This window comes from Mesorhizobium silamurunense (assembly GCF_014843825.1).
GTDB classification, from domain to species: Bacteria; Pseudomonadota; Alphaproteobacteria; order Rhizobiales; family Rhizobiaceae; genus Mesorhizobium; species Mesorhizobium silamurunense.
The window spans coordinates 1-40,642 of sequence record NZ_JHQR01000208.1; the positions used below are offsets into that span (position 1 = coordinate 1).

The 40,642-nt window shown below is 64.3% G+C and carries 53 protein-coding genes and 1 pseudogene; 35 read left to right on the forward strand and 19 right to left on the reverse strand.

Annotated features, from left to right (window positions below; genetic code table 11):
• Positions 1–946 (forward strand): sensor histidine kinase (locus DH10_RS23000; protein ID WP_192385383.1); only part of this gene is annotated, 946 nt, incomplete at its 5' end.
• Positions 943–1,635 carry a response regulator transcription factor gene (locus tag DH10_RS23005; RefSeq protein ID WP_192252284.1) on the forward strand — a complete coding sequence of 231 codons (693 nt, stop codon included), beginning with the start codon at positions 943–945 and terminating at the stop codon, positions 1,633–1,635. The genes DH10_RS23000 and DH10_RS23005, both read left to right, overlap by 4 nt.
• A 50-nt stretch (positions 1,636–1,685) precedes the next feature.
• Here the strand turns inward: DH10_RS23005 and DH10_RS23010 are convergent, their stop codons facing one another.
• Entirely contained in the window at positions 1,686–2,279 is a 594-nt protein-coding gene (locus DH10_RS23010; protein ID WP_246506295.1) for an invasion associated locus B family protein, read from the reverse strand.
• A gap of 220 nt (positions 2,280–2,499) precedes the next feature.
• On the opposite strand from DH10_RS23010, the gene DH10_RS23015 reads away from it, so the two are divergent.
• Both DH10_RS23015 and DH10_RS23020 read left to right on the forward strand, forming a co-directional pair.
• A complete protein-coding gene (locus tag DH10_RS23015) occupies positions 2,500–2,805 on the forward strand; it encodes a hypothetical protein (RefSeq protein ID WP_192252281.1) in 306 nt (101 codons plus the stop codon).
• Between the two features lie 143 nt (positions 2,806–2,948).
• On the forward strand, positions 2,949–3,416 hold the full coding sequence (locus tag DH10_RS23020; RefSeq protein WP_192252278.1) for an NUDIX hydrolase: 468 nt from the start codon (positions 2,949–2,951) through the stop codon (positions 3,414–3,416).
• A gap of 6 nt (positions 3,417–3,422) precedes the next feature.
• Here the strand turns inward: DH10_RS23020 and DH10_RS23025 are convergent, their stop codons facing one another.
• From DH10_RS23025 to DH10_RS23045, 5 genes are all read right to left on the reverse strand, one after another.
• Positions 3,423–4,262 carry a citryl-CoA lyase gene (locus DH10_RS23025; RefSeq protein WP_192252275.1) on the reverse strand — a complete coding sequence of 280 codons (840 nt, stop codon included), beginning with the start codon at positions 4,260–4,262 and terminating at the stop codon, positions 3,423–3,425.
• A complete protein-coding gene (locus DH10_RS23030) occupies positions 4,259–5,443 on the reverse strand; it encodes a CaiB/BaiF CoA transferase family protein (protein ID WP_192252272.1) in 1,185 nt (394 codons plus the stop codon). Before DH10_RS23030 ends, DH10_RS23025 begins: the two co-directional genes overlap by 4 nt.
• 15 nt (positions 5,444–5,458) lie before the next feature.
• Entirely contained in the window at positions 5,459–6,982 is a 1,524-nt protein-coding gene (locus DH10_RS23035) for a tripartite tricarboxylate transporter permease (RefSeq protein ID WP_192252269.1), read from the reverse strand.
• A gap of 4 nt (positions 6,983–6,986) precedes the next feature.
• Positions 6,987–7,523, reverse strand: coding sequence for a tripartite tricarboxylate transporter TctB family protein (locus DH10_RS23040; RefSeq protein ID WP_192252267.1), 537 nt, complete (start codon positions 7,521–7,523; stop codon positions 6,987–6,989).
• A gap of 127 nt (positions 7,524–7,650) precedes the next feature.
• Positions 7,651–8,628 (reverse strand): Bug family tripartite tricarboxylate transporter substrate binding protein, encoded by a 978-nt coding sequence (locus tag DH10_RS23045; protein WP_192252264.1) that lies wholly within the window; start codon positions 8,626–8,628, stop codon positions 7,651–7,653.
• A gap of 186 nt (positions 8,629–8,814) precedes the next feature.
• Here DH10_RS23045 and DH10_RS23050 point away from each other — a divergent pair, with 186 nt between their 5' ends.
• From DH10_RS23050 to DH10_RS23085, 8 genes are all read left to right on the forward strand, one after another.
• A complete protein-coding gene (locus DH10_RS23050; protein WP_246506294.1) occupies positions 8,815–9,672 on the forward strand; it encodes an IclR family transcriptional regulator in 858 nt (285 codons plus the stop codon).
• A gap of 71 nt (positions 9,673–9,743) precedes the next feature.
• Positions 9,744–10,214 carry a nucleoside deaminase gene (locus tag DH10_RS23055; RefSeq protein WP_192252262.1) on the forward strand — a complete coding sequence of 157 codons (471 nt, stop codon included), beginning with the start codon at positions 9,744–9,746 and terminating at the stop codon, positions 10,212–10,214.
• Positions 10,215–10,389: 175 nt separating this feature from the next.
• Positions 10,390–10,713, forward strand: a complete 324-nt coding sequence (locus tag DH10_RS23060; protein ID WP_192252259.1) for an ArsR/SmtB family transcription factor — start codon at positions 10,390–10,392, stop codon at positions 10,711–10,713.
• Positions 10,710–11,120 carry an SRPBCC family protein gene (locus DH10_RS23065; protein WP_192252256.1) on the forward strand — a complete coding sequence of 137 codons (411 nt, stop codon included), beginning with the start codon at positions 10,710–10,712 and terminating at the stop codon, positions 11,118–11,120. Before DH10_RS23060 ends, DH10_RS23065 begins: the two co-directional genes overlap by 4 nt.
• Positions 11,121–11,198: 78 nt before the next feature.
• Entirely contained in the window at positions 11,199–11,591 is a 393-nt protein-coding gene (locus DH10_RS23070) for a VOC family protein (RefSeq protein ID WP_192252253.1), read from the forward strand.
• 37 nt (positions 11,592–11,628) lie between these two features.
• Positions 11,629–11,856 carry a hypothetical protein gene (locus tag DH10_RS23075; protein ID WP_192252250.1) on the forward strand — a complete coding sequence of 76 codons (228 nt, stop codon included), beginning with the start codon at positions 11,629–11,631 and terminating at the stop codon, positions 11,854–11,856.
• A complete protein-coding gene (locus DH10_RS23080) occupies positions 11,856–12,065 on the forward strand; it encodes a hypothetical protein (RefSeq protein ID WP_192252247.1) in 210 nt (69 codons plus the stop codon). The genes DH10_RS23075 and DH10_RS23080 overlap by 1 nt, the downstream gene beginning before the upstream one ends.
• A 74-nt stretch (positions 12,066–12,139) precedes the next feature.
• The gene (locus DH10_RS23085) at positions 12,140–12,538 is read left to right on the forward strand and encodes a DUF1801 domain-containing protein (protein WP_192252244.1); all 399 of its coding nucleotides are present in this window, start codon (positions 12,140–12,142) and stop codon (positions 12,536–12,538) included.
• On the opposite strand, the gene DH10_RS23090 is transcribed toward DH10_RS23085, so the two are convergent.
• Together DH10_RS23090 and DH10_RS23095 are read right to left on the reverse strand one after the other, a co-directional pair.
• Positions 12,539–13,093: a GNAT family N-acetyltransferase gene (locus DH10_RS23090; protein ID WP_192252241.1), complete on the reverse strand. Its 555-nt coding sequence runs from the start codon at positions 13,091–13,093 to the stop codon at positions 12,539–12,541. It abuts the gene before it with no gap.
• A gap of 127 nt (positions 13,094–13,220) precedes the next feature.
• Positions 13,221–13,451, reverse strand: coding sequence for a YdeI/OmpD-associated family protein (locus DH10_RS23095; RefSeq protein ID WP_192252238.1), 231 nt, complete (start codon positions 13,449–13,451; stop codon positions 13,221–13,223).
• A gap of 142 nt (positions 13,452–13,593) precedes the next feature.
• On the opposite strand from DH10_RS23095, the gene DH10_RS23100 reads away from it, so the two are divergent.
• Positions 13,594–14,049 carry a DUF2214 family protein gene (locus DH10_RS23100; protein ID WP_192252235.1) on the forward strand — a complete coding sequence of 152 codons (456 nt, stop codon included), beginning with the start codon at positions 13,594–13,596 and terminating at the stop codon, positions 14,047–14,049.
• Positions 14,050–14,094: 45 nt separating this feature from the next.
• Here DH10_RS23100 and nth read toward each other — a convergent pair whose 3' ends face one another.
• Positions 14,095–14,901, reverse strand: a complete 807-nt coding sequence (gene nth / locus DH10_RS23105; RefSeq protein WP_192252232.1) for an endonuclease III — start codon at positions 14,899–14,901, stop codon at positions 14,095–14,097.
• A 22-nt stretch (positions 14,902–14,923) separates the two neighbouring features.
• On the opposite strand from nth, the gene DH10_RS23110 reads away from it, so the two are divergent.
• Positions 14,924–15,418, forward strand: a complete 495-nt coding sequence (locus tag DH10_RS23110; RefSeq protein ID WP_192252230.1) for a DUF2244 domain-containing protein — start codon at positions 14,924–14,926, stop codon at positions 15,416–15,418.
• Positions 15,419–15,429: 11 nt separating this feature from the next.
• Here the strand turns inward: DH10_RS23110 and DH10_RS23115 are convergent, their stop codons facing one another.
• Positions 15,430–16,245 carry a class I SAM-dependent methyltransferase gene (locus DH10_RS23115; RefSeq protein WP_192252226.1) on the reverse strand — a complete coding sequence of 272 codons (816 nt, stop codon included), beginning with the start codon at positions 16,243–16,245 and terminating at the stop codon, positions 15,430–15,432.
• A gap of 114 nt (positions 16,246–16,359) precedes the next feature.
• Here DH10_RS23115 and DH10_RS23120 point away from each other — a divergent pair, with 114 nt between their 5' ends.
• The 9 genes and pseudogenes from DH10_RS23120 to DH10_RS23160 all read left to right on the forward strand — a co-directional run bounded on the left by DH10_RS23120 (position 16,360) and on the right by DH10_RS23160 (position 23,003).
• Positions 16,360–17,265 (forward strand): methylated-DNA--[protein]-cysteine S-methyltransferase, encoded by a 906-nt coding sequence (locus tag DH10_RS23120; RefSeq protein ID WP_192252223.1) that lies wholly within the window; start codon positions 16,360–16,362, stop codon positions 17,263–17,265.
• Between the two features lie 233 nt (positions 17,266–17,498).
• Positions 17,499–17,969 (forward strand): hypothetical protein, encoded by a 471-nt coding sequence (locus DH10_RS23125; RefSeq protein WP_192252220.1) that lies wholly within the window; start codon positions 17,499–17,501, stop codon positions 17,967–17,969.
• An 11-nt stretch (positions 17,970–17,980) separates the two neighbouring features.
• Positions 17,981–18,385 carry a PDZ domain-containing protein gene (locus tag DH10_RS23130; protein ID WP_192252217.1) on the forward strand — a complete coding sequence of 135 codons (405 nt, stop codon included), beginning with the start codon at positions 17,981–17,983 and terminating at the stop codon, positions 18,383–18,385.
• Positions 18,352–18,861, forward strand: a complete 510-nt coding sequence (locus DH10_RS23135; protein ID WP_192252214.1) for a hypothetical protein — start codon at positions 18,352–18,354, stop codon at positions 18,859–18,861. The genes DH10_RS23130 and DH10_RS23135 overlap by 34 nt, the downstream gene beginning before the upstream one ends.
• Positions 18,851–19,333, forward strand: a complete 483-nt coding sequence (locus DH10_RS23140) for a hypothetical protein (protein WP_192252211.1) — start codon at positions 18,851–18,853, stop codon at positions 19,331–19,333. Before DH10_RS23135 ends, DH10_RS23140 begins: the two co-directional genes overlap by 11 nt.
• 151 nt (positions 19,334–19,484) lie before the next feature.
• Positions 19,485–20,391: pseudogene (locus DH10_RS23145) on the forward strand (ribokinase).
• A gap of 5 nt (positions 20,392–20,396) precedes the next feature.
• On the forward strand, positions 20,397–21,848 hold the full coding sequence (locus DH10_RS23150) for an amidase (protein ID WP_192252205.1): 1,452 nt from the start codon (positions 20,397–20,399) through the stop codon (positions 21,846–21,848).
• Positions 21,849–21,941: 93 nt separating this feature from the next.
• Entirely contained in the window at positions 21,942–22,556 is a 615-nt protein-coding gene (locus tag DH10_RS23155) for a LysE family translocator (RefSeq protein ID WP_192385384.1), read from the forward strand.
• A 75-nt stretch (positions 22,557–22,631) separates the two neighbouring features.
• Positions 22,632–23,003, forward strand: a complete 372-nt coding sequence (locus DH10_RS23160; RefSeq protein WP_192252199.1) for a hypothetical protein — start codon at positions 22,632–22,634, stop codon at positions 23,001–23,003.
• Between the two features lie 28 nt (positions 23,004–23,031).
• On the opposite strand, the gene DH10_RS23165 is transcribed toward DH10_RS23160, so the two are convergent.
• Positions 23,032–23,976 (reverse strand): nucleoside hydrolase, encoded by a 945-nt coding sequence (locus tag DH10_RS23165; protein WP_192385385.1) that lies wholly within the window; start codon positions 23,974–23,976, stop codon positions 23,032–23,034.
• Between the two features lie 142 nt (positions 23,977–24,118).
• Between DH10_RS23165 and DH10_RS23170 the strand changes: the two genes are divergently transcribed.
• Together DH10_RS23170 and DH10_RS23175 are read left to right on the forward strand one after the other, a co-directional pair.
• A complete protein-coding gene (locus DH10_RS23170) occupies positions 24,119–24,544 on the forward strand; it encodes an Hsp20 family protein (RefSeq protein WP_124995409.1) in 426 nt (141 codons plus the stop codon).
• Positions 24,545–24,608: 64 nt separating this feature from the next.
• Positions 24,609–24,866, forward strand: coding sequence for a BQ00720 family protein (locus tag DH10_RS23175; protein ID WP_124995408.1), 258 nt, complete (start codon positions 24,609–24,611; stop codon positions 24,864–24,866).
• Positions 24,867–25,018: 152 nt separating this feature from the next.
• On the opposite strand, the gene ptsN is transcribed toward DH10_RS23175, so the two are convergent.
• The 6 genes from ptsN to lptC all read right to left on the reverse strand — a co-directional run bounded on the left by ptsN (position 25,019) and on the right by lptC (position 30,304).
• The gene (gene ptsN / locus DH10_RS23180) at positions 25,019–25,483 is read right to left on the reverse strand and encodes a PTS IIA-like nitrogen regulatory protein PtsN (RefSeq protein ID WP_042641064.1); all 465 of its coding nucleotides are present in this window, start codon (positions 25,481–25,483) and stop codon (positions 25,019–25,021) included.
• A 60-nt stretch (positions 25,484–25,543) separates the two neighbouring features.
• Positions 25,544–26,131, reverse strand: coding sequence for a ribosome hibernation-promoting factor, HPF/YfiA family (hpf, locus tag DH10_RS23185; RefSeq protein ID WP_192252192.1), 588 nt, complete (start codon positions 26,129–26,131; stop codon positions 25,544–25,546).
• Positions 26,132–26,446: 315 nt separating this feature from the next.
• On the reverse strand, positions 26,447–27,976 hold the full coding sequence (rpoN, locus tag DH10_RS23190) for an RNA polymerase factor sigma-54 (RefSeq protein ID WP_192252315.1): 1,530 nt from the start codon (positions 27,974–27,976) through the stop codon (positions 26,447–26,449).
• A gap of 189 nt (positions 27,977–28,165) precedes the next feature.
• Positions 28,166–28,984, reverse strand: a complete 819-nt coding sequence (gene lptB / locus DH10_RS23195; RefSeq protein ID WP_192252190.1) for an LPS export ABC transporter ATP-binding protein — start codon at positions 28,982–28,984, stop codon at positions 28,166–28,168.
• The gene (locus DH10_RS23200) at positions 28,984–29,604 is read right to left on the reverse strand and encodes an LptA/OstA family protein (protein WP_192385386.1); all 621 of its coding nucleotides are present in this window, start codon (positions 29,602–29,604) and stop codon (positions 28,984–28,986) included. The genes lptB and DH10_RS23200 overlap by 1 nt, the downstream gene beginning before the upstream one ends.
• Entirely contained in the window at positions 29,591–30,304 is a 714-nt protein-coding gene (gene lptC, locus DH10_RS23205; RefSeq protein ID WP_192252183.1) for an LPS export ABC transporter periplasmic protein LptC, read from the reverse strand. Before lptC ends, DH10_RS23200 begins: the two co-directional genes overlap by 14 nt.
• A gap of 292 nt (positions 30,305–30,596) precedes the next feature.
• Between lptC and sppA the strand changes: the two genes are divergently transcribed.
• The 4 genes from sppA (at position 30,597) to lhpI (ending at position 33,360) form a co-directional block, all read left to right on the forward strand.
• Entirely contained in the window at positions 30,597–31,550 is a 954-nt protein-coding gene (gene sppA / locus DH10_RS23210) for a signal peptide peptidase SppA (protein WP_192252180.1), read from the forward strand.
• A gap of 78 nt (positions 31,551–31,628) precedes the next feature.
• On the forward strand, positions 31,629–31,913 hold the full coding sequence (locus DH10_RS23215) for an integration host factor subunit beta (RefSeq protein WP_027165368.1): 285 nt from the start codon (positions 31,629–31,631) through the stop codon (positions 31,911–31,913).
• Between the two features lie 117 nt (positions 31,914–32,030).
• Positions 32,031–32,363 carry a LapA family protein gene (locus tag DH10_RS23220; protein ID WP_192252177.1) on the forward strand — a complete coding sequence of 111 codons (333 nt, stop codon included), beginning with the start codon at positions 32,031–32,033 and terminating at the stop codon, positions 32,361–32,363.
• Positions 32,364–32,388: 25 nt separating this feature from the next.
• Positions 32,389–33,360, forward strand: a complete 972-nt coding sequence (gene lhpI / locus DH10_RS23225; protein ID WP_192252172.1) for a bifunctional Delta(1)-pyrroline-2-carboxylate/Delta(1)-piperideine-2-carboxylate reductase — start codon at positions 32,389–32,391, stop codon at positions 33,358–33,360.
• 32 nt (positions 33,361–33,392) lie between these two features.
• Here lhpI and DH10_RS23230 read toward each other — a convergent pair whose 3' ends face one another.
• Both DH10_RS23230 and DH10_RS23235 read right to left on the reverse strand, forming a co-directional pair.
• Entirely contained in the window at positions 33,393–33,761 is a 369-nt protein-coding gene (locus DH10_RS23230; RefSeq protein ID WP_192252169.1) for a VOC family protein, read from the reverse strand.
• 70 nt (positions 33,762–33,831) lie between these two features.
• Complete coding sequence (locus DH10_RS23235; protein WP_192252166.1) at positions 33,832–34,542, reverse strand: helix-turn-helix transcriptional regulator; 711 nt, start codon at positions 34,540–34,542, stop codon at positions 33,832–33,834.
• Between the two features lie 102 nt (positions 34,543–34,644).
• On the opposite strand from DH10_RS23235, the gene DH10_RS23240 reads away from it, so the two are divergent.
• The 6 genes from DH10_RS23240 to DH10_RS23265 all read left to right on the forward strand — a co-directional run.
• Positions 34,645–35,124 (forward strand): DUF1772 domain-containing protein, encoded by a 480-nt coding sequence (locus DH10_RS23240; protein ID WP_192252163.1) that lies wholly within the window; start codon positions 34,645–34,647, stop codon positions 35,122–35,124.
• 90 nt (positions 35,125–35,214) lie between these two features.
• Entirely contained in the window at positions 35,215–36,294 is a 1,080-nt protein-coding gene (locus DH10_RS23245) for an RsmD family RNA methyltransferase (protein WP_192252160.1), read from the forward strand.
• Positions 36,295–37,155 carry a TrmH family RNA methyltransferase gene (locus DH10_RS23250; protein ID WP_192252157.1) on the forward strand — a complete coding sequence of 287 codons (861 nt, stop codon included), beginning with the start codon at positions 36,295–36,297 and terminating at the stop codon, positions 37,153–37,155.
• Positions 37,156–37,168: 13 nt separating this feature from the next.
• Positions 37,169–37,648 carry a signal peptidase II gene (lspA, locus tag DH10_RS23255; protein ID WP_192252154.1) on the forward strand — a complete coding sequence of 160 codons (480 nt, stop codon included), beginning with the start codon at positions 37,169–37,171 and terminating at the stop codon, positions 37,646–37,648.
• 120 nt (positions 37,649–37,768) lie between these two features.
• Complete coding sequence (gene acuI / locus DH10_RS23260) at positions 37,769–38,758, forward strand: acrylyl-CoA reductase (NADPH) (RefSeq protein WP_192385387.1); 990 nt, start codon at positions 37,769–37,771, stop codon at positions 38,756–38,758.
• Positions 38,759–38,901: 143 nt separating this feature from the next.
• Positions 38,902–40,642 (forward strand): hybrid sensor histidine kinase/response regulator (locus DH10_RS23265; RefSeq protein WP_192385388.1); only part of this gene is annotated, 1,741 nt, incomplete at its 3' end.

A 40,642-nucleotide genomic window follows, 5' to 3' on the forward strand; every position in this document is an offset into this window, starting at 1 on the left:
CGGCGCCGACACGCTGCCGGGCGCAAAGCGCCTCTACCTGCCTTTGCGGACGGGGCGCACGGCGGTCGGCGTCGTCGGCCTCGACAACGACAAGCAAGGCCCATTGCTGACACCCGAGCAGCAGCGTCTTCTCGACGCGCTTGCCGACCAGGCGGCGGTCGCCATCGAGCGCATCCAGCTTGTCGCCGATGTCGATCGCGCCAGGCTGGCGGCGGAAGCGGACCGGCTACGCACGGCGCTGCTCACCTCGATCTCGCATGACCTGAAGACGCCGCTTGCCGCCATCATGGGCGCCGCCGGCACGCTGCGGGAATACGCGGCCGCCCTCCCCGAGAAGGACCGCGCGGAACTTCTCTCCACCGTGGTCGACGAATCGGAGCGGCTGAACCGCTTCATCGCCAATCTGCTCGACATGACCAAGATCGAGTCGGGCGCCATGGAGCCGAACTACGCTTTCCACTATGTCGGCGATATCGTCGGTTCGGCGCTCGATCGAGCCCGAAAGATCACCGGCGAGCACCGGATCGACACCGACATTCCGACGGACCTGCCGATGCTGCGCCTCGACCCCGTCCTGTTCGAGCAGGCGCTGTTCAACCTCCTCGACAATGCCGCGAAATATGCGCCTCCCGACTCGACCATCCGCCTGCAAGGCTGGGTCGACAACGGCTCCGTCATCCTGCAGGTCATGGACGAGGGACCGGGGATTCCGCCCGACGACCTCGAGCGCATCTTCGACACCTTCTACCGCGTGCGCAAACGCGACCAGGTCCGCGCCGGCACGGGGCTCGGCCTGTCGATCAGCCGCGGCTTCGTCGAGGCCATGGGCGGCATGATCTCGGCGGCGAACCGCACCGACCGGCCGGGCGCGATCTTCACCATCCGCATGCCGGTACCGGAGGAAATTCCGAACCTGGCCGTCGCCAAAACGGATGACGCTGCATGACCAGCCAGAACGTCAGCATCCTGGTCGTCGACGACGAGCCGCCGATCCGCAAGCTGCTTCGCGTCGGCCTCGGCAGCCAGGGCTATGCGGTATCCGAGGCGCCGAATGCCAAGGCGGCGATCGAGCTCATTGAGACGCAGCCGCCCGACCTGATCCTGCTCGACCTTGGCCTGCCCGGCATGACCGGCCTCGAGCTGCTCGGCAAATGGCGCAACGACGGCCTCGACATTCCGGTGGTCATACTGTCGAGCCGCACCGACGAGGCCGGCATCGTCCAGGCACTCGAGCTCGGTGCCGACGACTATGTGACAAAACCCTTCGGCATGAACGAGCTCGTCGCCCGCATCCGTGTGGCGCTGCGCCACAAATTCCAGCAGCAGGGCGAGAAGCCGGTTTTTCAAACCGGCGACCTGTCGGTCGACCTAGTGAAACGCATCGTCAAGATCGAGGGCAAGGAAGTAAAACTGTCGCCGAAAGAATACGACATCCTGCGCATGCTCGTGCAATACGCCGGCAAGGTGCTCACTCACCAGTTCCTGATGAAGCAGATTTGGAACGACTCGACCGACGTGCAATATCTGAGGGTCTATGTCCGCCAGTTGAGGCAGAAGATCGAGAAGACGCCGGACCAACCGCGCTACATCATCACCGAGACCGGCGTCGGCTACCGTTTGCGTGAGGTCGATTGAAAGGGTAAGGAGCGACTGGCGGCCACCGATCGCTCAAGGCCGCGCGGCGATCAGTCCGCCGATAGGTCGGCCGTCCTGGCCAGCGCGCCCGCAAATCCATTGAGCGAGATGGCGAAGGCGATCGGTTGCGCCGTGTCCGCCGCCGTGGCGTTGATCTTCAGCGTGGTGCTGTTCTGCAGCAGCGAGGTGGTGCCGGCATCGAACGCCACCGGCACCAGGCAGCCGACGGCCTGGCAGGTGTTGAACTGCAGGGTCCCTTCCAGCTTCTTGTCGTCGATCTCGAGCGAAATGCCGTTGGCCAAGGCCAGCCCGAAGGGCAGCGCCAGCGTGCCCGTGGCATCCTGGCCGGTCTTGGTCGTCAATTCGATCGCCAAAAGACGCTGGCCGCTCTGCTTGTTGAATTGCTGATGCGACAGGCTGCATATCTTGTTCGTGCCGGTGACCTGGCAATTGACCGTCCAGTCGCCATGCGTCTCCGACAGTGCCGAGGCGCCGCCCGGCAGCTGCGGCTTGGCCGCGGCGTCGACCGGCTGGTTGGCCGCCTGCGCGACCTTGTCGCCCTTGTTCTGCGCGGCGAAAGCCGGCAGACCTACGACGCCTGCGACGGCCAGCATCGCGACGGACAATTTGTACCTGATTTTCATGGAATTCCTCTTCACCCCGCCCGATCCAGCCACGTAAACCGGGCCGCGCGATAGAGCGGCGAAACCACTGCTGCCGTCAAGTGCAATGCCGGGGGAGCAGGTCGGATCTTCTTGGCACGACAATCGATCAACTAGCCACAGGCGAAGCCCTGGACCATGGCACATCCGGACAAACTCCCTATATTACGGCAAAGTTCTTTTTTTCATGCGGAAGGAAGCGATGTCGCATCCTCGCTTGTCGGCGGTTTTGATTTCGGCGGCTCTGTCGATCGCGGCCCTTTTGGGCGCGGCTTCATACGCTTCGGCCCAGGTCGTCATCCCGACAGACCGCAACGCCCTGATCCAGCAGAACGAACTGCAGACGCTCCGGAACCAGTTGCAGAGGCAGCAGTTCCAGCAACAGCAGCAGCTTTACCGCGAGCAGGACCGGCAGATCGTGCCCAAGTCTCGCCCTGAAGTGCCGGTCGTCAAGCAGAATTGCCAGTCTCAGGTGATTGGCACCACCGTTTCGCGGGTCTGCCGCTGACATTTTTCTTTTTTCGGTTTATTTAGCCGACTTAGTGTCGGCAAAGCCGGGTTGCATAGACGGCGGTTTTGGGATTTGCAGGAGCGGAATTTTTGCCGTGCGGATAGCGTACGGCAGAAATGCCGCTCTCATCGGATTTTGGGATGGCAACAGCCAAGAAGAAAGCAGTACGCAGGGCAAAGAAAGGAGAGCGGATCCGCCAGGTGGCGGCCATCCCCTTTCGTCTGCGCGAAAATGGCAGCCCCGAGGTGTTGCTGGTCACCTCGCGCACGACCAGGCGCTTCATTGTGCCCAAGGGCTGGCCGATGAAGGGCAAGAGCGGGCGCAAGGCAGCCATGATCGAGGCCCAGGAAGAGGCTGGCGTGCTGGGCAAGGTGTTGAAGCAGCCTGCTGGCACTTATTCCTACTGGAAACGGTTGGCCAGCCGTTTTGCCCGCGTCGACGTGGTGGTCTATCTGCTCGAGGTCACCGAGGAGATGGCCGACTGGCAGGAAGCCGCGAACCGCCAGCGGGCCTGGCTGCCGGCGGCCGACGCGGCGCTGCTGATCGACGAGCCGGAGCTTTCCACGCTGCTGAGGGATTTGACGGCCCCGGCAACCGATCCGGCGTAAGACGATCTAATCGGAGTCGCCAGGAAATGCCCGTGCAGGCGTCCCCGTATAGGCCCACAGCCATTCCTTGGGCAGCGGCCCCTTGTTGCGGTCGCTCTCCTGCGACTGCTCCCAGGCATGCGCGAGGATGCCGACGGAGCGCGACAGCACGAACAGGCCGCGCGTCAGCGGCGGCGGGAAGCCAAGCTCGCCATAGATGACGGCGGTGGCGCCGTCGATGTTGAGCGGGATCGTCTTGCCTTTGCGCGTTGCGACCTCCGCCTCGATCGCCTCGGCGATGTCGGCGAAGCGCCCGCTGACGACGCCGCGCACGGCAAATTCGCGCGTCAGTTCGATGAGGCGCGGCGCCCGCGGATCGATCGGGTGGAAACGGTGGCCAAGGCCGGGAAGGTAGCCTTTGTCCTCGGCGAAGAACCGGTCGAGCCGCGCCGCCACCGCTTCCTCAAGGCTCGCGCCGCCATCCATCGCAGCGGCGACGTCGCCATAGAGGGAAAGCGCCTGCTCGCCGGCCCCGCCATGCACGTCGCCCAGTACATTGATGGCCGAGGCCATGGCGTTGTTGATGCCGACGCCGCAGGTGGCGGCCATGCGCGCGATCGCGATCGAGGGTGCCTGAGGGCCATGGTCGATGGCGGCGCCGAGCGCGATGCCGAGCAGCGCCGCCTGGTCCTCGCTCGGCAATTCGCCGCGCAGCATCAGCCAGATCATCGCCGGGAAGCTGACGCGGCCGATCAGGTCCTGGATCTCATAGCCGCGCAGCCGGATCACGCCGGGACGCATCTCGATGATACCGGTCTGCCACCATTCCTCGCCACGCTCGCGGCCGGTCTTCTTCTCGCCGCTCATGCCCGCGCCCTCGTCTTGCCGCGCGCCGGCAAGGTGGCGAAAATCTCGTCCACATGCTCGCCAAGCCGCGGCGGCGGCCCGGCGGGCGCGGGTGCAGCGCCGTCGACCATAAAGCCGCCGCGCACCACCCTTAGCGGCCGGTCCATGCCCGGTACATGCTGGAAGCGGGTCGACATGCCGCGCTCCGTCACCTGACGCTCCTCCAGCACTTGCGGGATCGTCAGCACACGCCCCGCCGGCACGCCGGCCTGGTTGAGTTTTTCTTCCCAGGCAGCGGCCGGGGCGGCGGCAAGCGCGTCCTCGATCAGCGTCTTCAATGCGGCCCGGTTCTCTTTGCGCGTCTCGCGCTCGGCGAAGCGCGGATCCGACGCGAGTTCAGGCCGGCCGATCAACCCGCAAAGGGTCACGAACTGTTCCTGCTTGTTGGCGGCGATGTTGAGCAGGCCCTCGCCGGTGCGGAAAGCGCCGGAGGGCGCGGCCGTCATGTTCTCGTTGCCCATCGGCCGCGGCTCGACGCCCGCCGTCAGATAATTCGACACCGGCCAGCCTAGCGCCGATAGCGTGCATTCAAGCATCGACACGTCGAGGAAGGCGCCCTCGCCGCTCGTCTTCTGCCGGACAAGCGCCGCGGCGATCGCAAAGGCACCGACCAGCCCGCCAAGCGTGTCAGCGACCGGATAGCCGACGCGCAGCGGCGCGGTCTCCGGCGTGCCGGTGATGCTCATGATCCCGGACAATCCCTGGATGATCTGGTCATAGGCCGGGTTCCCGCGCATCGGCCCGGTCTGCCCGAAACCCGATATCGCGCAATAGACGAGGCTGGGCCGGACCTCTTTCAGCTTCTCATGGCCGAGGCCGAGCCGATCCATGACGCCCGGCCGGAAATTCTCGACCAGAGCGTCCGACGTGGCGACGAGATCGAGGAAGCGGTCGCGGTCGGCTTCCTTCTTCAGGTCGAGGACGACAGATCGTTTGCCGGCGTTCTGCGCCAGGAAGGACGCCCCCATGCCGGCCTTGTTGAGGTCCGGCGAGGCGCCGAGCTGGCGCGCGAGATCGCCGCCGGGCGGCGCCTCGACCTTGATGACGTCGGCGCCGAGCAGCGCCAGCTGGTAGGCGCAGTAAGGGCCCGCCAGCACGTTGGTGAGGTCGAGGACGCGGATGCCGGAAAGCAGGTCTGTCATGATGCTCCAAATCGGTCAGGCATCGCCCGGCACATGCTCCGGTCCGCGCGTGCGCCGGTGTTCGATCCAGGCCCAGATATGCGGGCCGACGAGACCGATTAAGGCGAGCGAAAGAAGCGTCAGCGACAGCGGGTGCCGGTAGAACACCGTCCAGTCGCCATTGGCGATCGTCATCGCGCGGCGGAACTGCGTCTCGGCGAGCGGGCCGAGGATCATGCCGATGATGACGGGCGCGGTCGGAAAGTCGAAGCGCCGCATCAAGAAACCCGCCGCACCCAGCAGATAGAGGATGACGAGGTCGATCGGCGACTGCGAGATGCCGTAGGTGCCGACGGTGGCGAACACCAGGATGCCGGCATAGAGCTGCGGCGCCGGGATTTTCAGCAGACGCACCCACAGGCCGATCAGCGGCAGGTTGAGGATGACAAGGATGACATTGGCAATGAACAGGCTGGCGATCAGGCCCCAGACGAGGTTGGCCTGCGTCGTCAACAGCAGCGGCCCGGGATTGATGCCGTAGCTCTGGAAGGCCGACAGCATGATCGCCGCCGTCGCCGAGGTCGGCAGGCCGAGTGTGAGCATCGGCACCAGCACGCCGGCGGCGGACGCGTTGTTGGCGGCCTCCGGCCCGGCGACGCCTTCGATTGCGCCGACCGTGCCGAACTCCTCTTTGTGCCTGGAGAGCTTCTTCTCGATGGCGTAGGAGAGGAAGGTCGGGATTTCGGCGCCGCCGGCCGGCATCGCGCCGATCGGGAAGCCGATCGCGGCACCCCTGAGCCACGGCTTCCACGAGCGTGCCCATTCGGCCGCCGTCATGTAGAGCGAGCCCTTCAGCGGCACGATCTCGTCCTTGCCGGCATAGCGCCGCGAGGCCATGTAGAGCGTCTCGCCGACCGCGAAGAGGCCGACCGCGACGACGATGACATCGACGCCGTCGAGTAGTTCACCCATGCCGAAGGTAAAGCGCGGCTGCCCGGTCTGCAGGTCGACGCCGATCATGCCGATGACGAAGCCGACGAACAGGCTGGTGAGCCCGCGCACCGAAGACGAGCCGAGCACCGCCGAAACGGTGATGAAGGCGAGCACCATCAGCGAGAAATATTCCGCCGGACCGAAGGCCAGCGCGAATTTGACCACGATCGGCGCCAGGAAGGCGACGCCCAGCGTGCCGATGGTGCCGGCCACGAACGAGCCGATCGCGGAGGTCGCGAGCGCCGCGCCACCGCGGCCCGAGCGCGCCATCCGGTTGCCCTCGAGCGCGGTGACGATGGTGGCGCTTTCGCCGGGTGTGTTGAGCAGGATCGACGTCGTCGAGCCGCCATACATGGCGCCGTAATAGATGCCGGCAAACAGGATGAAGGAAGCTTCCGGCGCCACCTGGTAGGTGATCGGCAAAAGCAACGCGATCGTCAGCGCCGGCCCGAGGCCGGGCAGCACGCCGATCGCGGTTCCGAGCGTCGTGCCGAGCAGGCACCACAACAGATTGGTCGGCGTGAAGGCGACCGCGAATCCGTGCGCGAGATAACCGAGCGTGTCCATCGTCTCAGCCTTTCCCGATACCGAGGACGGCGTTGATCAGCACATTGAGCTGGTTCTCGATCAGGCCGGCGCCGATGTTGACGCCGAGCGCCCTGGCGAAGCCGAAATAGGCCGCTAGCGCAAGCACCAAGCCGAGCAATGCATCGCGCAGCGGATGCCGGCTGCCGAAGCCGAAGCAGACCAGCACGAACATGACCACCGAGGCGACGGTGAAGCCGAGCGGCTGGATGAGCAGAAGATTGGCGACGAGGCCGGCGACCACCAGGCCCATCGCCTTCCAGTCGGTCGGCGTTTCCTTTTCTTCCTCGGGCTGCCAGCCGCCGCGCAGGGCGGCAACGATGAGCAGCAGGGAAAGCACGATCATCCCGGCCATGGTGATATAGGGAAAGACCCTCGGGCCGACCTTGGAATAGAGCGGCGATACCGGGATCGCCAGGGTCTGCCAGGCAACGGCGCCGGCGCAGGCGAGGAGCCCGACGCCGATCAACAATTCGGGTACGCCAAGGCGCGGCGGTGACGCCTGCTGGTCGCTGGTGCTCATGATCTCCTCCCCGGATGGCCGGCCTTCCACTACCGGCATCGCCGCAGTTTCATTCCTGAACCGCCGCATGTCCACGCTGTCTCGAAGGAGGCTATGCGGCTTCCCTCGAGATCAGGCGGAAACCGGCTCAGGCGAGGCCGAGATCCTTGAGGATGGCGCCGATGCGGGCCGTGTCTTCGGTGACGAATTTGGCGTAGTCGTCGCCGGTCAGCAGGATCGGCGTCCAGTTGCGGTTCTTGCACTCGGTCGCCCAGGCATCGCTCTTGGCCATGGCCTCGACCAGCTTGATCATCGCCGCCTTGTCGTCGTCGGAGACGCCGGGCGGGGCGAAGACGCCGCGCCAGTTGAACAGCTCGACATCGATGCCGGCTTCTTTCAGCGTCGGCGCATCGATACCTTCCTGCCGTTTGTCGGACGAGATCGCCAGCAACCTGAGCGCGCCCGCCTTGACCTGCTCTGAGAACTCGCCATAGCCGGAGATGCCGGCCGCGACCTGGTTGCCGAGCAGCGCCGACAGCGCCTCGCCGCCGCCGGCGAAAGGCACATAGGACAGGTTGGCGGCAGGCACGCCGGCCGTCTTGGCGATCAGGCCGAACAGGATGTGGTCGGAGCCGCCGGCCGAACCGCCGGCCACTGGAACCTTCGTCGGATCCTCCTTGAGCGCCGCGACGAAATCATTAGCCGTCTTGAACGGCGAGGCAGCCGGCACTACCAGCGCTTCGAACTCGCCGGTGAGGCGCGCGATCGGCGTCACTTCGGTGAGATTGTTGGCCGCCTTGTTGGCGATGATGGCGCCGACCATGACCATGCCGGCAACCATCAGGGAATTGCCCTTGCCCTTCCACTGGTTGACGAATTGCGGCAGGCCGACCGTGCCGCCGGCGCCGCCGACATTGGTGATCTGCGAGCCGGAGATCAGTTTTTCGGAGCGCAGCACCTGGTCGATCGTGCGCGCGGTCTGGTCCCAGCCGCCGCCGGGTGCCGCCGGCACGAAGATCTGGATCTGCGGGGTATCCTGCGCAAAGGCGGGTGCGAAATGCAAAGCGGCGAAACCGGCAGCACCGGCCGCTGCGGTGGTCGTCAAGAATCTGCGTCTGTTCAGCATGGGATTCCTCCAAATCACGACACCTCCTCCGGTGCCTGCCAAGACGTGGCCTGAATTAAGACCCGCATTCGAGTTCAAGCATTTGTTACCGCGTTCTGTCAACGGGAATGCCATTCTGCTGGACAGAACACATTAGACCGGACTAAATCCGCATGTCCGGGATCATTCCCGGATAGGGCGACCACGATGAAAATGACAGACACACCTCCAAGCCAGGCCCCGGCCGATGGCGTTGCCGCGCTCGACCGCGCGATCGCCATCCTCGACGCGTTCACCATTGCCGACCGGTCGCTCGGCCTCGCCGAGATCGCGGCCCGAACCGGCCTCTACAAGAGCACGATCCTGCGGCTGGCCAACTCGCTGATGCGGGGGCAATTGCTGGAACGGCTCGAAGACGGACGCTACCGTATCGGACCGGCCACCTTCAGGCTCGGCGCGCTCTACCAGCGCTCGGTCGTGGCGATGGATATCCTGTTGCCGATCATGCGCGATCTCTCCGAACGGAGCTGGGAAAGCGTTGCCTTCTACGTCCGCTCGGGCGACGTGCGCACCTGTCTCTACCGGGTCGAGTCCAAGCACCCGATCCGCTACACGATACGTGAAGGCGACGTGCTGCCTTTGCTGGTGGGCTCCGGCGGCCGGGTGCTTGCAGCCTTCTCGGGTGAGCAGGGCGAGCCTTACGAGACGATCCGGAAAACCTATAACTGCATTTCGATCGGCGACCGCGATCCGCAGACGGCCGGCATCTCCGCCCCTGTGTTCGGACCTGGGCAGACACTGCTCGGCGCGCTGACGCTCGCCGGGCCGAGCACGCGGGTCGACGCCGCCTTCCTCACGCGCATGAAGCGCCCGCTGCTCGAAGCAGCCGCCCGCGCCACCCGCGCCTTCGGCGAGGACGCATCCATGCTGGATGCGGCAAGCCTGGACACGCCGGCCAAAACCACGACAGAGGCGCGTCGTGGAGAAGACCGAAATGGAATATCCGGCACGCAACATGCCGATGTCGCCGCGCTTGGGGCGGGTGGACGCTCAAGCGACGGTTAGCTCTTGCCAATCGCGTCCCTTGGCAGCAATCTCGGCTCAAAGAGCCGCCCGTCGGCGCGATAGGGTTTGCCATGACCCGCGATCAGATGCTCGCCCATCTCCGATCCGCCGACGCCGCCGCGCGCGAGGCGGCCGCACACGGGCATCATCCGTTCGGTGCGGTGCTGGTCGGCCCCGACGACACGATCCTCATGCGCCAAGGCAATATCGACACCGTGCATCACGCCGAGACCGAACTTGCGCGACGCGCGGCGGCTGCCTATTCGCCGCAGTTTCTGTGGACCTGCACGCTGGTCTCAACCGGCGAGCCCTGCGCGATGTGCACCGGAACGCTCTATTGGGCGAATATCGGCCGGCTGGTCTACGGCTTCGAGGAGACCGAGCTTCTCGCGCTTACCGGGGATCACGCGGCGAATCCGACGATGAGCCTTTCTTCGCGCACCGTTCTCGACTCCGGCCAGAAAAAGATCGAGGTCTTTGGCCCCTTTCCCGAAATCGCGGGCGAGCTGCTCGCACCGCACCGCGATTTCTGGAAGCGCTGAGGCACGGGACGGCGTCCGCAACGATGCCGTGACAAGAACCGTCCTGCCGCTCCACGCTTCCGCCCGCTCCACTCTTCCGCCCGCTCCACTCTTCCGCCCGCTCCACTCTTCCGCTTGACTCACCCATATCTGAATGGTTATAGGTCAATCAATAGCCAACGGGTTATTGATTGGAATGACCGCCGCGCACGATATGCTCTTCCGAACGCTTGCCGATCCGACAAGGCGCGCCATTTTTGAGCGTCTGTGCCGTCAAGGCGAGCAGACGGTCGGCGCGCTGACGGCCGAGGCCGGTGTCTCGCAGCCGGCGGTGTCGAAGCATCTTGGCCTTCTCAAGGAAGCCGGGCTGGTGCGCGATCGCCATGAGGGCCGGCAGACCCACTACAGCGCGCAGCTTGGCGCGCTGGCGCCGCTGATGGACTGGACTCGCGAGATGGCAGGCTTCTGGGAGAGCCGGTTCGATGATCTCGAGGATCTGCTGAAGAGGATGGATCAATGAACGATATGCCGGCCGGAACGCGCTCCGTCGTCGTCGAGCGCGAGATTCCCTATCCGCCGGAAAAGATCTGGCGGGCGCTGACCCAACCGCATCTCATCGAGGAGTGGCTGATGAAGAACAACTTCAAGCCGGTCGTGGACCATCGTTTCGAGCTGAGCGCGGACTGGGGCGGCGTCGAGTGCCAGGTCCAGACCGTCGAGCCCAACAAGACGCTGTCCTACACCTGGGACACCAAGGATCTGGAGAGCGTCGTCACCTGGACGCTCACCGCGACAAGCACAGGCACGCATTTGCGCATGGAGCAGACGGGCTTCCGGACTGACCAGGAGCCGTACTACCGGGGCGCCATTGTGGGCTGGAAGAAGTTCCTTACAGCCCTGGAAGAGGTCCTGGCGCGGATCGACTGAGGTCCCGCCGAAGGGGTTCAAAAAAGCGGAAGCTGTTGGCGGGTGGCAACCTGCAGGCGCGAGCAATGGAGACATGCCATGAAGATCAAGCTGACGAGTATCTATGTCGATGACCAGGAGAAGGCTCTTGGCTTCTACACGGACGTGCTGGGCTTCACCAAGAAAGCCGATTTCACCAACGGACCGTTTCGCTGGCTCACAGTCGCCTCGCCGGAAGACCCGGACGGCGCCGAGCTGCAGCTGGCGCTGAACGACAATCCGGCGGCCAGGACCTACCAGCAGGCCATCTTCAAGCAGGGCCAGCCGGCGCTCATGCTGTTCACCGACGACATCAAGGGCGACCACGAGCGCATCGCGGCAAATGGCGGCAGCTTCGCCATGGCGCCGACCGAGGTGACCGGCTCGACCATCGCGCAGCTCAACGACACCTGCGGCAATCTCATCCAGATCACGCAGCTGGCGCGCTGGTAAGGCAGGCGTTTCATTCGTTCGTGCAGAGGAGGTAGCATTGGACTGGAGCAAGTGTATCAGGCAGTTGCATCGCTGGCTGTCGATCGTCTTTACCGTGACCGTCATCGCCAACTTCGTCGCCATGGCATTGGGCGAGCCTCCCGCCTTGGTGGTCTATTCGCCGCTCCTGCCGCTTTTCCTGCTGCTGTTCAGCGGCCTTTATATGTTCGTGCTGCCCTATGCCGCACGATGGCGTGGCGCGCGCGAGCGGGTGGAGTCGGCCTGATGGCGAAGGCGAAATCGCCGAAAGTTGCCGCCGGGCCCACGGACGCGAAACCCATCTTGCTTTCAGGCGGCAACCCGCAGATCGCCAAGGGCTATGGCGACGCTCCGGTCCAAGCCTATCTTCATATCCATGAGGATGACCGGCTCGATGAAGCGCAGTTCGTCTCGTGGGTGAAACAGGCAAGCCAATTGCCTGGCGAACGAACGTAGGCGCACTATCGATCGAGCACGGTTCGCCTGAAAAGCCATCATGGCGATCGTGTCCAGCACTGGGGAGAACAGACATGGAGAAAAGCGGCATGCAGGAAAGCAAATCTCCTTCCGAGCTGATCGATGGGCGTATCGCGGAATTGGGCGATTGGCGGGGCGAGGTGCTCGGCCGCCTCCGCGCCCTGATCAGAGAGGCCGATCCGGAAGTCACCGAGGAGTGGAAGTGGCGCGGTGTGCCCGTCTGGGAGGACGCCGGGATGATCTGCACCGGCGAGACCTACAAGGCGGTCGTCAAGCTGACCTTCGCCAAGGGCGCGGCGCTGCCCGATCCCTCACGCCTCTTCAACTCCAGCCTCGAAGGCAACACAAGGCGCGCCATCGATTTTCGCGAAGGCGAGGAGATCGACGAGGGAGCGCTCAAGGCTCTCGTCCGCGCCGCCGCAGCCCTGAACAGGTCCAAGGCCAAGCGCTGATCAACCGAGATTGCCTCCGGCCTGCCGCTCCAGCAGAATCGTCGGCTTGTCGTGATAGGTTGTCCGCAGGATTTCGCGATAGCCGTTCTTCTCAGCCACCTTGAGCGAAGCGCCATTGTCGGGATCGATGATGCAGACGGTCCTGGCTCGCCCGAACACCGCGTCCCCCCAGGCGACGATGCGCCCGACGACTTCGCTCGCAAGTCCCTGGCCATGCGCGACCGAAGCCAGCGCCCAGCCGGCCTCCGGCACACCTTCGATCGAGGGCTCGATCTCGCGCTTCAGATCATGGAACCCGGCCTCGCCGATGAATCGGCCCGTCGCCTTGTCCTCGATCGCCCAGAATCCATAACCAAGCAGCGACCAGAGCCCGGCGTGGCGCAGGAAGCGCATCCAGCTTTCCTCGCGGGTGCGCGGCTTGCCGCCGATGAAACGGGTGACGCCGGGGTCCGCCCACATGGCGATATAGGTTTCGAAATCGTCGAGCCGGTGCGGCCGCAGGACGGTCCGCGCCGTCTCCAGGATCGGCACGCCGGCTTCCCTTCCAATGCTCATGGCATTCACCTCTGTTGAGGCGGAAGCGCTTAGCAAACCAGCATGTTCGAACAAGGGCCAGGATGACCGGAGCCATCTTCCAGAGGCAAACGAGGTGACAGACAGGCAAAACGCCGGAGGACCGGCTTCAGCCGTGCCAGGCCATGTTCATATAGACGCTGCCGAGCGCCAGTTCGTCGAGCATCTGGTTAAGCCGCTTCCGCCTCGTTTCAGGGCGTTTGGCGCGGACGATCCAGCCAAGATAGTCGTTCCGCTGATAGTCCGGCCGCGCATCATAGGCGGCCATCAGTCCCCGTTCCGCGAGTACGGCTCGAACGTCTTCAGGCATCGGATTGAGGGCACGCTTCAGTCGGCTCATGGTTCCAAGCAATAGACTGCCGGCAGGTGGCGTCAACGACGCTTATGGTTAGCTTGCGCATATGGGATTTTGCCTCGCGATGCTACTCTGCAACTGCTGAAAACTGATTCAACACTCGCGCTCTTCGATCGAAGGAAGAAACATGGACACCACCGACCTTCTGCTGGCGATCGCCCATCACCTTCTGGTGTTCTCGCTGGCCGGCATCATCGGCGCCGAGTTCGTGCTGGTGCGCGGCGACCTGGGGGCGGCGACGCTCAAGCGCCTTGCGGGCATCGACCGCCCCTACGGCATCATCGCCGCGCTGATCGTCATCATCGGCGTCTGCCGGGTGTTCCTCGGGCTGAAAGGCTGGGAATTCTACGTCTACAACTGGGTGTTCTGGGCAAAGATGGCGGCCTTCATCATCGTCGGCCTGCTGTCGATCATCCCCACGATGCGCTTCATCTCCTGGAGCAGGCAGGCGAGCGGCAATCCCTCTTTCTCGGTGCCGGCGGCTGAACTCGCCTCGGTGAGGAACTATGTCCGCGCCGAGGGCTTCATCTTCCTGCTCATCCCTGTCTTTGCCGCGGCGATGGCGCGGGGCTACGGTTACTGAGCAATTCCAGGAAAAGCGGTCCGGAATTGCGAAAAGACAAAGACTCTAGACCTCTGCGGGAAAGGCCTCCCTCAAGGGGGCGATGGGCACCAGCGGCGCCGGCACGTCGGTGGTCTTTTCCTTGGACTTGCAGATGTCGGCGATAACACAGGCCGGGCAGTCGGGCTTGCGCGCCTTGCAGACATATCGGCCGTGCAGGATCAGCCAGTGATGCGCGTGGCGCATATATTCGGCCGGGATGACCTTCAAGAGCCCCTGCTCGACCTGTTCCGGCGTTTTGCCGGGCGCCAGCCCGATCCGATTGCCGATGCGGAAGATATGCGTGTCGACCGCCATCGTATGCTGGCCGAAGGCGACGTTGAGCACGACATTGGCGGTCTTGCGCCCCACGCCCGGTAGCTTGACCAGTTCGTCGCGGTCCTCCGGCACCTTGCCGGCATGGTCGTCGATCAGCGCCTTGGAGAGCGCAATGACGTTCTTGGTCTTATTGCGCCAAAGCCCGATGGTGCGGATATAGTCGCCGATCTTGGTTTCGCCGAGCGCCAGCATGTTCTGCGGCGTGTCGGCCACCGCAAACAGCTGCTTCGTCGCCTTGTTGACGCCGGCGTCGGTCGCCTGCGCCGACAGCACCACCGCGATCAAGAGCGTGAAGGGATTGATGTAGTCGAGTTCGCCCTTCGGCTCGGGCCGTTGCACGGAAAAACGTCGGAAAATCTCATGCACCTCGGCGGGTGTGTAGAGCGAGCGCGATCCGCCCTGCCGGGAAGGCGTCCTTGCTTTCGCATCGCCGCCTGAGGCGGAGGCTGATGGCTTTTTGACGGGTGAGGAATTTTTGGACTTGGGCGGCGCCATTCCCTCCCTATAATATCTCCCCATGAGCGACACAAACGCCTCGTTCGAAGCCGACGAGCCATTTTTTCAAGCCCTGCTGACGCCGCATCGTTCCCTCGGCCGGACCGGCTTTCTGATATTGATGTGCGCGCTCATGTTCGGCTGGGCGGTCACCGGGGCGATCTTCCTGGCGCATGGTGCATGGCCGGTCTTCGGCTTCTTCGGGCTGGACGTGGTCGCCGTCTACATCGCCTTCCGCGTCAACTATCGGGCGGCCCGTGCGCGTGAAGAAATATCGGTTTCTCGCACCAGCCTCGACATCCGCAAGACGGCGCCGTCGGGCCGCTTCGAGGATCATCGCTTCAACCCGTTCTGGGCGCGGTTTTCGATCGCCCGGCATGCCGAGATAGGCATCACCAAAATGGCCGTCGAGGCGCAAGGCAGAAGCGTTTCGATCGGGTCTTTCCTGGACCCCGACTCCCGCGAAAGTTTTGCGACCGCCTTTTCGCGCGCACTGGCGACCGCCAGGGCGCGCTGAACCACCGCGCGTCAGAAGCGATAGCGCAACAGCCGGCCGATCTTGCGCAGCGCCGGAATGTGTTTCCAGAGGCGGACAAACAGTTTCGCGCGAAGGCGCATGCGCGCGCCATGCTCCGGCTTGTAGGCCGAAACCTCCTCGACGAACCGCAGCTTCGGAACGGCTCGCTCCAGTTCGCGCGGGTCCGCGATCGCCCAGTGAACTTCGGCGCCGGTCGCCTTGACGGCCGGATTGAGGCGAACCAGCGCCAGGCCGAAACGGCTGTAGGCGTCGAACATCAACTCGCCGGCGGCAAGATGCGAAACAAGCCGCGAAAACAGACGCGGCCCCTCGTCGGCCGCGAGATAAGGCGTCAGTCCTTCCGCCACGACGATCGCCGAGCGATTGCGGGGTACGTCAGCCAGCCAATCCGGTTCGGTCACCGATGAAGCGATGAGGTGATAGTGGTCCCTGGACGGGTATAGCTTGCGTCTCAACGCGATGACGTCCGGGTAGTCGACGTCGAACCAGTCCACGCCTTGTGGCGGATCGACACGAAAAACGCGCGTATCGAGCCCGCACCCCAGATGCAGCACGATCGCATCGGGATTTCTGGCGATGAAGTCCTGAACGGCGACATCCAGCGTCTTGGCCCTGATGGCAAAGCCGAGGCCGAGATTGCCGTCGACCATGAGCCTGGAAAAATCATAATCGATCTTGCGCACCGCCGCGTCGGCGAAGTGGTCCCTGAGCAGCGAATGAGGCAGCCTGCTCTCCAGCGCCTTGCCGTAGAGCGTCATCAGCAGGGTCTCCCTCGCCCCGGTCAGGCTTATCTTTTCGCCGGCCATGCTTGTCCCCTTCATATGAAGCCAGCTCTATCTGGGTATGGGCGGCGGGAAGGCAAGTTTCGGGTGGTGGCAAAGCACTGGAAGAACGATATTCGCGGTCAAGGAGATATTGCCATGAACGCCCAGATGACCATGAATACCCTGATGAAACCGTCCGCGATCCTGCAAAACGACGTCACTCCTGAGGGCAGCGACTACGAAGTGGTTCGCCGCGCCATCGAAAAGATCAGCCTCGACTATCGCGACCAGCCCTCGCTGGAGGTCCTGGCCGAGGCCGTCGGCGAGACGCCCACCGGCCTGCAGAAACTGTTCACGCGCTGGGCCGGCCTGTCGCCCAAGGCCTTCCTGCAGGCGGTCACGCTGGACCATGCCCGCAAGCTGCTCGATTCCGGCATGCCGCTGCTGGAAACCTCTTTCGAGCTCGGCATGTCTGGCCCAGGCCGGCTGCATGACCTCTTCGTCACCCACGAGGCGATGTCGCCCGGCGACTACAAAACCCGCGGCGCCGGCCTCACCATCCGCTACGGCTACCACATCTCGCCCTTCGGCATCGCCCTGGTCATGGTCACCGACCGCGGACTGGCCGGCCTCGCCTTCTGCGATGCCGGCGGCGAGCGGGCCGCCTTTGCCGACATGTCCGGCCGCTGGCCGAACGCCAACTATGTCGAGGACATGTCGGCCACCCAGCCCTATGCCGCGCGCGTCTTCGATCCGACGCTCTGGCGTGCCGACCAGCCGCTGCGCGTGGTGATGATCGGCACGGACTTCCAGTTGCGTGTCTGGGAGGCGCTGCTGCGCATCCCGATGGGCAGGGCCTGCACGTATTCCTCGATCGCGGCAAGCATCGGTGCGCCGAGCGCAAGCCGGGCTGTCGGCGCGGCGGTCGGCGCCAATCCGATGTCCTTCGTGGTTCCTTGCCACCGCGCGCTCGGCAAGTCCGGTGCCCTCACCGGCTACCATTGGGGGCTGACGCGCAAGCGCGCCATCCTCGGTTGGGAAGCGGGACAAGTGGCGTCCTGAACCTCGATTTTTCTGCGCGCCGTTGCAAAAAAGCGCGAGCCACAATATAAAAAAGTATAACTGAAACAAAATCTCCAAATATCTGCAAAATACAACCGGCGGCAACCTCTGGTTTCGCCGGTTGTATTACAAGTTGCTTTCCGTTGTTATTTCAGTTAACGCTAAATTTACCACGATAAAGGGATGATGCCCTCGAAACTGAGCCGGCCATTCGGCTCGAAAGAGGGGTCTCGATGAAATTCCTGCGCGCCGCAATGGCCGCAAGCCTGCTGGCCGCCTGCGCTGGCCAGACGGCATCGGCCGCCACTGGAAATGTCCTCTTCAACGGCACCATCACCGCCACCTGCACACTGACCGTCAATTCCAACGGCACCATGACCGTCAGCAGCAACCTGCAATCGCTGAGTTCCCACAATGCGGGCGGTTCGGCCGGCAGCGTCCAGGTCGACACGACGGGCGGCGTTTCGTTGAGCGTGGACCCGGTGACCGTCACCACCGTGCCGGCGAGCGACGTCACAGCCACCACCTGGACACCGACCTTCGCCACTTCCGGCGCGCAGACGATTGCCGAAACCGGCACGGCAACGCCGCTCACCGTGCCCGGCACGTCGACGGCCGCGATCAACCTTACCGGCACCAAGGGCGGCACCAATCGCTTCTCGGCCGGCGGCTACCAGGCGACCGTGACGGTGCGCTGCGAATAACTCTCTCGCGAATGGAGCGGTCGTTGACAAAGGTTCGGATCTTCGTGGCAGCGCTGGCGGCAAGCCTTGCTCCCCTTGCGGCGACGGCCCAGTCGATGACGCCCATGCGCGGCGAGGTGAGAGCCTTCGCCGACGCCTTCGCCGTGCGGATCTTTCCGGGCAACCCTTATGACCAACGCATCCGGGTCGAGGTTCATGTCTACGACCAGGACTTCCAGCCGATCGATGCCGAGATATCGCCGCGCGCCTTTCTCCTTGCCGGACAGGCATCACGTCCGGTTCTCGTGGTCGTCCCGTTCGACGGCGCGACCGATCGCAAAGTGCGTATCTGTACCGAGAGTATCCCCTTTCCAGGCGAGCAGACGCAGATAAGGGCACAGATATGCGGAAAGTTTTTCGGACATCGCAGGTTCTGACCCTTTCGTTGCTGACCACCCTGGCGGTCGTCAGTCATGGGTTTGCAGAGGATATCCTGAACCTGAACCAGAACCAGACGGGTTTCAGCTTGCCCGGTGTCGTCCTGCCCCAGGGGCAGGACGAGGTTCATGCCAGCGACGGCACGACCTGCCGCTCAGCCGTTTCCGGCAGCGGTGCCTATCTCGATGTCGGTGTCATCCGGGGCAACAACACCAGCAGCCAGTCGAACAGCGACATCGCCACATATGGGCGCGTGGTGATCCCAATCGGGCGGACGCCCAAGCGCCTGGACTGCAGCCGCCTCTACGAGCTCGAGGTCGAGCGCCTGCAGATGGAGTTGCGGCTCCTGAAGATGGGACTGGCCCCAGACGGCCAGATCACCGGGAGCGTGGCCGCCGCGGCTCCCTCGGGCACGCCACCGGCATGGGCCAACGAAGGCTGGAGCATCAGAGGCGGAACCGACGGTGCCAAGTGAAAGAAAAAGAACTAGCCGCGCGCTGCTTGTCGCAGCCGCGCTCGCCGCTTTCGGCGTGCCCGCGCAGGCCGCGATCGTCGGCACCTGCACGATCATGATCGGCAGTTCGGGAACGATGAAGGCGAACCCGGCGATCAACATATTCGGCTCCAGGCAGGCGGGCGGATCGAGCGCCACCGCCACCATCACCGCAAGTTCGCTGCTCTGCACCTTGCTCAACCTGCTCGACTGCTATTCGGTCTCGGCACCGGCGCCGATCGCCTTCACTTCCGCGCCGAGCGGCGGCGATACCAACGTCACTTTTGACACTGTCTTCCGCCTCGATGGCTCCGGGCTCGACATTCCCGGAAGTTCGCCGCAACGGGTGACCAACGGAACCCACTCCGTCCAGGTCGACCTCACCGCGACGAAATCGCCCGGCGTCTTCCCGGCGGGCAATTATCAAGGCACGGTCACCGTGCGCTGCGAATGATGCTGTGGGCCGCCGGCGCGAACAACCGACATGATCTGGCAACTGGCGGTCTTTGCGGCTAGCCTCTCGCGCAATCAATTGCGTAAAAGCAAGGACTTGGAGCGCATCGGCCTTCGATCGAAGGCTCACCCGCTCCGCCAGGAGGCGTTTCTTGATCATCATCGTCGGCTCGATCAATCTCGACCTGATCGCCAATGTAGACCGCTTGCCGGAGCCCGGCGAGACGGTCCGCGGCTCCGGCTTTGCCACCGCTCCCGGCGGCAAGGGCGCCAACCAGGCGCTGGCCGCCGCCCGCGCCGGCGCCCAAGTGCGCATGGTGGGGGCCGTCGGCAAGGATAGCTTTGCCGGGGATGCACTGGCGTTGCTCAAGGCCGGCAATGTCGATCTTTCCGGCGTCGGCGAGAGCTTCGCCTCGACCGGCACGGCGCTGATCCTGGTCGGCGCCGACGGCGAGAACGTGATCGCGGTGGTGCCGGGCGCCAATGATTCCGTGCTGCCCGGCGACATCGCCAAGGCCCATCTGAAGAAGGGTGATGTCGTGCTGCTGCAGCACGAGATCCCGCTGCAGACGGTCGAGGCCGCGCTCGATGGCGCGCGCGAGGCAGGCGCCGTCAGTGTGCTCAACACCGCGCCTTTCCGCGCCGAGGCCGCAGGCCTTGTCGGCAAGGCCGACTACGCCGTCGCCAACGAGACCGAGTTCGACCTCTATGGCGAAGCGCTGGCGCTGTCCGGGCGCGACCGGCAGGCGCGGATGCGCGACTATGCCCAAAAGACCGGCCGCGCCATCGTCGTCACGCTCGGCGGCGATGGCGTGCTGCCTGCCCGCCACTCCCGACGATTTCCTCACCGTCCCGGCGCTGAAGATCGTCCCGGTCGATACGGTCGGTGCCGGTGACACTTTTTGCGGCTATTTCGGCGCCGGCCTGTCGTCTGGCCTTTCGCTCGAACAGGCGCTCGCGCGCGCCGCCGCTGCGGGCTCGCTCGCCTGCCTGAAACCTGGCGCGCAGCCGGCGATCCCGCTGGCAAAGGACGTCGACGCCGCCTTGGCCGCGCGGTGACGGCGATGCGTCCTGTAACCAAGCATGCCGTGCCGCCGGCCGGCGACATCTGCCGCCTGTCCGCGATCGATCTTGCCCAAGCCATCCGGCAGCGGCGCCTTTCGGTGCGCGAAGTCGTCAATGCCTTTCTCGACCGCATCGAGGCCGTGAACCCGCTGGTCAACGCCATCGTATCGCTGCGCGAGCGCGCCGACATACTGGCCGAAGCCGACCGGGCCGATGCCCATCTGACGCAGGGCGACGCGACCGGATCGCTGTTCGGCCTGCCGATCGCCATCAAGGACCTGGCCCTGACCAAGGGCCTGAGGACGACCTTCGGCTCGCCGATCCTCGCCGATTTCGTCCCGCAGGAGGACGATTTCTTCGTCGAGCGCCTCCGCAAGGCCGGCGCCATCATCATCGGCAAGACCAATGTTCCGGAATTCGGCCTTGGCTCCAACACCTACAATCCTGTCTTCGGACCGACGCTCAACGCCTTCGATCCGGCGCTCACCGCCGGCGGCTCGAGCGGCGGCGCGGCGGTGGCGCTGGCGCTCGACTTGGTGCCTGTGGCCGACGGCAGCGACTTCGGCGGCTCGCTGCGCAATCCGGCGGCATACAACAACGTCTACGGCTTCCGCCCCTCGCAGGGGCTCGTGCCGGCCGGCCCCGACATCGATGTCTTCCACGCCCAGATGGGCGTCGAAGGGCCGATGGGCCGGAACGTCGCCGACATCGCGTTGCTGCTCGATGAGCAAGCCGGCTACCACCCGCACGCGCCGCTGTCGCATGACAAGCAGGGCTCATTTCTCGAAGGCTTGCGCATGAAGGCGACCGGCGGCCGGGTCGCCTGGCTCGGCAATCTCGGCGGCCACCTGCCGATGGAGCCTGGAATCCTCGAGCTGTGCGAGGCTGCCCTCGCCCGCTTTGCCGAGGCATCCTTCCATACCGAGGCTCTGGTGCCGGATTTCGACTTCGAAGCGCTGTGGCAGGCCTTCGCGACGCTGCGCCAGGCAAGCAGCGGCTGCGGGCTGAAGGTGCATTACGACGATCCGGAAAAGCACAAGCTGCTGAAGCCGGAAGCGGTTTGGGAAGTCGAGCAGGCGATGCGCCTCACGGCGCCGCAAGTCCATGCCGCCACGGTCCGGCGCTCCTCCTGGCACCGCGCGCTGCTGTCGCTGTTCGAGCGCTTCGACCTCATCGTGCTGCCAACCGCGCAGGTCTTTCCGTTCGACGTCGCCACCCACTGGCCGCGCGAGGTCGCGGGACGGCCCATGGACAGCTATCACCGCTGGATGCAGGTCTCCGCCTTTGCCACCTTGGGCGGTTGCCCGGCGCTCAATGTGCCGGTCGGCTTCGACGACAAGGGTCGGCCGATGGGCATGCAACTGATCGGCCGCCCGCGCGGCGACCTCGCGGTACTCAGAGCCGGCGCCGCTTATGAGGCGACGCTGCCCTGGCCAGCCGGGGCCGCCTGACGGGCCGCCCTGCCTTGCCAGCTTGCACCGACGCCAACTCCGTGCATTGATCGCGCTCCGCCCAAGTCGGCGCCATCCTGTTCGAGGAAGATCATGTCGCTGGAACTCTACGCCACCTATGTCGTCGCCTGCATCGTCATCATCCTGGTGCCCGGGCCCACGGTCACGCTGATCATCGCCAACAGCATGCGCCACGGCTCGCGCGCCGGACTTGCCAATGTTGCCGGCACCCAGGCCGGCCTCGCCATCATGATCGCCATTGTCGGCATCGGCCTCAACACGCTGATCGCCGGCATGGGCCACTGGTTCGAATGGGTCAGGCTGATCGGCGCCGTCTATCTGATCTGGATGGGCGTGCAGATGTTTCGCGCCAAGGGCACGCTGAACCCGGACGGCTCTGCGAGGAAGCCGCGCGGCGGCTTCTTCCTGCAGGGTTTCCTGGTGGCGATCTCCAACCCGAAGACGCTTGTCTTCTTCGGCGCCTTCTTCCCGCAGTTCATCGCGCCGCAGGGCAATTACACGCTGCAGATCGTTGTCATGGGCCTTACCGCCATGATCTTCGCCGCCATGTCGGATTCGACCTACGCGCTTGCCGCCGGCCGCGCCGGTCGCATTCTGTCGGCCAGCCGCGTCAAGTTGATGTCGCGGATCAGCGGCAGCTTCCTGGTCGGTGGGGGGCTGTGGCTGGCGTTCTCGAAGGCGAAGTGATCGGCAACGCTCTAGACCCGTAATTCTTTTTAAGCACCCATTGAATAGTTGCGCTCTACCGCACAACTCTTCAGTATGAACAAGTCAAACGTTTCCTTCCGGAATCGCTTGCTTATTTGGCAATACGAGTACAGCGACGCCGTGATCGGCGCCGCTTTCTTCTGCGCATTTGCGCTGATGAAATCCATCGCGATCGTAGAGCTTCAAGCTAATCCGGTCATCGCCACTCAACGCGTGATGGGCGTGGTCGAATATGTCAGAGTGAAGCCTATCAATCCGTACGGCATGGTAGGTCATAATCTATACTACACCTACGATGTGCGCCTCGATGACGACAACACACGGATATCTGTCGACGACGATGTGAGGCGACCGCATCTGGTCGGCTCGGTCGTTCCCATTGAACGACAGCACGGCGCCGACACCTATCGACTACTCAACGGGTGACGGCGCGCGCTTGCCGGCGGTCTAAACGTCAGTTGAGTCGCCCCAGCCTCTCGACCAGCAGCGCAAAGAAAGCGTCATGGTCGATGTCGCGCATCACCATGGCGTTCTTTTCCCGCTTGGTGACGCCCCACCAGTCGATCACCGTCATGCCCATGGTGAGCTCCGACGTCGTCTCGACGCTGACATTGCAGCGGCGGCCTCTGAACAACTCGGGCTTGAGGAGATAGGCGATCACGCACGGATCGTGCAGCGGCCCGCCATCGGTGCCGTATTTCTCCTCGTCGAAGCGCTCGAAGAATTCCAGCATCTCGGCGGTTGCGGTGCCGACCTTGGTGCCGAGCCCGCGGAAGGATTTGGTACGCTTGGCGGTGGTCAGTGCCTTATGGGTGACGTCGAGCGGCATCATCACGATCGGAATGCCCGACTTGAACACCACGTCGGCCGCCTGCGGGTCGACATAGATGTTGAACTCGGCGGCAGGCGTGACGTTGCCGCCCTCGAAGAAACCGCCGCCCATCAGCACGATTTCCTTGATGCGCGGCGCAATCCGCGGCTCGCGGATCAGCGCCAGCGCGATATTGGTGAGCGGCCCGAGCGGGCAAAGCGTGATCGTGCCGCTCTCCTCGCGCATCAGCGTCTCGACAATGAAATCGACGGCGTACTGCTCCCGCAGCGGCATGGTCGGTTCGGGCAGCTGCGGCCCGTTGAGGCCGGTCTTGCCATGCACTTCCTCGGCGGTGACCAGCTCGCGCACCAGCGGCCGGATCGCGCCGGCATAGACCTTGATGTCCGGCCGTCCGGCGAGCTCGCAGATCTTGCGGGCATTCTTCTCGGTGAGTTTCAGTGGCACGTTGCCGGCAACGGCGGTGATGCCGACGACCTCGAGCTCGGAGCTGCCGAGCGCCAGTAATATGGCGACGGCATCGTCCTGGCCGGGGTCAGTGTCGATGATGATCTTTCGTGACTGGGGCATTTCAATTCCTTTTTGGGGAGTCTTTTTGGGCGGGGTTTTGATGGCTTGAACTTGATCGCGCGGCGGACCATATCAAGACCGTCGGGAAAAATGCCATCCGGGTTTTTCCAGTTTGTGTCGCTCTTAAGAGGACAGTGTAACAATGAGTCGAATGACGCCCTTCTCCAGCCCGCTTCTTCTGGGTTTCGACGCCATGGAAAAGACGCTCGAACGTCTGGCGAAGTCGGGCGACAGTTATCCTCCCTACAACATCGAGCGCCTGGGCGCCTCGGACGGCAAGGCCGAAAGGCTGCGCATCACGCTTGCCGTGGCGGGTTTCGCCGAGAGCGACCTCGATGTCACCACTGAGGAAAACCAGCTGATCGTGCGCGGCCGTCAGACCGACGACACCGAGCGCGAATTCCTCCACCGCGGCATCGCCGCGCGCCAGTTCCAGCGCTGTTTCGTGCTGGCCGACGGCATGCGGGTGGTCGGTGCGGAATTGAAGAACGGCCTTTTGTCGATCGATCTCGACCGACCGGAGGCCGAGCGGCTGGTACGGAAAATAAACATATCGGTGAAAGACTGATCTCTGCCGATGGCTCTAATGCGGGACGGCCGGAAGTGGCGTCCTCGCGCCAAGGAGGCTTGAAATGACCAGAACTGACGAAACCCTGACCATGACCAGCGGCGAATTCGCCCATCTCGGCGAAGGTTCGGTCGCATACCTGAGGAAAGTATCGAGCGACGATCTACGCGGCCGCTTCCCCGGTCTCGGCGAAATCGCGCCCGGCCTGGAACTGTGGGCCCTGTTTGCCGCCAATGGCCAGCCGATCCTGCTTTCCGATGCCCGTGACCGGGCGCTGGCGGGTGCGCTGGAGAACGATCTGACCACGGTCGCCATTCACTGACCCTGGTTATCGTCTGAATTGGAAAGGGCCGCTCCCGGCGGCCCTCTTACGGCTTTACCCCCGAAACGCTTCAGAGCAATTCCAGGAAAAGTGTGAAACGGTTAGGCTCGGCACCTTCGCCGTAGCCTTCCGCCCGAAATGCGTGAATTCCGCTAGGCCGCGTGCGAGGCCTGCGTATCCGACAACAGCGCGTGGATTGCCACTGCGTCGCGCGTCCCCCTGATCTTGGCCACCGTATCGGCGTCGCGCAGCACGCGCGCGATGCGCGATAGCGCCTTGAGATGGTCGGCGCCGGCGCCTTCGGGCGCAAGCAGCAGAAACACCAGATCGACCGGCTGGTCGTCGAGCGCCTCGAAATCCACCGGTGTCTCCAGCCGGGCGAAGACGCCGGCGATCCGCTTTACGCCCGCCAGCTTGCCATGCGGAATGGCGATGCCGTTGCCGACGCCGGTGGAGCCCAGCCTCTCGCGCTGCAGGATGGTATCGAACACTTCCCGCTCCGGAATCCCTGAAATCGCCGCCGCCCTCTCCGACAGCAATTGCAGAAGCTGTTTTTTGGAATTCGCCTTCAACGCCGGCATGATAGCCGGAACGCTGATGAGATCGCTAAGATCCATGCTTGAAAAATCCCTTGCTCGCCTGCCGCGCCGGTCGTCCCCCTCGCGCGGCCGGCTTTCTTATCCCTGCGCGACTTTGGTCGTCGACGGATCGATCCAGCCGATGTTCCCATCCGGCCGGCGGTAGACGATGTTGAGATGGTCGTTTCCGGCGTTGCGGAAGACGAAAACCGGGCTGTCCTTGGTATCGAGCTCGATGACGGCCGATGCCACCGACATGGTGCGAAGCGTCATGGTCGATTCGGCGACGATGACCGGCGCAAAGTCCTCCGGAATGTCTTCTTCATCGTCGGCGAGCGGCGCCATCACCGTATAGGCGATGTCCGTAGGCTCCTCGCCATTGCCGTTACCGACATTGCGCGACTTCAGCCGGCGCTTGTAGCGCCTGAGCCGCGTTTCGAGGCGCTCGGCGGCCGCCTCGAAGGCAAGCGTGGGGTCCTGGGCGTCGCCGGTCGCCTGCAGCGACGCGCCGGAATCGAGCCGGATCATGCAATCGGCCGAGAAGCGCGACCCCGCCTTGATGACCGTGACATGTCCTGAAAAACCCCGATCGAAATACTTTTCGATCGCTTCGTTGACACGATCGTTGATGCGCGTACGGAACGCATCGCCGATGTCCATGTGTTTTCCCGAAATGCGCAGATTCATCTGAAAACTGACCTTCCTTGCTCAGGCTTCAAACTGTCCCGAGTTTATACCCGTGGTGCGCGCGCACAAGCTTTGCGGCGGCATGCGCGCCGATTTTAGACCCGAACTTTCCGGTTGATCACAAGTCGCCTTCTTGGCCGTCCGAGGCCTTCGCTTTGACGGACCCATTCGCGAGCGGGTATCACGGCCCGGCTCATGCGGGCGGGCTTCTAGACACTTCATTGCAGCTTGTCAATGAAGCACGAAAACTGTGGAAATCCGCCGTTCATCGAAGCCCGCACCAACTAGGTCAGGCCGGCTGATTGTCAACTGCCCTCAGCGTCCGGCGTTGGCCAACGCCCGCTTTTCGCGGCGGCGCTGCACCGATGAAGGGATGTTCATGCCTTCGCGGTACTTGGCGACGGTGCGGCGCGCAATGTCGACGCCACTTTCCCGCAGCATATCGACGATGGCGTCGTCGGAAAGCACGTCGGCGGGCTTCTCCTCGTCGATCAGCTGCTTGATGCGGTCGCGCACGGCTTCGGAGGAATGGGCTTCGCCGCCCTCCGCCGAGGCGATCGAAGCGGTGAAGAAATAGCGCAATTCGAAGACGCCGCGCGGCGTCAGCATGTATTTGTTGGCGGTGACGCGGCTCACGGTCGATTCATGCATGCCGATCGCGTCGGCCACCGTGCGCAGGTTGAGCGGTTTGAGATGCCGCACGCCATGGACGAGGAACGCATCCTGCTGGCGCACGATTTCCGAGGCCACCTTCAAGATCGTCTTCGCCCGCTGGTCGAGGCTGCGCGTGAGCCAGTTGGCGTTCTGCAGGCATTCGGCGAGAAACTCCTTTTCCGCCTGGTTCCTGACATGGCTTGAAACACGGGCAAAGTAGACATTGTCGACCAGAACGCGCGGCAGCGTGTCGGCGTTGAGTTCCACCGCCCAGCTGCCGTCGGCGGCCGCCCGCACCTCGACATCGGCGACGATCGCGTCGCTCGCCCCGCCCGAAAACGCGGTGCCGGGCCGCGGATCGAGCGCCCGGATCTCGGCCAGCATGTCGAGAAGGTCTTCCTCGTCGACGCCGCAGATGCGCTTCAGCGCCTGGAAATCCCGCCGCGCCAGAAGTTCGAGATTGGCCACCAGGGCCTTCATCGCCGGATCGAGCCGATCGCGCATGGCAAGCTGCAACGACAGGCATTCGGCGAGATCGCGGGCAAACAGGCCGGTTGGCTCGAAGGTCTGGCAGACCGTGAGCACGCGTGCCACGGTCGTCTTGTCCGCACCCAGGCGCGTACCGACCTCTTCCAGGTCGGTGCGCAGGTAACCTGCCTCGTCGAGCCCATCGGCGAGTTCGCCTGCAATCAGGCGTTCGGCAGGGTTCGGGAAGGCAAGCGCGATCTGCTCGCCGACATGCTCACGCAGCGTCACAACCGTCGCGGCCATCTCGCCGACATCGAAGCCTTCCGACGAAGCGCCGCCGGCGCTGCCCCCGGACGCCGACTTCCATTGTGCCGTGAGGTCCGGCCCCAGCCTTTCGCTCCTGCCGGGATCGTCGGGAAACAGGTTCTCCAGCGAAGAGTCGAGCTTTTCCGAGATCGCCTCGGCGCTCCATTCCGTCTCGCCTTCGAACCAGTCGTCCCCGGCCGTGGGTTCAGGCGACGCTTCGCTCTTCTGCGGCTGGTCGCCGCCGGTCTCATCCTGCGTCTCGGCCCGCTCCAAGAGCGGATTGCGCTCGATCTCCTCGTCGATGAAGCGTTCGAGCTCGACATGGGTGAGCTGCAGCAGCCGGATCGACTGCATCAGCTGGGGCGTCATCACCAGCGACTGGGACTGTCTGAGCTGCAGTTTGGCCGCCAGCGCCATGGTAAGATTCAAACGCCTCGTCTACGCATCGGACAATGATTTTTCGGTCGGGCATAGAAACTGGCCCGGCTTTTGCTTGTCAAGGCAAACGCTAGCAGTGACGGCTTACCGGAGCGTTATCCGGGGGCGGGACTGCCCAGAAACTGGAAAAAATCAGCGAGAAATTGCGGCGAACCGAAATTTTCGCGTCTAGAGCGTAAAACCCTCGCCGAGATAGAGCCGCCGCACATCGGCGTTGGCGACGATCTCGTCGGCCCGGCCATGCGTCAGCACCTGACCGGCATGGATGATATAGGCGCGGTCTATCAGGCCGAGCGTCTCGCGCACATTGTGGTCGGTGATCAGCACGCCGATGCCGCGCGCGGTCAGATGGCGAACGAGCTGCTGGATGTCGGCGACCGCGATCGGATCGATACCGGCGAAGGGCTCGTCGAGCAGCATGTAGGCTGGCCGCGTCGCCAGCGCCCGCGCGATCTCGAGACGGCGCCTTTCGCCACCCGACAGCGACATCGACGGCGCCTTGCGCAGATGGCTGATGTGGAACTCCTCAAGCAGCTCGTCGAGCGTGCGCTCGCGCTCCTTGCGGCTTTTTTCCACCACCTCCAGAACGGCGCGAATGTTCTGCTCGACGTTGAGGCCGCGGAAGATCGAGGCTTCCTGCGGCAGATAGCCGATGCCGAGACGGGCGCGGCGGTACATCGGCATCGAGGTGACGTCGAAGCCGTCGATCTCGATCGTGCCTTCGTCCACCGGCACGAGACCGGTGACCATGTAGAAACAGGTGGTCTTGCCGGCGCCGTTGGGGCCGAGCAGCCCGACGGCCTCGCCGGCGCGCACGCCGAGCGTCACGCCGCTGACGACCTTGCGGCCCTTGTAGCTCTTGGTCAGGCCCTTGGCGATCAGGGTGCCCTTGAACTTCGCCTCGTCGGCGCCGACCGTTGCCGGCGCAGACGGTTTTGCGGCCGCCCGCCCCGGGAGGCGGGCCAGCAGCGACGATACGCCGGCCATTAGTTGCTCGACGCTCCCTGCTGGGCGGTTCCCTGTTTCTGGGGCGCTCCCTGCTTCTGCGGCGTGATCGACATGATGACGCGACCGCCGGTGCCGCAACCGTCGACATTGGCAAGACCGCTCTTCATCTGAACGGTGAGCTTGCAGCCCTTGAGCACATTGTCGGCCTGCGAGAGCACCACTTCGTTGCCGGAAAGAACGAGCACCTGGGTCTTCATGTCGAACGTGCCCTTGTCGCCGGTGGCGATTTGGTCGTTCGATTTGATATAGACTTTGTTCTCGACCACCAGGTGGTCGATGTTGGCTGCACCGGTCATCGCCGATGCGCCGGCCGCCGCGCCCTTGGGGGCATTGGCGTCCTTGACGTAGTAGACCGTCATCTTGCCGGCCTTGAGCAGCGTCGGCCCTTGATTGACGGTGACGTTGCCGCTGAAGATCGCCGCGCTGTCGGCCTGACGGACCTCGAGCTTGTCGCTTTCGATCTGGATCGGCTGGTCGCCCGATAATTTCAGGCCGGACATCTGGCTGGTGCCGCCGGTCTGGGCAAGCGCCGGCGCCGCCCCGAGCAACATCAAGAGAGAGGCCGCCGCTGCAAGCCTTGCCAAACTACTGCGACGCATTCTGCTCTCCGCTCTTTGCCTCTGCCGCCTTCAGACTTGCCGCATCGATGTTGACGCGCACCCGGTTCTCGAAGACCACCACCTTGCCGTTCTCTTCCACCGACATGGAGTCGGCGGTGATGCGCGACCCGCCGCGGCTGACATCGACCGGATTGTCCGTCTTCATAGAGCCTTTGCCCATGTCTAGGAAGACCGATTTGAACTTGGCCACCATGCCATCAGTAGTGGTCACCGAGACATCGCCGGTCAGATCCATCGTGTTGGCGCCGCGATTATAGATGCCATGCGCGGCGTTGACCGCCACGACATTGTCGCTGGCGACGGGCAATTTGGCGTTGATGCCCTCGAGGTCGATGATGTCCTGCTTGCCGACATCCTGTGTCGCCCTGGTCGCCGTCAGCGAATAAGGCAGTTTCTGCTTGGTGAAGCCGTTGAGCTTGGGATTGGCCATCACCAGCTTGCCGTCCGAAAAGGCGGTGCCGTCGGCCTGCACCGAGACCGAAACCGGCGCGGCGAGATAGGAATACACCGGAAAGGCGATCGCGATTGCCGCCGCCAGCACCGGCACGGCGAATTTCAGCACCCGCACGCGGCGCGAATGCCGCTGCGCGCGGTCGAACGCGTCACCACGCGTGCCGCTTTCGCCAGCGGCAGCCGACACCGTTTCGGCATCGCTCGTTTCGTTAGATCGCGCCAACATGACTGTTTTCTAATGAGCCCTTGCCCCGCCAAACACCGCCTATAGGTGGTATGCCGGTCCCCGCAAGCAAGCACAAGCGGAGGAAAACTGCAAAAATGTGACGGTTACTACCGCACGACTAGGACGAATTCGGCTGAACTGCCAGCCCTTCATAGCAGATAGGGGCCGGCTGCGTTAATTTTTCGTGAGGTCGCCGTGACCGCCACGTTGCGCCAAGACCTGTCAGGAAACGGTAGCCCCGCGCGGGTGGTTGCTTTAAAAGCGTCCTTTCCCACCGATTGTGAGGCTGATGATGGCAATGAGAGCCGACGACTTGATCGACCGCCGCCGCTTGCGCCGCAAGCTGACCTTCTGGCGCGTGGCCGCGTTTGTGGTTCTGGCGGCGGCGCTGATCGCGTTTTCGGCATGGGTCTATGGCGGTGATTTCGCCGGCCAGGCCGTCGACCACATCGCCAAGGTCAAGATCGAAGGCACCATCACCGAGGACGAGGAACTGATCAAAAGGCTGGAGACGATCCGCAAATCGTCGACCGTGAAAGGCGTCATCCTGTCGATCGATTCGCCCGGAGGCACCACGGTCGGCGGCGAGTCGATCTACGAGGAAGTGCGCAAGCTTGCCGGCGACAAGCCGGTGGTGGCCGAGGTCGGCACGCTGGCCGCGTCTGCCGGCTACATGATCGCAAGCGCGGCCGACCATATCGTTGCCCGCAAGACCTCGATCGTCGGCTCGATCGGCGTGCTGATCCAATACCCCGACGTCAGCGGCCTGATGGACAGGCTCGGCATCAAGCTGGAAGAGGTGAAGTCGTCGCCGCTCAAAGCCTCGCCCTCGCCGTTCAAGCCGACCAACGACGACGAGCGCGCCATGGTACGCAAGCTCATCCTCGACAGCTATGACTGGTTCGTCGGCATCGTCGCAGAGCGGCGCAAGATGACCCGTGAACAGGCGCTGGCGCTGGCCGACGGCTCGATCTTCACCGGCCGCCAGGCGCTCGGCAACCACCTGGTCGACGCGGTCGGCGGCGAGACCGAGGCGATCGACTGGCTGGCGACCAAGGGCGTCGACAGCAAGCTCAAGGTCGTCGAGTGGAAGAACACGGAACGGCGCGGTTTCCTGTTTTCGAGGAGCATGACCAAAGCCATCGCCAGCGCGCTCGGCCTGCCGGACGCCGGCGGCGACATCATTCACGAACTTGGCGCCGACCGCTTGTTCCTTGACGGTCTCGTTTCGGTCTGGCACCCTTGACAATCGTCGGGACGAGCCAAATAAAGCAATAAAATCATCCTGATAATTTGACCGCAGTGGTTTACGGGGAACGTTCTCATGATCAAGTCCGAGCTTGTGCAGATCATTGCCGCGCGCAACCCGCATCTTTTCCTGCGCGACGTTGAAAACATCGTCGGCGCGATCTTTGATGAGATCACCGACGCGCTCGCCGAGGGCAACAGGGTCGAGCTGCGCGGTTTCGGCGCCTTTTCGGTGAAAAACCGTCCTGCCCGCACCGGCCGCAACCCGCGCACCGGCGAATCCGTCGAGGTCGAGGAGAAGTGGGTGCCGTTCTTCAAGACCGGCAAGGAGTTGCGCGAAAGGCTGAACGGCGGCAAATAAGCGCCGCGCCGGCAGGTCGAAACGACGTCTCGGCGCTTCAAGCATGTCTCCCGAAAGTGGAGACCGGTTTCGGGACAAAGACTTGCGCGCTTTTAGACGCCTCTCCACGGAGATTAGATGTTCAATCGCTTCATGCTCGTCGTGGTCTTTGTGCCGCTGGCCATCATCCTGATCGCGCTTGCCGTCGCCAACCGCGGACCGGTCGCCTTCACGCTCGACCCCTTCCATCCGGGCAATCCGGCGCTGACGCTGAATTTGCCGCTCTTCATCTTCCTGTTCCTGGCTTTAGCCATCGGCATGATCGTCGGCAGCTTGGCGACCTGGGTGAAGCAGGGCCGCTACCGCAAACTCGCGCGCCAGCGCGGCCTGGAGGCCGAGACCCTGCGCCAAGCAGTGAGCCGCGCGCCCACGGCGCCGAAAGGGCCGGCGCTGCCCAAGCCGACGAACTGAACAGCGTACCGTTACGGAGCGTTCCATGCTGACCATTTCGGCCGCCGAGGTCGATCACGCGCTGACCTTTCCAGGGCTGGTCGAGACGCTGCGAACCGCCTTCCGCGACGGCGCCGTGCAGCCGGTGCGCCATCACCACTCGGTCGAACGGCCGGACGGCGCCGCCTCGACGTTGCTGTTGATGCCGGCCTGGACGGACTTCAACGCCGCGGGCAGCTCGGCCGGCGGCCATATCGGCGTCAAGATCGTCACCGTCTCGCCGGACAACAACGCTATCGCGAAGCCGGCGGTGATGGGCCTCTATCTGCTGCTCGACGGCGTGACCGGCGAACCTGAGGCCCTGATCGACGGCCAGCGGCTGACGCAGTGGCGAACCGCTTGCGCCTCTGCGCTCGCCGCATCCTACCTCGCCCGCCAGGACGCCTCGCGGCTGCTGGTGATCGGCGCCGGCGCCTTGTCGTCCTTCCTCGCCAAGGCACATTCGGCGTTGAGGCCGATCAAGTCGATCCACATCTGGAACCGCACGCCGGCCAATGCCGAAAAAGTCGCGGCGGCACTGCGCGCCGAAGGCCTTCCCGCCAGTGCGGCCGGCGATCTCGAAGCCGAGCTTGGCGAAGCCGATATCGTCTCGTCGGCGACGATTTCCACGACGCCGCTGGTCAAAGGCGCGCTGCTGAAGCCGGGCACCCATGTCGACCTGGTCGGCGGCTTCACGCCGCAGATGCGCGAAAGCGACGATGAGGCGATTTCCCGCGCCCGCGTCTATGTCGACACCCGCGCCGGCGCCACCAAGGAGGCCGGCGACATCGTCCAGCCGCTGGCTTCCGGCGTGCTGAAGCCGGAAGCGATCGTCGCCGACCTGTACGAATTGGCGCGCGGTGAGAAACAGGGCCGGCGGAGCGATAGCGAGATCACGCTGTTCAAGTCGGTCGGCGCCGCACTCGAGGACCTCGCCGCCGGCATCGCCGTCTACAAGGCGCTCAAGGGCAGGCAGTAGGGAATAAGAAGTAGCACCCTTCTGCCTACTGCCTACTCACTCGGCCAGTAGACGCGCAGCCGATGAGCATCGGGATCGAGCGCGACGAAGGTGCGGCCGAAATCCATGTCGGTCGGGGTCTGCAGGATTCTCAGGCCGCGCTTGGCCCAATCGGAATGCGTGGCGTCGACCGCAGCCGAATTCTCTACCGCAAGCACGAGCTCGCCACCTCCGCCCGCCGCGGCGGCTGCCGGCTCCACGGTGTGACGCGACCAAAGTCCGAGCTTGAAGCCCTTGTCGAGCACGAACATGACGAAGGTCGGCGAGGACTCGACCGGCTCGCGTCCAAGCAGTGAGGCGTAGAAGGCGCCGCTCTTCTCGGGACTGTCGACGTAAAGAATGACGAAATTGGGCGTGGTCATGTCTTATCTCCAAGGTGTCTGAACCTTGGTGAACGTAGATCAACCAACTGTCAGATTCTGGCAGCAGCCGTCACCCAGTCGCGTCTTTCGGTGGGTTCTGACCCGGCTTATCGAGGGTCGCTTTCCATTCCTTCAACATTGCCTGGCGGCGGCGCGGATAGCGAATATCAGTGGCGGCGAGATGAGATATGCGATCGGCGCGGAAATGCCGGAAATCCTGACGCATCTCGCACCACGCCACCACTATCCGCACCTTGTCGAAGAAACCGAGCGCGAACGGCCAGACCATGCGCTCCGATGTGGCGCCCCCAGCGTCGCGGTAGAGAAAACCGAGCTTGCGCTCGTTGCGTATCGCCTGCCGCACAACGCCAAGATCGATCGCCTCGACGCTCGCTGAGCTCGGCCCGACCAGCAGCGTCGTGGCGTCGAGATCCTCGCGCAGATCGTCCGGCAGCACCGCCGCGATCTTGGACAGAGCGTCCGTCGCCGCTGCGGCCAGCCGCTTGTCCGGCTGTTTCGCCACCCAGCGCGAACCGAGCACGATCGCCTCGATCTCCTCGTCGGTGAACATCAGCGGCGGCAGCATGAAGCCGGGCTTCAGCACATAGCCCAGCCCCGCCTCGCCTTCGATCGGCGCGCCCTGGCCCTGCAGCGTCGCGATGTCGCGATAGAGCGTGCGGATCGAGATGCCCATTTCACCGGCGAGCGTGCGGCCACTGACCGGCCGGCGGTGGCGGCGCAGGATCTGGACAAGGTCGAGCAGGCGTTCGGAACGGGACATCGGTTTGCTGTTTGCTTGACCGGACGATAAGTCCGCGACGCACACCGCGGCAAGGCAGCGTCGGAACAGCTGCGCTGCGGCACCGTTGTCCTTCAATGGGAGATGCGCGGATTCCTGTTTTTCTGGTCGGTCCTGACTATCACGATCGCGGCGCTCAGCCTTGGGCCCTCCTTTGCCCATGTGCTCGAATCGCTGCCCAGGTTGACGAAATGGTCGCCCGCGCTTTGGCGCGAGGCGACCGTCTTCAATGGTCAGTTTCTACTCTTTGCCGTGATCGGAGCGCCGCTCGACATCGCGGCGATCATCTGTCCGGCGTGGCTCGCATGGATGCTGCGTGACGATCGGCCCGCATTCCGGTTCGTGCTGGCCGCGGCCTTGCTTTATGCGCTGGCGCTCGTGCTTTGGACTGTTCTCGTCAAACCGGCCAACGACATCCTTGCAACCTGGACACCCGGACCGATCCCCGGGAATTTCGACGCCATCCGGTTGCGCTGGGAGACCGGCCACATGGCGGTGACGGCAGCCAAGGCTCTCGGCTTCATTTCGCTTGTTCTTGGCTCGCTGTCGATCCCGCGCGACTGAGCTTCCTGCTGTCGCAATGATACGCGCTTTTGTTGCGCCGACCCGTTGAGCTGTGGCAGAAGCGGGCCGAACCGCCGGAGATAATCCTTCTTGAAATCCTTTCGCGACAAACGCCGCGACAATCGTCCGCACTCTGCGAGGGCGGAGCCGTCCCGCCAGCGCGACGCGTTCGCGCCGGCGCGGCCACAGGCGAAGGCTGAGCGTCATGAAACGAAATCCCCGGATCGGCAGGAGGCGAAACCTGCGCCGCGCATTCTTTTGCGCCGCGAAGGTCCGTTGCCCGCCGAGCGCCTGCCGCTGATCCTCGAAGTCGCGCCCAACGCCGACTATGCGCTGCTGGACAGCGGCGCCAGCGAAAAACTGGAGCAGTACGGCCCCTACCGCATCGTGCGCCCCGAGGGCCAGGCGATCTGGCAGCGGGCGCTTCCGGCGAAGGAATGGGAGCGCGCCGACGCCATCTTCACCGGCGACACCGACGAGGAGGGCATCGGCCGCTGGCGCTTCCCGAAGGCACCGCTCGGCGAGACCTGGCCGATGAAGCACGACGGCATCGACTATCTCGGCCGCTTCACCTCGTTCCGCCATGTCGGCGTCTTTCCCGAACAGGCCTCGCACTGGGACCACATGGCCGGGCTGATCGCGGCGGCCAGGCGTCCGGTCAAGGTGCTGAATCTTTTTGGCTATACCGGGCTTGCCTCGCTGGTCGCCGCACGCGCGGGCGCCGAAGTCACCCATGTCGATGCCTCGAAGAAGGCGATCGGCTGGGCGCGCGAGAACCAGGAGATGGCCGGCCTCGCCAACAAGCCGATCCGCTGGATCGTCGAGGATGCGGTGAAGTTCGCCGAGCGCGAGGAGCGCCGCGGCAGCCGCTACGATATCGTGCTCTTCGACCCTCCCGCCTATGGCCGCGGCCCGAAGGGCGAAGTGTGGCAATTGTTCGAGGATCTGCCGGGGCTCACCGACCTCTGCCGCTCGATCCTGACGCCGAAGCCGCTCGCCGTGGTTCTGACCGCCTACTCGATCCGCGCCTCCTTCTTCGCCATCCATGCCCTGATGCGCGATACCTTCGCCGGCATGGGCGGCACGGTCGAATCCGGTGAGTTGATCATCCGCGAGAAGTCCGCCGGCCGCGCGCTGTCGACCTCGCTGTTCTCGCGCTGGGTGGCTTGAATGGCACCACATGACGGACATCGCCCGGTCGGGCAGGTCAAGGAAGTCACCAGCCTCGCCAATCCGCTGGTCAAGGACATCAAGGCGCTGGCGCTGAAGAAATTCCGCGACCAGCAGAACGCCTTCATGGCCGAAGGCCTGAAGCTGGTCATCGACGCGCTCGACCTCGGCTGGTTGATCAGGACGCTGGTCTTCGCCAAGGCCGGGCGCGGCAACGCGGCGATAGAAAAGGTCGCGGCGCGCACGGTCGCTGCCGGCGGCACCGTGCTCGAAGTCTCGGAAAAAGTGCTCACAGCAATCACCCGCCGCGAAAATCCGCAAATGGTCGTCGGCGTCTTCGCGCAGCAGACGCTGCCGCTCAAGGACATCCGCGCCAAAGACGGCGACGTCTGGGTTGCGCTCGACCGCGTGCGCGACCCTGGCAATCTCGGCACCGTCATCCGCACCGTCGATGCCGTCGGCGCCAAAGGCATCATCCTGGTCGGCGACACCACCGATCCGTTTTCGCTGGAAACGGTGCGCGCCACCATGGGCTCGATCTTCGCCGTGCCGGTCGCAAGGGCGACGGAGCAGGCCTTCCTCGCCTGGCGGCGCGACTTTCCGGGCCTGGTCGCAGGAACGCATCTGAAGGGCGCCGTCGACTATCGCTCGGTCGACTTCTCCAGGGGCCCGGTCCTGCTTCTGATGGGCAACGAGCAGCAGGGCCTGCCCGACAGTCTCGCTGAAAGCTGCGATCGGCTGCTCAGGATCCCGCAGGCCGGCCGCGCCGATTCGCTCAATCTGGCGGTTGCCACCGGCGTGATGCTGTTCGAGATCCGGCGCGGCGCGTTGAAGCTCGACCCCGCCACCGACACGCGATAGGACTTGCGAAATCGTGAAATCCTGGTCCCCTTACGCCCTTCTGGTCGTCGTTGCCATCGCGCTCGACCAGTGGATCAAGCAGCTGGTCGAGAATGGCCTCGCCTTCCAGGAAAAGGTCGATCTCCTGCCCTTCCTGGCGCTGTTTCGCACCTACAACACCGGCATCGCCTTCTCGATGTTCTCCTCCTTCGGCGACACCGGCCTCGTGGTCATCGCCGCGCTCGTCGTCGCCTTCGTGCTCTATCTGGCAGTGCGCACGCCCGCCCGCCACGTCGTTGCCCGGATCGGCTTCGCCCTCATTGTCGGCGGCGCGCTCGGCAATCTGATCGACCGCGCGGTCTACGGCCACGTCATCGACTACATCCTGTTCCACACGCCGGTCTGGTCCTTCGCGGTGTTCAATCTCGCCGACGCCTTCATTTCCATCGGCGCAGCCCTAGTTGTCTTCGACGAGCTGATCGGCTGGCGCCGGGAAACCAGGCCCCAGGACTGAGCCGATTGACCTGACGCTGCCACCGCCGCAAAGTCGGCTCCTGAGCAATTCGAGGCAAAATCTGCACCGGTTTTCCGCCCGCAACTGCGTAGACAAATCGCCACAGACGAGGAGACAAGAGTGTCCGATACCTTCAAAGCCATCCTCGTTTCGCGCGACGCCGAGAAGAAGCAGTCGGTCGACGTCGTCGACCTCACCGAAGCCGACCTGATGGAAGGCGACGTCACCGTCGCCGTCGAGGCGACGACGGTGAATTACAAGGACGGGCTCGCCATCACCGGCAAGGCCCCGGTCGTGCGCCGCTGGCCGCTGGTGCCCGGCATCGATTTCGCCGGCACCGTCATTTCCTCCTCCCATGCCGACTGGCGCAAGGGCGATCGCGTGATCCTCAACGGCTGGGGCGTCGGCGAGACGCATTACGGCGCTTATGCCGGGCGCGCCCGCGTCAAAGGCGACTGGCTGGTGCCGCTGCCCGACGGCATGAGCCCGCATGATGCGATGGCCGTCGGCACCGCCGGCTATACCGCAATGCTCGCCGTCATGGCGCTGGAGCGGCACGGCATCGTGCCGGATCGCGGGCCGGTGGTGGTGACGGGGGCCGCCGGCGGCGTCGGCTCGGTCGTCATCTCGATCCTCTCCACCCTCGGCTACCACGTGATCGCCTCGACCGGGCGCAATGCCGAAAGCCCCTATCTGATCGACCTCGGCGCGGCCGAGGTGATCTCGCGCGACGAGCTCAGCCAGCCGGCAAAGCCGCTCGCCAAGGAACGCTGGGCCGGCGGCGTCGACTCGGTCGGCACCCATACGCTCGCCAATGTGCTTTCGATGACGTCCTATGGCGGCGCGGTCGCCGCTTGCGGCCTGGCCGGCGGCATGGACCTTCCGACAAGCGTCGCTCCTTTCATCTTGCGTGGCGTCTCGCTGCTCGGCATCGATTCCGTCATGGCGCCGAAACCGGTCCGCCTCGAGGCATGGCGCCGCATCGGCATCGATCTCGACCTCAAGAAGCTGTCGACCCTGTCGCGCTCGATCGGCTTCGACGGCATCATCGACGCAGCGCGCGACATCGTCCACGGCAAGATCAGGGGCCGCGTGGTCGTCGATATGTAGTGCAATTCCAGGAAAAGTGTTTGGCGGTTTTCCGTCCGGAATTGCATCAAAACGAGCGAAAACCGCCGAAATCGGCGTGGAAGACTAAAATTCGAACGATCCGCCGCAATCTTCCATAATGTCTGTCTGGCAGGGTTTCCCGCATGTTCGCGGACTCCGACCTCAGACAGGACAGCAAAGCCGCAGGCGATGACGGACTGGGTCCGGGCGCGCCGAAGCGGCAGGTGCTTATCGCGCCGCCGCTGGCTCCCGAACTGCCGACGGCCAGCCGCGAAGGCCTGCCGTTCCTGACGATCGTCGCGATCGTCGTGCTGGCCGGGCTGGCGCATCTCACCGGGGCGCCGATCTTCATCACTATCGGCCTCCTGGCGACGAGTCTGTGCGGCCTGGTGATGCATCTGCGCAACCAGCACATTGAGCGCCGCACCGCTGCACTTCTCGACGAGACCGCCGCCCGCAGCCGCGCCGAGATCGAGACGCTCGCCGACCGCATGTGGGAGATGCAGGAGAGCGAGGAGCGCTTTCGCGGCCTGATCGATGCGCTCGGCGATCTCGTCGTCCATCGCGACCGCGACGGGCATATCGTCCACGCCAACAAGGTGTTCGCCTCGCTCGTCGACACCGACCAGCGCGATCTCGCCGGCAAGACGCTTTCCGAGCTCGGCATAGACGTGGGCGTCGTGCCCGACGCCGCCTTCTCGGACCATGAATGCCTGAGTTCCACCGACGTCGCCATCCGCACGCCGAACGGGCCTCGCTGGTTCTCCTGGATCGAGCTCTCGGTGCGCGACAGGGATACCGGCGCTGTTTCGCACCGGGCGATCGCCCGCGACATCACCGCCCGGAAGCGCGCTGAATCCTCGCTGATCACCGCCCGCGAGCGAGCCGAATACGCCAGCCAGGCCAAGTCGCGCTTCCTTGCCACCGTCAGCCACGAGATCCGCACGCCGATGAACGGCATCATGGGCATGGCGAAGCTGCTTGCCGACACCGACCTCTCGCCCGAGCAGCGCACCTATGTCGGCGCCGTCTCGACGTCCGCAAGCTCGCTGCTTGCGCTGATCGAGGACCTGCTCGACTATTCCAAGATCGAGGCCGGCCGCTTCGATCCCGAGCCGCAGCCGACGTCGCTGCGCGAGATCGCCGACAACATCATCGAGCTGCTGGCGGCGAAGGCCTTCTCCAAGAACATCGGCCTCGGCTGCCATGTCGAGCCCGACGTGCCGCAGATGATCACCGCCGACCCCGGCCGCGTGCGCCAGGTGCTGCTCAACCTCATCGGCAATGCCGTCAAGTTCACCGACGCAGGCGGCGTGCTGCTTACCGTCGCGCGCGCCCGCACCGAGAGCACCGACCGCATCTGCTTCACCATCGCCGACACCGGTCCGGGGCTGCGCGAGGAGGATGTGGAGCGCATCTTCGAGGAATTCGAGCAATCCGACGGCACTTCGACCAGGGTGCATGGCGGCGCGGGTCTCGGCCTTGCCATCTCCAAGCGGCTGGTGATCGCCATGGGCGGCACGATCTCGGTTTCGAGCCGGCTCGGCGAAGGATCCGAATTCGTCTTCGACATCCCGGCGACCGCGGCAACGGAGCCGCCGCAATATCGCCACAGCATCCTCTCCGACCGGCGCGCGGTGATCGTATCCAAGAACGCCGTCGAGGCCGATGCCATCGCCCGCACCATCCGCGCGCATGGCGGTGGCGTCGAGATTGCGGCTACGCCGGACCAGGCCGCTGCCCTGGCGGCCGGCTGCAACGTGCTTCTGGTCGACGCCGCGCTCGAAAACGGCGACGGCCGCCTGCTCAAGCGGCTGCGTCAGAGCGGTTTTGTCGACTGCGAGGCCGTCACCCTGATTGCACCCGCCGATCGCGGCATGCTCG

Bases quoted from the DNA above. Each gene is read 5' to 3' on its own strand.
- DH10_RS23230 (WP_192252169.1), bottom strand. From the start codon at position 33,761: ATGACCACGCCCAATTTCGTCATTCTTTACGTCGACAGTCCCGAGAAG.
- DH10_RS23160 (WP_192252199.1), top strand. From the start codon at position 22,632: ATGAACAAGTCAAACGTTTCCTTCCGGAATCGCTTGCTTATTTGGCAA.
- DH10_RS23125 (WP_192252220.1), top strand. From the start codon at position 17,499: ATGAAATTCCTGCGCGCCGCAATGGCCGCAAGCCTGCTGGCCGCCTGC.
- DH10_RS23080 (WP_192252247.1), top strand. From the start codon at position 11,856: ATGGCGAAGGCGAAATCGCCGAAAGTTGCCGCCGGGCCCACGGACGCG.
- DH10_RS23155 (WP_192385384.1), top strand. From the start codon at position 21,942: ATGTCGCTGGAACTCTACGCCACCTATGTCGTCGCCTGCATCGTCATC.
- nth (WP_192252232.1), bottom strand. From the start codon at position 14,901: ATGGCGCCGCCCAAGTCCAAAAATTCCTCACCCGTCAAAAAGCCATCA.
- lhpI (WP_192252172.1), top strand. From the start codon at position 32,389: ATGCTGACCATTTCGGCCGCCGAGGTCGATCACGCGCTGACCTTTCCA.
- DH10_RS23110 (WP_192252230.1), top strand. From the start codon at position 14,924: ATGAGCGACACAAACGCCTCGTTCGAAGCCGACGAGCCATTTTTTCAA.
- DH10_RS23015 (WP_192252281.1), top strand. From the start codon at position 2,500: ATGTCGCATCCTCGCTTGTCGGCGGTTTTGATTTCGGCGGCTCTGTCG.
- DH10_RS23030 (WP_192252272.1), bottom strand. From the start codon at position 5,443: ATGACAGACCTGCTTTCCGGCATCCGCGTCCTCGACCTCACCAACGTG.
- DH10_RS23070 (WP_192252253.1), top strand. From the start codon at position 11,199: ATGAAGATCAAGCTGACGAGTATCTATGTCGATGACCAGGAGAAGGCT.
- hpf (WP_192252192.1), bottom strand. From the start codon at position 26,131: ATGAATCTGCGCATTTCGGGAAAACACATGGACATCGGCGATGCGTTC.
- ptsN (WP_042641064.1), bottom strand. From the start codon at position 25,483: ATGGATCTTAGCGATCTCATCAGCGTTCCGGCTATCATGCCGGCGTTG.
- DH10_RS23115 (WP_192252226.1), bottom strand. From the start codon at position 16,245: ATGGCCGGCGAAAAGATAAGCCTGACCGGGGCGAGGGAGACCCTGCTG.
- DH10_RS23175 (WP_124995408.1), top strand. From the start codon at position 24,609: ATGACCAGAACTGACGAAACCCTGACCATGACCAGCGGCGAATTCGCC.
- DH10_RS23050 (WP_246506294.1), top strand. From the start codon at position 8,815: ATGAAAATGACAGACACACCTCCAAGCCAGGCCCCGGCCGATGGCGTT.
- DH10_RS23010 (WP_246506295.1), bottom strand. From the start codon at position 2,279: ATGAAAATCAGGTACAAATTGTCCGTCGCGATGCTGGCCGTCGCAGGC.
- DH10_RS23045 (WP_192252264.1), bottom strand. From the start codon at position 8,628: ATGCTGAACAGACGCAGATTCTTGACGACCACCGCAGCGGCCGGTGCT.
- DH10_RS23220 (WP_192252177.1), top strand. From the start codon at position 32,031: ATGTTCAATCGCTTCATGCTCGTCGTGGTCTTTGTGCCGCTGGCCATC.
- DH10_RS23235 (WP_192252166.1), bottom strand. From the start codon at position 34,542: ATGTCCCGTTCCGAACGCCTGCTCGACCTTGTCCAGATCCTGCGCCGC.
- DH10_RS23120 (WP_192252223.1), top strand. From the start codon at position 16,360: ATGAACGCCCAGATGACCATGAATACCCTGATGAAACCGTCCGCGATC.
- DH10_RS23020 (WP_192252278.1), top strand. From the start codon at position 2,949: ATGGCAACAGCCAAGAAGAAAGCAGTACGCAGGGCAAAGAAAGGAGAG.
- rpoN (WP_192252315.1), bottom strand. From the start codon at position 27,976: ATGGCGCTGGCGGCCAAACTGCAGCTCAGACAGTCCCAGTCGCTGGTG.
- DH10_RS23215 (WP_027165368.1), top strand. From the start codon at position 31,629: ATGATCAAGTCCGAGCTTGTGCAGATCATTGCCGCGCGCAACCCGCAT.
- DH10_RS23165 (WP_192385385.1), bottom strand. From the start codon at position 23,976: ATGCCCCAGTCACGAAAGATCATCATCGACACTGACCCCGGCCAGGAC.
- lptB (WP_192252190.1), bottom strand. From the start codon at position 28,984: ATGGCCGGCGTATCGTCGCTGCTGGCCCGCCTCCCGGGGCGGGCGGCC.
- DH10_RS23035 (WP_192252269.1), bottom strand. From the start codon at position 6,982: ATGGACACGCTCGGTTATCTCGCGCACGGATTCGCGGTCGCCTTCACG.
- sppA (WP_192252180.1), top strand. From the start codon at position 30,597: ATGGCAATGAGAGCCGACGACTTGATCGACCGCCGCCGCTTGCGCCGC.
- DH10_RS23200 (WP_192385386.1), bottom strand. From the start codon at position 29,604: ATGCGTCGCAGTAGTTTGGCAAGGCTTGCAGCGGCGGCCTCTCTCTTG.
- DH10_RS23025 (WP_192252275.1), bottom strand. From the start codon at position 4,262: ATGAGCGGCGAGAAGAAGACCGGCCGCGAGCGTGGCGAGGAATGGTGG.
- DH10_RS23095 (WP_192252238.1), bottom strand. From the start codon at position 13,451: ATGAGCCGACTGAAGCGTGCCCTCAATCCGATGCCTGAAGACGTTCGA.
- DH10_RS23240 (WP_192252163.1), top strand. From the start codon at position 34,645: ATGCGCGGATTCCTGTTTTTCTGGTCGGTCCTGACTATCACGATCGCG.
- DH10_RS23130 (WP_192252217.1), top strand. From the start codon at position 17,981: ATGGAGCGGTCGTTGACAAAGGTTCGGATCTTCGTGGCAGCGCTGGCG.
- DH10_RS23090 (WP_192252241.1), bottom strand. From the start codon at position 13,093: ATGAGCATTGGAAGGGAAGCCGGCGTGCCGATCCTGGAGACGGCGCGG.
- DH10_RS23250 (WP_192252157.1), top strand. From the start codon at position 36,295: ATGGCACCACATGACGGACATCGCCCGGTCGGGCAGGTCAAGGAAGTC.
- DH10_RS23100 (WP_192252235.1), top strand. From the start codon at position 13,594: ATGGACACCACCGACCTTCTGCTGGCGATCGCCCATCACCTTCTGGTG.
- DH10_RS23150 (WP_192252205.1), top strand. From the start codon at position 20,397: ATGCGTCCTGTAACCAAGCATGCCGTGCCGCCGGCCGGCGACATCTGC.
- DH10_RS23170 (WP_124995409.1), top strand. From the start codon at position 24,119: ATGAGTCGAATGACGCCCTTCTCCAGCCCGCTTCTTCTGGGTTTCGAC.
- DH10_RS23085 (WP_192252244.1), top strand. From the start codon at position 12,140: ATGGAGAAAAGCGGCATGCAGGAAAGCAAATCTCCTTCCGAGCTGATC.
- DH10_RS23005 (WP_192252284.1), top strand. From the start codon at position 943: ATGACCAGCCAGAACGTCAGCATCCTGGTCGTCGACGACGAGCCGCCG.
- DH10_RS23065 (WP_192252256.1), top strand. From the start codon at position 10,710: ATGAACGATATGCCGGCCGGAACGCGCTCCGTCGTCGTCGAGCGCGAG.
- DH10_RS23135 (WP_192252214.1), top strand. From the start codon at position 18,352: ATGCGGAAAGTTTTTCGGACATCGCAGGTTCTGACCCTTTCGTTGCTG.
- lptC (WP_192252183.1), bottom strand. From the start codon at position 30,304: ATGTTGGCGCGATCTAACGAAACGAGCGATGCCGAAACGGTGTCGGCT.
- DH10_RS23040 (WP_192252267.1), bottom strand. From the start codon at position 7,523: ATGAGCACCAGCGACCAGCAGGCGTCACCGCCGCGCCTTGGCGTACCC.
- DH10_RS23055 (WP_192252262.1), top strand. From the start codon at position 9,744: ATGACCCGCGATCAGATGCTCGCCCATCTCCGATCCGCCGACGCCGCC.
- DH10_RS23060 (WP_192252259.1), top strand. From the start codon at position 10,390: ATGACCGCCGCGCACGATATGCTCTTCCGAACGCTTGCCGATCCGACA.